Raw genomic sequence first — 57,671 nt, 5'->3', positions numbered from 1 at the left:
TCTCAGTGACAAGCATGTGGTCATCGCCGAATTTGGACTGCATGCCAAGGACGAGTAGAGGTGAGTGGGCGGATGTGATGAATTGAATCCCCGTGAACATGGCCATCAGTTCCGGGATGGCTCTGTAGGTGAGGTCCACGTGGACGTGGGCGTCGATCTCGTCTATGACACAAATACCGGACGCGCTTGTGGGATCGCCATTGCTTGCCGCATCGCACTGTCGCAGAATCGTGCCGAAGATACTCAGCAGCGTTGCCTGGCCCGAAGACAACGCCGCCAGCGGTAACCTGGCTGCAGCCTTCGGAGAGAAGTACTCGAGCCCGGTGAATCGGTTGACCCAGACGAAGCCTGCCTCAGGATCGTCCAAGATCACGCGCAGTACGCGATCGGCTAGTTCTCGAGAAGATAAATGCATCTGGAAGCTTGTCGAAGTGAGCGTCCACTGATTGGAGTTCGGGGGCCCGGGGGCCCTCGCCACGGTTGGCCGGCTGTCCATGATGAGCCCAGGGATCCATTGAGACAGAGACTCAATGCCTTGCTCGACGTAGAGAGGCTTACCAAGCCTTCCAGAAAACCTCACGGCGGTGCTAAATGGCTTCGATGGCAGACTCTCGCCGTTGAGCCAATGAGGAACCTCGGAACGGCTAGCAGGAAAGAAGGCATAGCAACCTGAGCTGTAGATCTGTCGGCTCTGCTCCTCGCTGAGTTTGAAGGTCTTAGCGGGCCCGGCATCGCTCCAGGTAGCACCTTCCTTGAGTTCGGGTGTAAGGTCCATCGGCAGGTCGGTTGTGGGGTAGTGTCCGGCCTTTTCGGCGTAGATCAGGGGCCCGTTGTCATGAGTGAAGTGAAGCAGGGCGAAGCCCCCTTGGGTTCCCCGCCTCAAGGTTGTGCCACCCACAATGCGCATCCAAGGTCTGTCGGTTCCCCCTGATCGCGGAACTACGTCTGAATGATGCTGTGCCGCACCCTCCACGAGAGCGTCGGCGATGATGGACAGCAGATTGCTCTTACCGCTTCCATTCTCACCCACGACCACGAGTGGCTTGGGGGTCCCCTGGTCACCCAAAGGCAAGGAGATGCTGACATCCTCATTCGGTCCGTCGTTCACTATTCGGATCTCGCGCAGGTACACCCTATCTCCTTCACTTCCAAAGCAGTATCATAGACTGAAGCAAGGTCATGTGGCAGGGTTGACCTAGACTGAGACAGTAGCCATGGTGTGGAACTCAGGCTCTAGCATCTCCGCCAGCCAGGTTCGCCAACGATCGCTAGGACTTCCACCGTTGAGTGACGGTTTCAGAATCAATCTGAGCGGATCACTTATCTGTCGTTGGGGGACGCGAGGGTCGCACGAGTGCCGTTCTTCACGCTGAGATCCTCTTGGCAAGAGCCTGAAACATTGGCTCCGACTCTACAAGGTCTCGCCAATCGAGGCCAGCGAACCAAGCGCGCTTCATCTCGCTTTCGCCTGTAGAGACTTTGAGCATGCGATCAACAGCAACCGCTGTGAGCAGGACTACATCATGACCATTCATGTGCATTCTGCAATCTTCGCTAGAAGCTCTATCCACACGTTGATGAATCTCTGAAGCGATTCGGTCAGCCTCCTTAGTGAGGCTGCCCCCGTAAGCCCTGATAAACCCAATCAAATCCATGTTTCCGTTGCGCGGACACGCGTATCTCGTGACGTTCGCCGGAGGCGTCCGGCCCTCGCCTTTCTCGTGCACGAAGCGTCGGGTCATGCACAGTGTTACGGCGCGCGGCTCGACAAAGAGCATAAGCCTGTCCACGACTCCGTCGCTCACGTCGACTCCGTAGCCCAACTCCAGTAGTTTCGTGAGCCGAGCAGGCTTCCATGTGTACATCTCGATGTCCGAGTAATCAGTCACCAATAGTGCTGGGGTGGGGCGGGGAACTCTGCAATCTCGGTCTATCACGCAGGTGAGGGAGCGGAGTGGATCGTGCTTCGCAAATCTCCTGTCGTACTCCTCGGCTAGAACTATGAGGCGCGCCCGTACTCCAGTCGACTCCTGCGGAACTGCAAGTAATTCAGACATGTCGACGTAGTCATCAATCCGGTGGACCGATGCCGAAAGCCCTGCCTCCCGAATGAAGTGGGAAAGGAGTGCGCGGTCCATACGACCTTCGCAGAAGACATGCCTGAACGAAGGCTCGAGCATGTAAAGAGTAAAGAGCTCGGCAGCTGTCCGTCGCGAGTGGCGAGCGGCGCCCGTCATCCTCTGCCCATGTGGAAGATGCGGTCAGCGTAGGGCGCAAGGACCTCGATCGAGTGCGAGGCGACCAGAAACTGAACGTCAGAGCCCGCGGTGATCTCCATCAGTGCAGGAAGCAGCATTCGCTGCCACTTGACGTTCAGGCTGATCTCTGGTTCGTCAATCAGGAAAGTTGTTGATGCGCGGCGCGCGATGATGGCACTACAGAGCAGAGTGAGCAAGTGTCGCTCACCGGAAGACAACGATCCCGGTCGGAACAGAGTTCCATCGGTTGAGACGACCCGCAGTCCGGTGCGTGGGGTGTAGTTGACCTGTTTATCCGTCAAGAACCCATTCAGGCTGGAAATGAGCGCGTCTGTGATCTTGAAGACTGGGGCTAGAGTCTCCAGCCGCTTCTCTAGCCCCGTCAAGAAAGGCAACAGAACGTCTTGTGCAATCGCAATCCTATCGTCCGGGATCCGCGCAATTATGCGCTGAAAATCCTGGGTCTCAAGCTGAGGTAGGAATCCGTAGGCCGCGTATTTGTTGTTACGTTCGCCGAGTTCGTTTACCTTGCTTTCCAGGGAGCTTCGTGCCGACTGGGCATCCTCCGAAAGTGCCCCTCCCGAGAGAAGTCCGGAAAGCACCGATAAATAGACGGTGTTTGTGCCGGAAGCGCCGACATCGGCAGCCGCGATCGACAAGTCGCGGATGGCATTACTCGCGCCCATAAGCGCCGTCCGCAACGCGCGTTCACCCGGGCCCTGCTGAGACTGGGGATCCTCGATATGGCGGCGACGCATATCATAGTCATCCTCCCACATATCAGACTCCATCTGACGCTCGTCCCTGAGGAATAGAGGAACGAACCGCTGCCGTTTCAGATAGCCGAGGTACGCGTCGTTGCCGCGGTCCAGAGGGTCGCCATCTGCCGAAGGCGAGTCGGCGAGTTCGCTCAAGTGCTCTAGGTCCCACGGGTCGGATTTCACGGTCAGTGATTCATCTGCCTTGTAGAGTCTCTGAGTCACCACTTTGCCGCTGGCGTCACGCACCTCCACCAAGAATGACCCGATCAGTGAGTCGCTTCGAGTGGCGGTGATCGAATCGCCGTTGCTGAGCGATATAGAGATTGCGCTGAATGGAATGCGCGCGATGGCCGTTCGGTGGCCCCTCCGGTCCGCTGGGGAGAGAAGATGGTGGACGATTCTCAGGATGGTCGTCTTGCCGCAGCCGTTGTCCCCGTAGAGCACGATGAGCGGTGTGGGTCTCTCGTCGGGGTCAAGAGGCGCCGTGTAGTCGTATGAGAGCCTTCCGAACAGCTGATCAACCCGAATTGCGGAAATCCGCGGAGCCGCGCTGCCGTCTGCGAATCGACCCTCATCGTTCGAGCGCGTTGCCATCCGTAGTCTCCCTCGCGGTGTCGTCTCGGGTCAGGCTAGCGCGTGGACGGTGCACACCGTGGTTACCGTCACCCATCTCCCATCTCGCGCGATTTTGGGGCGGACGGCCGCGCGATCGACGCGCTTTCGGGTGCCGGAGGCGACGCATCCGTCAGTCGGTGGCAGCTATGGAGGCTCTGGTCAGAGATTGTTGGCAGGCTGACAGCGGGTCCGATGGAGCCATCGGGGGTGTGCCCGACGCCACTGGTCGCGGGAGTGAATGCTCCCGGGGCGCGTTGATTGAAGCCTTAACCAAGCTGTGTTCTATGGGGAGATCTTCGCTATGTTTGCGGCGTCGGGGTTCGCTCCACACGCAGGAGGATGACGCCGTGAGTGAGTTGTTGCCGGGCTGCCAGGCCTTGCGTCTGCGCGCCGGGCTGATCGACTACCTCACCACTACCCTCGCCCTCGTCGACTCGGATGCCCAGGCTGCCCTCCGCGGGCTACTGGAGGATGAGTCCGAAGGGATGTTCAAGGGCCCTTACCTGCGCACCGGGATGCCGTTTAGTGCAGCGCCGCGCCGAGCCGTGTCACCGTTGGACTGGATTCCCTCCGGGTTCGAACCCTACGCCCACCAGGCAGCGGCGTTCCGGAGGCTCTCGAGCCTGAACGGCCGTCCCCAGCCGACGCTGGTCACCACCGGCACCGGTTCGGGTAAGACGGAGGGGTTCCTGTACCCGATCCTCGACCACTGCCTTCGCGCCCGCCGCCAGGGCGTAGGGGGCATGAAGGCACTCATCCTCTACCCGATGAACGCACTGGCCAACGACCAGGCGCAGCGACTTGCCCGACTGATCACCGAGCGCGACTCGGACGGGCATCAGCCGCTGGGTTCGATCACGGCCGCGCTCTACACCGGAGAGGCAGCCGTCTCCGCGGGAGGGAAGAGGTCCAGTCCCACCACCAAGGTCACGGAGAACGGGCTCATCACCGACCGGGCGATCATCCGGGACGACCCTCCGGATATCCTGCTGACCAACTACAAGATGCTCGACCAACTCCTCCTGCGTTCCGCCGACCAGAAGCTGTGGGAGAGGTCGGCCGAGTCGCTGACCTACCTTGTGCTCGACGAGTTCCACACCTATGACGGAGCGCAGGGGACGGACGTCGCGATGCTGTTGCGCCGGCTTGGGCTGGCGCTGAAGTCGTACTGGCCGGAGCGGGCGAGCGCTGGCGACACTCACAGTGCTGAGGAGTGGGGTCGGTCGCTGGGACGGATCACTCCGGTAGGGACGTCAGCGACCCTGGGGCCGCGGGAGGATGCCGTCTCTGAGGATCGGGACATCACGAAATTCGCCACGCGAGTATTCGGCGAGAAGCTCGATGAGGGCAGTGTCGTGGGAGAGCAGCGCTTGGCTCCGGATGAGTGGTCGGATGTGGGGGCCGGGTTAGGCGGTCGGCCGCCGGTTTCTGAGGTTTCGACACGGGGCTCGCTCCGCTCGCGCCCGGCTCAACCAGCGGAAACTGAAGTCACCGAGCAGGTGGCCGCCGACGTCGTCGGGCAGATCGACGACGACACCGAGCCCGCCGAGCTGTGCCGGATCGTGCTGACGGCCCTCCACGAGGATCCGGACACAACCGACCTCAAGACTCTTGCGAAGTCCAGCGCGTTCATCCGCGACTTCCTCGCGGCCACCGCCCAGGCCACCCACGTCACCGAGCTGGCGCGGCTCGTCCGCGGGACTCCGGAGACGCTCGACGTCCGCCGTCGGTTCGTCATCGCCGTCCACGGGGCGCTCGGGCACCTGCGGGCACGCGGCAAGGACGGCGGGCCGGACCGGACCATGCCGTCCACCGAGGCCCACATGTGGGTGCGGGAACTCAGCCGCATCGACCGCTACGCCGATTCCGCCGCCCGCTTCCGTTGGGCCGACGACGGCCCGCCCGTCGCGAGCGAGGACGCCACCCAGGGCGGCGGGATCGCGTTCCCCGCCATCCACTGCCGTTTCTGCGGCCGCTCCGGCTGGGGAATCGAACTCGGACCGGTCGGTGACCAACTCGCGGCCAACGACGAGAACATCCGACGCCACCACGTCACCCGCGAGGGCCGGTTCCGGCCCCTCCTGAACGCGTCGGCGGATGTCGACTCCGACGCACCGCCCGAGACCGGGCTCGCCTGGTTCGACCCCCGCGAGCGCCGCATCACCACTACACCCAGCGACGTCGACCCCACCGCCGTCCGCGAGGGCCGCGTGCTGCGCGTCGTCACCCACATCGGCGAGGATGCCGACGACGACTCCGCCAAGGACATCTGCCCCAGCTGCGGCCAGACCGACGCCATCCGCTTCACCGGCAGCGCCATCGCCACCCTGATGTCGGTGACGCTGTCCAACATGTTCGGCCAGGCCACCCTCGACGAGGCCGAGAAGAAGTCGCTGGTCTTCGTCGACTCCGTCCAGGACGCCGCCCACCGCGCCGGCTTCGTCTCCTCCCGCTCCCACACCCTCACCCTGCGCTCCGTGCTGCGCGCCGCCGGCGACGCGCGGCGATCGCTGCCGGCTCTGGTGGAGCACGCCGTCGCACAGGCCAAAGACGACAAGTTCAAGCGCTACCGGCTGCTGGCACCCAACCTCACCGCCCGCGAGGAGGAGTTCAAGCCGTTCTGGGAGCGCGACAACCCGCCCGCCAAGCTCACCGCCATCGCCCAGGAACGCCTGCTGTTCTCCGCCACCCTCGAATTCGGCCTCACCAGCAGCTTCGGCCGCACCCTGGAGCGCACCGGAACCATGAGCGCCCACGTGGCCATCGACGGCGCCGACCTGCTGCGCTCCGCCAGGAAGGCGCTCGACTCGCTCGACCCCGGCCTGTTTCCCCACGACGTGGACGACCGGATGCTCACCGCCTGGGCCCGCGGCGCCGTCGAACGCATCCGCACCCAGGGCGGCATCTGGCACCCGTGGCTGGAGCGGTACGTCACCGAGGACGGCAACCGCTGGCACCTGTGGAGCCGCAAGGGCCGCGCCAAGTACATGCCGCCGTTCCCGCCCGGCCGCTCCACGCCTGCCTTCCCGCGGGTGGGCGGGGCGAAGATCGAGTCGACCAAGGCGCTGCTCGACCCCGTCACCGGCACGCGGGCCTGGTACGCCCAGTGGGCCCGGCGCTGCCTCAGCGTCGACGGCGCCGCCGGGGGAGTGCTCGCCCGCACGCTCCTGGATCAACTCGCCAAGGACCAGCTGCTCCGCGCCGTCGAGACCCGCAGCGGCGCGACCGTCTACGCCATCGAGCCGGAGCGCGTCGTCGTCGCCCCCACCGAGGATTCGGACGTCGACGCCGGCCGCCACACCCTGCGCTGCACCACCTGCCACGGCGAGTTCCCCGTCAGCCTCGCCGCCGGCGCGGAGCTCGACGGCGGCCCCTGCCTCCACGCCACCTGCGCCGGCACCCTCGCCCCCCACCCCGGCGACGCGGACAACTACTACCGCCGCCTCTACCGCTCCTCCGAGGTGCGGCGCGTCGTCGCCCGCGAACACACCAGCCTCCTGGATACCAAGAAGCGCCTCGAGTACGAGAACGCCTTCAAGTCCAGCGCCGACGACCCAACCGCGCCCAACGTGCTGGTGGCCACCCCGACGCTGGAGATGGGCATCGACATCGGCGACCTCTCCTCGGTGATGCTCGCCTCACTGCCCCGCACCGTCAGCAACTACGTCCAGCGCGTCGGCCGCGCCGGCCGCCTCACCGGCAACGCGCTGGACCTGGCCTTCGTCCAGGGCCGCGGCGAGTTCCTGCCCCGCCTCGGCGACCCGCTCTCCCTCATCAACGGCGCCGTCACCCCGCCCGCCACGTACCTCAGCGCCGAGGAGATCCTCCGCCGCCAGTACATCGCCCACCTCGCCGACAGCCTCGCCCGCGACCCCGACGCCATCCATCCCCGCACCACCGGCACCGCGCTGGCGCAACCCACCGGGGGGAAGAACACCTTCCTCGACCAGCTCGTCGAGGCCTCCCGGAAGCCCGGCGCCGTCGACCGCTTCCTCGCCGCGTTCGCCGTCGACGGCGACCTCACCGCCACCCTCCGCCGCGACGCCGCCGAGGCGCTGCGTCAGTGGGCCACCCCCGGGCCCGACGGGTCCAGCGGGCTGGTGGCCACCATCGGCCGCGCCGCCCAGCGCTGGCACGCCGAGCAACAGGACCTCAAGGACCGCCTCGACCAGCTGGTCGCCGAACTGCCCGATCTCGAGGCCCGCGAGCAGGACAGCGACGACGACGCCCGCGCCCTCAAGGAGGCCCGTGCCGAGCAGCGCATGCTGGAAGCCCAGATCGGCGCCGCGTACGGCGACTTCTGGATCTCCGCGCTCGAGCGGATCGGGCTGCTGCCCAACTACTCACTGGTCGACGACTCCGTCCAGCTCGACGTCACCATGAGCTGGATCGACTCCGACACCGGCGAATACCACTCCGAGGCCGCCGACTATTCCCGCGCCAGCGCCAACGCCCTGCGCGACTTCGCGCCCGGCGCCTCCTTCTACGTCGGCGGCCACCAGATCGACATCGACGCCGTCGAGGTGGGCCACGACGGCTCCGCCATCCGCTCGGTGCGGCTCTGCCCCCACTGCGGCTACAGCCACGACGGCGACGACACCCCCACCACCTGCCCCCGCTGCGGGAAGGCCGGCATCAACGACGTCGGGCAGCGGTTTGAGACCGTCGAGCTCACCCGCGTCTCCGCGTTCGTGCGGCGCGACGAGTCCCGCATCGACGACTCCAACGACGAGCGCGTCCGCGCCGGGTTCACCATCGTGACCGCGGCCGACGTCGACCCCCAGACCGTCCAAGACCGCTGGTACACGACCGGCGGGCTGGGCGTGGCGTACCTCAAGGGCATGGACGTGCGCTGGTACAACCTCGGCCCCCGCCGCCACACCGCCGGCGAGATCACCATCGCCGGCAACAGGCTCGCCGGGCCCCGGTTCCGGATCTGCGAGGCCTGCGGCCACCTCGACCGCACCGGGCTGGCCAACAAGCGCGACGAGCACCGGCCCTGGTGCAAGCACCGCCACAGCCACGAGGAGCACACCCGCTCCGTGCTGCTCACCCGCAAGCTCACCACCGAGGGCGTCGTGCTCACCCTCCCGCAGGGCATCGCGTTCGGCGACGACGTGTTCGCCGTGCCCAGCCTCACCGCCGCCGTCCTGCTCGGGCTGAGCGAGAAGTACGGCGGCGCGCCCGACCACCTCGCCGTCGCCTTCATCAAGGACCCGCTGCTCGACAACCGCGACGCCCTGCTCCTGCACGACCTCGTCCCCGGCGGCACCGGCTACCTGGCCCAGCTCGCCGATTCGCGCGAGCTGTGGCAGGTGCTGACCGGCGCGCTGGAGCGGGTCAAGGACTGCGCCTGCGCCGACGAGGGGCGCCTGTCCTGCCACCGCTGCCTGCTGCCCTTCGCCGCCCCGTACAACCGCGAGGTCACCTCCCGGGTGGCCGCCGAGCGGCACCTGCGGACGCTGCTCGGGATCGACGGCGGGGAGCCGCCGCTGGTGCCGTCGTGGAAGATCACGGAGGCACCGCCGGCGCCGGACCCGACGGGGGAGTCGTGGCTGGAGGAGCGGTTCCGCGCCGCGTTCCTGCGGCTGGCGGCCAAGCTGGGCGGCACCGTCAAGCAGACCCCGAGCATCTCCGGCGGCAACATCATCACCGTCTCGCTGGGCTCCCGTACGTTCCGGCTCCGCCCGCAGGTGCACGTCGCCAACTCCAAGCCGGACTTCGTCCTGTCAAGCGAGGGTCTGCCGGACATCGCGATCTTCACCGACGGCTGGCAGTTCCACACCTCCCCGAAGTGCAACAACATCGCCGACGACGCCGCCAAGCGCCGCATCCTCCGCCAGGGCGGCACGCTCGTGCTCGCGATCACCGCGCACGACCTGGCGCTCGATGAGGCGGGCGACGCGCCCACGGCGCCGTCGTGGTTCAAGGCGCCGCTGGTCCAGAAGCTGAACGCCGAGCCGACGATGCAGCACACCGCCGCCGCGCGGGAGGCGCTGCTCGGTGGGCCGCTCGCGTTCCTGGCCGGATGGATGCAGCAGCCCGACCCGGAGAACCTCGGGCGTTTCGCCCGTGCTGCGGCGTTCTCGGTGTTCGCGTCCGGGGGCGTTCCTGTCGACGGGCCGAAGGACGAGCTCGCCGTCGGTCTGGTGTCTGCGGCGGGTGCGCAGACCCGCGTCTGGCGCCACGGCAGCCTCACGGTCGCAGTGGGCGTCCCGGCCCCCGGCTCCGTGCGGCTGGCCGCGGTGCTCGACGACACCGTCGACCTCACCATCCCCGAGGCCAAGGAGGCCTGGCGCGAGTGGCTGCGGCTGGCCAACGTCCTGGCGCTGCTGCCGGCGTCGATCGCCGCGTTCGAGGCCCGCTCGGCCGCGGCCGTCCCGGCGGCCCCGGTGGTGGACATCGTGCACGGGGGCGTCGACGTCGGCGCCGAGTGGCAGCCCATCGTAGAGGAGCTGGCGGGGGAGTCGGCCGAAGTGTTGGACCTCATCGCCGCGCTGAGCGAGGCCGGGGTGGCCGCGCCCGACGGCGAGGTGGGCTACGAGCTCGACGGCGTTCCCTTCGACCTGGTCTGGACCAACAAGCGGATCGCGGTGCGGTTGGACGCCGAACCGGTGCCCGATCAGCAGGGGTGGCGCATCGTCGCACCCGACGCGGCCGCCATCGCGGTGGCATGGAAGGAGCAGCTCCGTGGCTGAAAGTGTGATCATCTACCCTAAGCAGGACAAGCTGCTAGACGCATCGGTCAAGCAGAAGGCCTACAGCTTCCTCGAGAAGCTGGCCCAGGACGACAGCACACCGGGCCTCCACGTCGAGCCGATCGCCAACGCGGCCGATCCGCGGGCGCGGTCGGGGCGCGTGGACCAGCAGTACCGGGCCCTGCTGTTCAAGCTGACCACCGCCACCTCCACCGCTTACGTGGTCCACGGGATCTACAACCATGATGATGCCTACAAGATGGCTGCGAAGGTGCAGCTGACGATCAACCCGATCAACGGGCTGCCCGAGTACAACGAGGTCGACGCCCCGGAACGAGCACTGACGTGGGCGCAGCCGGCCGTCGAGGCGCTATCGGCAGCACCAGAGCCGTTGATCGCTTTCAGCGCCGAGGACCTCACCGTCTCCCTCGGCATTCCACCGGCCACCGCCGAGCAGGCAGTCGCGCTAACCAGCAAGGACGCGATGAACACGTTCGCCAGCACCCTCCCGGAGTGGCAGGGTCTGGCGCTGCTGCTGGCCGACGGGGAGCCCATCACCCAGATCCAGCAGGAGCTGGAGCTCATGAACCAGCCGATGAGTCCCCAGGAGGCGGCCGGCAAATTCGTCGAGCCGGAGCCGGTCAGTGACCAGGAGCTCCTGGACAGCTTCGACCAGCCCAGCGCGCAGATGGGCTTCGCCAAGCTCGCCGGGGCTGAGGAACTGCGTCGGGTCATCACCGGCGGCGACTTCTCCGCCTGGCGAGTGTTCCTGCACCCGCAGCAGCGTCGTTGGGTGCGGGGTGACTGGCGGGGTCCCTACCGGATCGCCGGCGGTGCGGGCACCGGCAAGACCGTCGTGCTGGTCCATAGGGCCCGACGGCTCGCCACCGATGACCCCGATGCCTCCGTTGTCGTCACCACCTTCACCACCAACCTGGCCGCCGAACTCTCCCGCAGTCTGGAACGACTCGATCCCGGCCTTGAGTTCAGCGACGAGCTCGGCGGGCCCGGCCTCCACGTCAAGGGCATCGATGCGCTCGCCCGCGCCGTGGTGCAGTCGGCCGGAGCCGACATCAGCGAGGCGGTGGCGGCTGTGCTGGGTGTGGGACGAACCGATATCAGCGGACGCACGGACGCCGATGCGGCGTGGCGCCAAGCCGTCCTGCGTGCGGGCGAAGGGCTGGATGAGAAGCTCCGCAAGTCGGCGTTCCTGAAGGCCGAGTACGAGATGGTGATCCTGCCGCACCGCATCACGCAGTTGCCTGACTATCTCAAGGTGGCCCGCACCGGGCGGGGGGTGCGGCTGTCCCGCTCAGGCCGAAAGGCTGTGTGGGCTGTCATTGAGGCCTACCGTGGTGCCGCCCGCGAAGCCGGCACCCTCGACTTCTCCGAGGCCGCCGCCGTTGCCGCCGCCCACCTCGAGACATCCGGGGAACGGCCAGCACGTCACGTCCTCGTTGACGAGGGGCAGGACTTCAAACCATCCCACTGGCAGCTGGTCCGTGCCCTGGCGCCGGAGGCCCCCAACGACATCTTCATCGCGGAGGACGCCCACCAGCGCATCTATGGCCAACGGCTGGTGCTCTCCGCCTACGGGATCAGGACCCAGGGCCGCTCGCGGGCAATGCGCCTGAACTACCGCACAACCGCGCAGAACCTGGCCTGGGCAGTTGGGGTCCTCACAGGACAGGAGGTCATCGACTCCGACGGTGAGGCCGAGTCGATGGCCGGCTATCACTCCGCCCGCACCGGACCGAGACCCATAGTGCGCTCCTTGCCGACGCTGACCACGGAACTGGACCATGCAGCCAAACTCATCGATTCCTGGAGCAACACCGACGGGGTCCAGGCTGAGACGGTGGCGGTTCTGGTGCGCGACCGGATGACCCGCGACCGCGTCGTCGCCGGGCTGGGTGAGCGGGGTGTCACCATCCGGGCGCTCGAAGCCGGATCCGTCAAGCCGGGCTACCCCGTGGCGCTGACGATGCACCGCGCGAAGGGGACCGAGTTCACCCGCGTGCTGCTGTTCGGGCTCAACCAGGACTCGATCCCCATGGGGTTGAAGGCCTACGACTATGACGGGACAGAACTCAGCGAGGCGCAGCTGCGGGAGCGCTCGCTGTTGTATGTGGCTGCGTCGAGGGCCAGGGATGAGTTGGTGGTCACTTACAGCGGAGAACCGAGCGAGTTGCTGCCGCCGTCCGAGTGAGTCGCGGGTGAGGTGGCGCTGGTCCTTCACTGACGCATGGGCCATGACCTCAGCCGTTGTCGATGCTGCGCTCGCCCTGACCGCGAACCTGCTCGAAGGCGCCCTCGCGAAGGTGCCCGAGGACCAGTGGTTCGAGCGCGAGTCCGCTTGGGTCGCGCCGCGCGACCTGGCCGCCCCATTGGTCGCCATGGCAAACGCCGACGGCGGCGTCAGCGTCGTCGGCATGCATGGCGGTGTCCTCGAACTGAGTATTCGAGGCTGACGGGGCCACTGGATACTGCCTCTGGGGGCCGGTGATATTGCAGGTGGGGGCCACCAGTGGCGCTGGCGGGGGCCAGAGCCTCCGCCAGCGCCGGTCGGTTACTTGGTGGCGGTGTGTTCTCTCATGTTGTGGTTGCCGGTGTCGATCCAGATGGTGTTGTGGACGATCCGGTCCATGATGGCGTCGGCGTGGACTCCGCCGCCGAGGCGTTGGTGCCAGTCCTTCTTCGCGTATTGGGTGCAGAAGACCGTGGAGGTGGTGTCGTAGCGGCGCTCGAGTAGCTCCAGCAGCATGCTGCGCATGCTCTCATCGGGCGGGTCAAGGAGCCACTCATCGACCACAAGGAGGGTGAAGGCCGCGTATTTACGGAGGAACTTCATCTGCCCCTGCGGCTTGTCCCGGGCCAGGTGCCAAGCTTCGGCGAGGTCGGGCATGCGGATGTAGTGGGCCCGGATCCGGTGGAGGCAGGCCTGTTTCGCCAGGGCGCAGCCGAGGTAGGACTTCCCGGAGCCGGTGAAGCCTTGGAACACGACGTTGTGGGAGCGTTCGATGAACGAACACGTCGCCAGCTGCGCGATCACGCCGCGGTCGAGGCCTCGTTCCTCGACGAGGTCGATTCGGCGCAGATCTGCGGTGGGATAGCGAAGCCCCGCCCTGCGGATGAGGCCGTCGACCTTGGAGTGGGTGACGCCCGTCATCATGGGCCGGATCAAGCTGCGCTATGCCGAGCAGTTGAGCGACAAGGTCCTGCGCGCCGATGCGGACATGAACAAGGCCGACTGGCTGACCGGTCTGGCCACTGCTGTTGGCGTGCTCGGCATCGGGTTGGGATTCTGGTGGGCGGACGCCGTCGCCGCTCTCGTGGTCTCCATCAGCATCTCGAAAGACGGCTGGGACAACACCGCCAACGCCATCCGCGACCTGATGGACACCCGCCCCACCACCTTCGACAACTCGGAGGTGGACCCCGTGATCGCCAAGGTGAACGCAGCCGTCATGGATGACCCGCGGGTGGTCGGCGTCCAGACCCGCGCTCGGGACGAGGGCCACGTGCTGCACCTGGAGGTCTTCGTGCAGGTGGACAGGCTGGTGGTGGAAGTGGCTTGGCTGGAGGAACTCGAACGGCGCTGCAACGAGGTGGACTGGCGGGCAGGCGACGTCGTGGTCACCGTCACCACCGAACCTCATCCCGTGGCCGATGCCCGGCTGGAGTGAGCATGCCAAGCTCCGTCTGACAAGAGATCAAGGAACTCTCTGAATAGCGGGCGCCGCGCCAGACTCCATGGTATCAATGATGATCAAGTACTGCGTCAGTCGCTGGACCCGACTCCCAGTCGAGGGGGCGGTCCCAGCGGCGCACGTCCGGCAGGAAGCAAAGGAGCGCCCCATGATCACCCCCCGTCATCACGGGAACCTGCAGGTCGTGAACGTAAGCGTCCTGCCGCGACGGGCGTACTACGTCCCGGCATCCCGGCCCATGGGGCCGCTCGTTGGGGATCGGGAGCAATCGGACCGGCTCCAGATGCTCAACGGCCCATGGTGGTTCCAGTACTTCGAGAGCACCTATGACGTGCCGGAGCAGTTCTACCTCGGTGATGACCTGGCAGACGCATATGGCGAGGTGCCCGTGCCCAGCGTGTGGCAGAACCTGGGCTTCGATTCCCACCAGTACACCAACATCCGCTACCCGATCCCGCTCGACCCCCCGCACGTGCCCCAGGAGAATCCCTGCGGCGCCTACATCCGCGATTTCGACTACGCGCCGGACCCGGACGCGCCCCGGGTCCACCTCAACTTCGAGGGAGTCGATTCCTGCTACTACGTGTGGCTGAACGGCAGCTACGTTGGCTACAGCCAGATCTCCCACGCCACCAGCGAGTTCGACGTGACCGACCTGCTCGTCGCCGGGACGAACCGGCTGGCGGTCCTCGTCCTCAAGTGGGGAGTGGGCACGTACCTTGAGGACCAGGACAAGTTCCGCACGAGCGGGATCTTCCGCGATGTCTACCTGCTGCAGCGCCCGGAATCGGCGGTTTTCGACTACTTCACCACCACACAACTCCACCCGGATCGTGCCGTGGTCCACGTCCGCGCATCCTTCAGCGGCGATCCCGTCCCGACCCGCATCACGCTCACCGACGCCGACGGGGAACCCGTCGCCGAGGCCGACTTGCGACACGCCCCCGCCGACGACGAGTTCACCCACGGCACCGAGCTCGGGATCCCGACCCCGCACCTCTGGAACGCCGAGGATCCGTACCTGTACACGCTGACCATCGCCACCGAACGGGAGGCCATCGTGGACCGCGTGGGGGTCAGGGAAATCCAGACGAACGGCAACGTGGTGCAGGTCAATGGTCGCCACATCAGGTTCCGGGGCGTCAACCGGCACGATTCCGATCCCGTCACGGGCCCGGTCATCAGCCTGGACCAACTCATGACGGATCTGAGGTTGATGAAACAGCACAACGTCAACGCGATCCGCAGCGCCCACTACCCGAACTCGCCCTACTTCTACCAACTCTGCGACGAGCTCGGGTTCTACGTCATGAACGAGGCCGACAACGAGAGCCACGGCACGCAGGCCCAATACCTGGCCGATCCGTCCTTTCCCAACCAGGTACTGCACTGGAACGAGCGCATCGCGGACAACCCGGACTTCCTGCCGGCCACGATGGATCGCATGCAAGCCTGCGTGCGACGTGAGAAGAACCGTCCCTCCGTCGTGATGTGGTCCGCGGGCAACGAGTGCGCCTACGGCATCACCCTGGAGGAATCCCTGCGCTGGACAAAGGACTACGACCCCACCCGCCTGACCGTCTACGAAAGCTCCTTCTACGACGACAAGAAGCGCAAGTACGACTACTCGGTGATCGACATCTACAGCCGCATGTACCCCGCTTTGACCGAGGTGCAGGACTACCTCGACTCGCAGCCCGACAAGCCCTTCCTGCTGCTGGAGTACTGCCACGCCATGGGCAACGGTCCGGGTGATTTCCAGGACTATCTCGAGGTCGTTGAGTCCGATCCGGTCATGTGCGGCGGCTTCGCGTGGGAGTGGTGCGATCACGCGGTCCACACGGGGACCACCGAGGACGGTCGTGCGATCTACTACTACGGCGGTGACCACGGCGAGATCATCCACGACGGCAATTTCTGCGTGGACGGCCTGGTCAGCCCGGACCGGCAACCGCATGTGGGCCTGCTGGAATTCGCCAACGTCCACCGCCCGGTCCGGGTGGCGGGCTTCGACCAGACCACCGGCGAACTGCGGCTGCACAACCACCTCGACTTCACCGATCTCGCCGGCACCGTGAGCCTCAGCTACGAGGTGACGCGCGACGGCGAGCTCATCGAGGAAGGGACCATCGAGACATTGCCGACCATCCCGCCGCGCGCCGTCGGCTCCGTCAACTGCAACATCCCGGTCCCCGAGTCGGGACGCTGCTACCTCAAGGTCACCTATCACTCCCTCGTTGCCACGGAGCTGGTGCCGGCCGGTCACGTCCTGGGCTTCGACGAGGTGCCGCTGGAGGTTGCGGACCCGCGGAACCAGACGGCGCTTGAGCTCCTGCCGCCCGACGACCAGGACCCGCCGGCGCTCGACGTGCAGGCCGATGAACGCTTCATCACGATCAGTGGCGCTTCTTTCGAGTACGTCCTGGACCGAACCGATGGCCTGTTCAAGACGATGAACGTCGGAGGCGAGCCCCTGCTGACCCGTCCGATGGAGGTGAACATCTGGCGGGCCCCGACGGACAACGACATGTACATCAAGGCGAAGTGGTACCTGGCGCAGTACCCCCACGCTCGCGCCCGCGCGTACGACACCGAGTACTCGGTGGGCCCGGATGGAGTGACGATCACCAGCTCGATGGGACTTCTCGCCCCGGCCGTCCAGCGGATCGCGGCGTTGGAGACGGTGTGGCACGTGAGCCCTGCCGGTGCGGTCCACGTCGACATGACGGTGCGCAAGGATCCCGAGTTCCCCATGTTCCCGCGCTTCGGCCTGCGCCTGTTCCTGGACGGAGCCTTCGATCAGGTGACGTACTACGGGCTCGGCCCCCACGAGAGCTACCCGGACAAGCATCGGGCGAGTTCCCACGGGCGGTACTCCTCCTCGGTGCCCGAGCTGCATGTGGACTACCTGCGGCCGCAGGAGAACGGCAGTCACCACGATTGCGACTACGTGATCGCCCATGACGACGCTGCGCGAGCCATTGCCGCAGTGGGGGACCAGACGTTCAGCTTCAACGCCTCGCCGTACACGCAGGAACAACTGGCCGATGCGAGACGCAATGTGGATCTGACCGGTTCAGGCGAGACGGTGTGGTGTCTGGACTACGCCCACAACGGCATCGGTTCGAACAGTTGCGGCCCGGAGCTTCTCGAGAAGTACCGGCTCGACGCGCCGGAGTTCCGGTTTGCTCTCACGCTCGTCCCCTCGGCGAGCGTTGAATCAACAATCCCGCATCACAGGAACGAGGCCAACGCATGAGCGAGAACACCGCGACAGTGGTTGACGACCCGCGAGAGAAGAAGTACCTGAAGTGGTACAACAAGGTCGGGTACGGCTCGGGGGACGTGGGCGGCAACGTCGTCTACGCCTTCATCGCGTTCTTCGTGATGATCTACCTGACCGACACGATGGGGTTGAACCCCGGCATCATCGGCACCCTGATCATGGCCTCGAGAATCTTCGATGGCATCTCCGACATCTTCTTCGGTTCACTGATCGACAAGACGAACACCAGGATGGGCAAGGCCCGTCCCTGGATGTTCTGGGCATACTTCGGGTGTGCCGCCATGATCGTCGCGATCTTCGCGGTCCCACCGAGTCTCGGCGACTTCGCGATGTACACGTGGTTCTTCATCACCTACGTCCTGCTCAATGCTGTCTTCTTCACGGCCAACAACATCGCATACTCGACGCTGACGGCGCTGATCACCAAGAACGCCGAAGAGCGCGTGCAGATGGGCTCCATCCGTTTCGTCTTCGCCTTCGGGACGAGCCTCCTCATCCAGGTGTCCACGGTGGGCCTCGTGCAGTTCTTCGGCGGTGGCGCAGAGGCGTGGCGCAGCGTGGCCATCATCTTCGCGCTCGTGGGCCTGACCGTGAACACGATCTCGGTGTTCTCCGTGCGGGAACTGCCACCCGAGGTGCTCTACGCTCGCCCGGACGAGGACGCTGAGGAAGAGCAGGAAACGATCGCCGAGGACAAGCCGACCCTGCTTGCGTCGCTCAAGCTGCTGATCGCGAACAAGTACTACCTGATGATCGTGCTGGTGTTCACCCTCGGTCAGGTCGTCACGGCCATGCTGGGCATGGGGATCTACTTCATGACCTACATCCTCGGGGATGTGAACTACTTCAGTACGTTCGCCTGGGCGATCAACGTTCCGATGATCCTCACATTGCTGGCGACGCCATTCGTGGTGAAGTGGGCCAGAGGGATCTATTGGGTCAATCTGTACGGATACATCATCGCGTTCATTGGACGCGCACTGGTGATCGTTGCCGCCTTCATGGGCAGCATCCCGCTCATGCTGGTGTTCACGGCCGTGGGATCGATAGGGATGGCTCCGCTGCAGGGGACGTTGAATGCTCTCATCGCCGAAGCGTCAGAGCACACCTTCATGACCAAGAAGAAGCGCATCGACGGCATGATGTTCTCCGCCACGTCCCTGGGCGTGAAGATCGGTGGTGGCATCGGTGTGGCCGTGACTGGATGGCTGCTCGCCGCGAGCGGCTACGTCGGCGGCGCGGAGGTGCAGCCGGAATCGGCGGTGACCATGATCCAGTTCATGTACCTGTGGATGCCGGCCATCATTCTTGCCATCGTGGCCGTGGTTCTGTCCCGGTTGAAGGTGGAGAGCGCGAACAAGAAGCCTCGCCGAGAGCTGGCCGAGAGCTGAGCGTCGGACGACGATCCACTCCACCGAGCCCGACATCCACTCCGAACCAGACGGCCGACGGAGGACTGAAAGGTTTGTGAAAGGCCCCTTCCCTAGAGTCCCCGGCATGCCTTCTTCACCGAGATCATCAATCACAAGAATCTCCTCCACTCTGGCGATTGGCTTCGTCGCCGCAGCCCTGGCCGCGTGTTCAGGAACCGGCGACGCCCTGGGGGAACCTGCCGAGGCCAACGACGACGTTGTTGTCCAGCAGGAACAGCCGCAGCAGGATGATGGCGCCAACCCCGGCGACTCCGACGTGGATGACGACGGAGTGGCCGGGGCGGCGGACGACGCCGATGGGGGGAACGCCATCATCCTGCCTGCGCGCACCATCGACGCCACCGTGTACGTCGGTGGCCTGGAGTACACCATTGGCGAGGTCAGGGTGCTGGACCTGGACGATGAGGCCGGCAGACTGCCCCAGCGAACCCACGGTCTGCAGGTGGACATCGACGTGGAAGCCTTCAATCCCACCGATTCACAGTCCATGGTCAACCTCATGGCGACCCTCAGCTGGGTGGATCCCGAAAGCGGACTCCTCCACCAAGGATTCGGCTCCCCACCCCAGGGCGCGGGAGTGCCGGGGGGAGGTCGTGCGAATCTTGCACTGGAGTACCAGGTTGATGGGATGGAGGTCGACACGTTCTCTCTGGAGAGCGCCGCCCTCCGATTCGGCAACGAGGGCCAGCACGCAGCGGTGGTCCCCCTCGGCGACGAGGGAGAGCTCAAGTCGAAGTTCCCGCACTTCCAGGAGCAGATGGTGGGCGTCACCGTCGAACTGGAGGACGTGAGCTGGACGATCGACGAGGCGTTCATCGGCTACAACCACGGCAATTCACGGCTGGGCGATGACCAGGTGCTCCTGGAGATCGCCTACACATTCGCCAACGACAGTGAGCACCAGCAGTGCCACTACCGGGGCGACGGGCAAAACTTCGAGCTCCTGCACACCGCCACGGGCATCGGGACGACGGACCTCGGCACCGAGCGTTGCGTCAGAAGCGGTGCCCAGGAGCAGTGGCGCACGGGCTTCTTGTTACCGTCCGACGGGTTCACCGGCACCTGGACGCTGACGGTCAACCAGGACTACCAGGACGGCCCGGCAAGCATGCAGGACCTGAATGCGCAGGTGGAGGTGGAGGTCATCGACAACCCGCTCTCGATTGCGGAGTGGCCCACCAGGTGAAGTGGGGCGCCGGTCACTGTTGCCTCGACCCGATGATGTCGAGCAACGGCACAGCGGGCAGGTCCAGCTCCGCCATCCGTAGCCGCGGGTCGATCAGCACAGCCACCGCAGCTGCCGCGAAGAGCAGCAGCATCATCGCGAGGTACGCGGCGACCGCCACGACGGCGGTGACCAACGGCCGCCACCAGCGGTAGTTGGCCTGGGTCCGGGCGATCCGGTGGTAGTCGGGACGCTCCGGCGCAGCCGAGGGGCTGAGCACGGGGTGCGGCGGGTCAAGGGTGATGGTTGATGTGTTCATGACGTCATCCTCGCGACCCGCCGCACCGAGGCACCATCGGTCGACCGGGTGCCTGCCGGGGCCGAAGGGATGGTCCAGGTTCATGCCTTCGGACGACACCGGCTGGGCTCTCCGCTGCCCTAGGGTGGTCCGATGACCGTCCAGCCCTCGCCCGTCGGGACCCGCCGCCCGCCTCAGGGCTCGAGAAGCGTGGCGTTGATGATCGTCGTCTCGGCAGTGTCTGTGCTGGTGACGCTGGTCGCTCTTCCTGGCTATCTGGAGTCGCCGCTGGCCGGCTGGCTCGGCCCGGCCGTGATGCTGCTCAACCTGGGCGGCCTCGTCGGCTCGCTCGTGCTGCTGCCCAGGGTGCTGTACCGGGCCCCAGGCGGACCCATCTGGGCCCCGGACGAGAAGCGAGAGCAACGGGCGGTCGTTTATGCGCTTGTCATCATCGCGCTGGCGGCAGTCTCCGACGGCGCGGCGACCGCTGCCGGGGTCGCCCTCGTCTCCATCGCCGCCCGCCGTCGTTGGCCGGCCATCGCCTTGACCGTCGCCGCCTTCGGTGTCGCGTACGCGGCCGGTCGAGGGTTGATCGTCCCGCTGGGGGCGGCCGCGCCGACGGTGGCCCAGGAGGCGATCGGGGTTGCTGTCCTGGTCGCCATCCTGGTGCTGTTCGGCCTCTACCGCGGCAGTCGGCGTGAGCTGTGGCGCTCCCTGCAGCAGGAGGCCGACCTGGCCCGTCGCGAACAGGCCGCCCGCGTCATGCAGGCCCGCGAGGCCGAGCGCACCCGCATCGCCGGCGAGATGCACGACTCGTTGTCGCACCGGCTCGCGCTGATCTCGCTGCACGCGGGCGCCCTCGAATATCGCGCGGATCTGGATCCCGCCGTCGCCCGCGAGGCTGCGGGAGTGATCCGGGCGGCGGCCGAGACGGCCGTCGAGGAACTCCATGAGGTGCTGGCGGTCCTCCGACCGCCGGAGGCAGGGACGGCCCCGGCTCCGACCTTGGCCGACGTGCGCACGCTCGCCGACACCGTCCGTGCCACCGGACACCCCGTCGACCTGACCCTCGACGTGGGCCCCGGCGAGCCGGGCACGGCCACGACCGGGCACCTGTACCGCGTCCTCCAGGAGTCGTTCACCAACGCCGTCAAGCACGCCCCCGGGTTGCCCATCACGGCCACGATCGCGGGCGGGCGGGCCGGTGGAATCTCCGTTTCCGTCCGCAACCCCGTGCCGCTCGCGCCCATCGACGCCCCCGGGTCGCGGATGGGCCTGGCCGGGCTGACCGAGCGGATGGCGCTGATCGGGGGCCGGTTCCAGGCCCAGGTCGTGTCCGGAGAGTTCCTCGTGGAAGCATGGTTGCCGTGGGCGTGAACGAGATCCGGGTGCTCCTCGTCGACGACGAGGCGTTGGTCCGGGCGGGACTGCGGCTGATCCTCGAAGGCTCTGGCGGCATCACCGTCGTGGGCGAGGCGACCGACGGGCTGGAGGCGGTCGCCCGGGTCACCGAACTGAACCCCGACGTGGTGCTGATGGACGTCAGGATGCCGCGGTGCGACGGCGTCGAGGCCACCCGAAGCATCCGTGCGCTGCCTAACCCGCCCCACGTCGTCATGCTCACCTCCTTCGACACCGACGACTTCCTGGTGCGCGCGCTCGACGCCGGGGCATCCGGCTTCCTGCTGAAGCACACCTCGCCGCCAGACCTGGTCGCGGCGGTCCAGCAGTCCGCGGCGGGGACGATGTCCTTCTCGCCCCTCGTCCTGCAGCGCCTCGTCGCCGCCGCCACGCGCGCCACGCAGCAGGCGGCGACCGACCCTCTGGAGGGGCTGAGCGAGCGCGAAACCGAGATCGCCCGCTTGGTCGCCGAAGGGCTCACCAACGTCGAGATCGCCGGTCGGCTGTTCCTGTCGCTGCCGACCATCAAGACCCACCTCGCTCGGATCTTCGACAAGCTCGGAGTCACCAGCCGCGTCCAGTTGGCCCTCGCGGTGCACGGACACCGGCAGTAACCGAGCGGCGTGTGGGGGGACGATAACCTCTGTCCTAGTCAACCCGTAGGGTGTCGTGGAGAGGTGAGTATGACGGAGGAGTCGCCGAGCGCCTGGGCACTGCTGCCCCTGCCGGGGCAGTCCACCGCGGCTGCCTATCTCACGGGGCCCCTGGCTAAGCAGTACCGCCTCATCGTCGACATCCTCGACGACGAACGCCACGTCTCGCTCACCGGGGTCGGGTTCGATGAGCTCAGCGTGCTGATCCGGCGTCGGTTGCCCGACGAGCGGACCGGCGAGCTGATGGCGGAGTTCGCCCTTGAAGCGCGAATGCGCCAGCTCGTCGAATGGGGCACGTGCGAGTCATGGCAGGATCACGCCGAGACCCAGCAGGACTTCCTCCGCAACCGCTTCCGCTACCAGCTCACCGAGGCCGGTTCGGCGTTCAACGCGGCGGTGCGTCGGGTGGAGGCGGAGCTCGGTCCGTCGTCGACGGCTGTGCTGCTCGCACCCGCCTCGCTGACCGAGCGTCTGAACGCGACGCTGGCCGCGATCGACGCCGGCGACCCCGCCGCGGCCAGCAAGGAGTTGGCCCAGGCCCAGACGACGCTCGACGCCATGGGCGCCGCCGCCTCCGAGTGGCAGTCCCGGCTGGCCGCGGCACTGGGCGGATCCCCGACGGAGCAGAAGATCCAACGGCTGCTGGAGACGATCCTCGCGTACGTGGAGGCGTGGGGATCCGGCGTGGACGCCTGGAGCGACGCGATCTTGGGATCCCTTCCGCGGCTGGGCGAGATCGCCGACGACACCTGGCGGGCGATGGCGCTGGCCCGGCTGGGATCCGACGCCCCGGAGTCATCCCTTGCGACGACGGTGACGGAGATGCGAAGGGCCGTCACGACGGTCGGCACCTGGTTCGCCGGCACGGAGCCGCAGGCCCAGCGGCTGCGCCGACGGATCCGCGACGCAGTCGCCCCCGTGCTGCGCAGCCACCGCACCCTGCTCGCCGTCGGCGGCACCGTGTCCCGGAAGGCGGACCTGCTGAGGCTGGCGTCGGCGATGGAGCGCGCGCCGGACGGCGTGGAAGCGTGGCGCCTGTGGTGCACGGCCACCGGTCTGTTCCCGGCCCGCCACTTCACCCTCACCACCCCCGAGGTGTCCAACGGTCCGCGGGTCTCGGCCTGGGAGGCCCCGCCGGCCGTAATCTCCCGACGGCTGCGGGCGCAGGCCTCCCGTTCCCTCGCCGGGCGCCCCGCGCAGATCGTCGACAACGCCGCGGCACGGGTGGAGGCCCGACGGCTGGCGCTGCGCGAGCAGGCGGACCTGGAACGCGCCGCGGCGTCGCTGACCGCACGCTCGGGCACGGCCCTCAGCCACTGGGCCGATCTCACCGCCACAGAGTCCGTGCTCCTCCTCGCTCTCATCTCCGCCGCCCGCGATCAGCGGACGCCCGGTGGGCCCAGCAGCGCGGTGAGCGCCGACGGCCGCTGGCGGCTCGTGCTCCATCCCCGCCCCGGTTCGGCGGTGCTCAACACCCCCGACGGCCGCCTCGTCCTCCCAGACGCGCTCGTGGAGTTCGGGCCGTGACCGAGTCCATGCTGCGGGTCTACGACGCGGACCAGCAGCGCGCCTTCGTCGGGCTCCTGGCGAACCAGACCGTCACGCCCTGGTCGGATGCGCCGCTCTACGCGCTCGTCCACCGGCACGCCCAGACCCTCGCCACGTGGTGCGCGCGGCTGGGCTACCGGCTCGCCCACATCGACCAGTGCTACCGGCTGCGCCGGGTCCCGATAGACGCAACGGTGGCTGTCCCGGTCGGGGACCCGCCGTCGAGATTCGAGCTGCTGCTCACCCTGTACGCCGCCGCCTGCCTGGACGACCGCCGCGAGGACAGCGTCACGCTGCAGGACCTCTCCGACGACGTGCACCTCAGCACCGCCTCGGTCGGGGGACCCCCGTACGACCCCAACCTGCGCTCACACCGTCAGGAACTGGTTAGTGCCGTGGACCGGCTCGTGGCTCATGGCGTGCTGGAGCGGCGCACAGACGACCGTCTCATTGAGGAGTGGGAGCGTGGCGCGGAGGGGATCGGCGCGGGCCTCGTCCTGCACCGCGACGCCCTCACGCTGCTGATCAGCACCGACGACGTCGACTTGGCGCTGGCCGGGCGTGGCCACTCGGCCGAGGACTCCCGCGGTGCGAGGCTGCTGCGTCAGCTCGTCGAAACCCAAGGCATCCTCGTCGATGAGCTGCCCGAGGACGAGCAGCAGTACCTGTGGGGACAACGGACCCGACTCGCGTCCCTGGCGGGGGAGATGACAGGTGGCACGGTGGAGATCCGCTCAGACCTGATCCTCCTGGTGCTGCCCGCAGACCGGGAGCTGCCGGCGTCTGTCTACCTCGACTTCCCGTCGGCGACCGCCAGGGATTGGGTGGCGCTCCGCCTCCTCGACGACGTGGCCCGAGTCACGGACGGTGGCACGCCCACCTGCCCGCAGGATCGGGTGGCCGGCCTCGCGCGCGAGCTGCATGCCTCGCAGGGTAGGTACCTGACGAAGGCGATGCAGGACTTGCCCGACCTGGTGCTCAGCGCCGCCGAGGCGCGGCTACGGGATCTCGGGCTCCTGCGGGTTCAGCCCGACGGCGCCTGGCAGCTGACCCCGTTGGCCGGGCGCTTCCGCGGCGCCGACCTAGCCCAGCCAGCCGCGGCGCCCACGCCGCTCTTTCCGGAGGATCGATGAGCATCGACGACGAACTCAGAGCATGGCGCGACGCGGCCGTCACAGGTGGTCTCCCGCAACCGCACCGCGAGCGCTGGCAGCCGCTCCGCGCCGGGGTGGTCAATCTGTGGGAGTTCGAGGCGGCTGAGTACTGGTACGCCGACGGCTGGGCCCAGCTGATGGGCCGTAACGAGACCGGCAAGTCGTCGCTGATGGCGCTGACCACGCTCATCCCCTGGCTGGCCGACACCTCCAGCGACAAGATCGACACCCTCGGCCGCTCCGGCAAGCAGTTCTCGTACTACGTCAAGCCCACCGGAGCCGACGGGGATCGCCGCGACGCGAGCGCGTCGTTCTTCCACGGCTGGCTGTGGGTGGAGTACGGCCGGGTCATCGAGGGCGAGGAGGACTTCTTCACCACGCTGCTGTACGCGTCGGCCCGCAGCGCGACCCCGCGGGTCACCCTCGAGTGGTGCACCGCCCGCGGCAGCCGGGTCCGAGACGGTCTCCGCCTCACCGCCGGCCGTGAGGTGCAGCAGCCCAAGGCCATCGACGCGCCCGGCTTCACCGCTCACCCGTCGGGCCTGGCCTACAAGGCCGAGGTGGCCGAGAGGCTGCTGGGCAGCACTGTGGACAAGCTGGACATCGTCGGGAAGATCCTTAAGGTGACTCGCACGCCGAAGCTGGGCGCCCACCTGGACGTGCGGTTCGTCACCGACCACTTGCGCTCCTCGCTGCCGGAGCTGCGCCGCAGCGAGATCCACCAGCTCGCCCAGGGCTGGGACCAGCTCGACCAGATCCGCCACGACCTGCAACGCACGCAGGAGGCGGCCGCGACCGTCGCCCGCTTCGCCGCGTCGCCGTGGAGCTCCTGGCTGGGGGCGCGGCTCAGGCTGACCGCGGACGATGCTGCCGATCGCCGGACGAAGTTCGACAAGGTCCGGCGCGACGAGGAATCGGCACGCGCCACGCTGGGGGAGGCTGAGGCGGCGGTCGAAGACCTGGAACGGCGTGAGGACGAGGCCAGGCTGAGGGCCGAGGCGTCCGCTGCGGCCGCGGACGAGCTGCAGCGCTCCGCGGCTTTCGGGGAGGCGCGGGGGCGGATCGATGCCGCCCGCCGGGCTGACGATGCGCTCGCCGCCGCGCAGACGCGCCAGCGTGAGGCCGCAAGCGGACTGACGCAGGCACGCAACCGAGCGCGGGACGCGGCGGCCGACGACGACGCCCACCGGAGCGAGGTCGAGGACCGGCGGGCCGCCGTTGCACGCTCGCTCGACGCCGTCCGGCAGACGGCGGAGGGAGCAGGACTCCCCGTTGCTGGCGACGTGGACGCCGACCGGCTGGCCCAGCGGGTCGTCGAACGGCGACGCCACGTGGCGCGCGCGGCCGAGCTGCAGCGCACCGCCGACCAGGCCGGTGTCAAGGCGACCTGGGCGGAGGAGGCGGCCGCTGGGCTCCTGTCAAAGGCCGCCGACTACAAGGCCTCCGCCGAGCGGACGTGGCAGGAGGCCGAGGCCGAGCACGACGCGGTGGCCGAGGCGCTCACGTCGTGGGCCTCCGGGCTCGACCCCCGCCCCGAGACAGCCGCCTGGCGGGCGGGCCTGCCGCGATCGGTCGCCGACCTCGCGGCCCCGACGCTCGCGGAGCGCATCCGCGGCGACTGGTACGACCCCCGGCACGCCGCCCGGCAGGAGGAGCGACGGGCCGCCGACGAGGCCGCCGAGCTGGCCCGCCGAGAGGCCAGCCGGCTGGCGCACGAGATCGCCACCTTGGAGACGGCGGGCGTGCTCCCACCGTCGGCACCGTCGCTGTGGCAACGCCGCGAACGCGACGCTGTGCCCGGCGCGCCGTTCTGGCGGCTGGTCAACCCGTCCGGGCTCGCCGGGCGTGACCTCGCCCACGTGGAGGCGGCGCTGTCTGCCGCCGGGCTGCTCGATGCGTGGGTGGACCCGTCCGGCGCCCACGGACTCGACACGTTCGCCACCGCCCCGGACGATCCCGGCGACGGGCGCCGCCTCAGCGCAGTGCTGAGCGTCGCCGACGATGCGGGGGACCTGTCCGCGGCTGCCCAGCGCGTCCTCGATGGCGTCGCCCTGCGGGGTGCGGGTGAGCCGCTGCCGCAGGCGGGGTTGGCCGTCGCCGTCGACGGACGGTGGCGCAGTTCGGGCCTCACCGGCGCGGCGGCGCCGACGAGCGTCGAGGCCGAGTGGTTGGGCGAGGCGGCCCGCGAGTCGAGTCGCCGACGTCGGCTGGCGGACCTCGCGCATGAGCGGACGCTGCGCGAGCACGAGGCCGAGAGGCACCGGGCGAGCGCCGATGCCGCCGCCGCGGCACTCCACGTGCTCGTCGACGCGTTGGGGCGAGCACCCAAGGATGCCGAGCTCCGGCGCACCCTGGACCGGGCCGCTGAACGGCACCGGATCGCCGAGGAGGCGAGGGACGAGGCCGAGCGCGCCGTCGAGCTGGGCCGGGCGGCGCGGGCCGATGCCGACGCCCGGCACGCCGATCACCTCCGCCATGTGGGCGAGGCGAGGCTCCCGGCCACCGCCGGCGGGCTCGACGGGGTCCGGGAGACGTTGCACGCCGTCGAGCGCGGTCTGGACCGGCTGCGCCACGACCAGGACCTGCTGAGCTTAGCGGAACGGCTCTCGGAGGAGTCCGCGGCCAGGCGCCTCGCGGCGGACCAAGATGAGGCGACGCTCGCCGTCGCGCTCAGCGAGTCCGAGCGTGTGCTCGGCGCGGCCCGGCGGACCGCCCAGGAGCTGCGGGCTGCCATCGGGGCTGACGACACGCGGGTCCTCGAGCGGCTGGAGGAACTGCGGCGTGAGTCCGCGTCAGCGACGAGGGATCGGGAGGTGCTGGGCGGTGAGCGGGTCGCGCAGTCGGTGCGGCTCGGAGCCGCGCGGGAGCGGCTGCAGAACCTGGAGGTGGAGCGCGACGTCGCGACGCGGGAACGAGACGCCGCGTTCGCCGAGTTCCGTTCGCTGGTGGACCGCGGCGTCGCCGCCCATCTGCGGCTCGAGTTGCCGGAACCGGGCTCGTCCGCGATCGAGAACGTGCGCGCCCAGGTGGCGGCCGTGCGCCGATCCGTCACCCCGCGACGGTGGGAGGATGGCCCGGAGCGGGCCGACGCGAACGCGCAGGAGCTCCAACGCCTGCGCTCCACGTTGGAGGGCCGCGCGCGAGAGGTGAACGCGGAGCTCGAGCAGGGCGGGCGCGCCCTCAAACTCGAACCCGCCGACGACCTGATCCGGATCGACGTCACCGTCAACTCCAACGGTGCGGTGCTGCCGCTGCACGAGGCGGTGGATCACCTCGCGTCCACTGTCGCGACGTTGGAGAGCGCCTACGACGCGCGAGTGCAGGAGACATTGGACGAACTCCTCGGCTCCACCTTCCTCGAGCACATGCGGGAGCGGATCGGCACGGCGAGGACGCTCGTGGGCCACATCAACAAGGTGCTGGGGGAGCACTCCACCACCACGAGCGGTACCGCCATGAAGATCCGGTTCGAGCCCGGCCAGCACCGCGCGGTGCTCGACGCCGTCGCGGGATCCGGGCTGCTGGACCCGGAGGTGCAGGCGCAGGTGAGGGAGTTCCTGCGCAACCGGGTGGATGAGGCCAAGCGCCAAGCCGTCAACGAGGGCCAGGCGGACTGGCACGACGCGCTGGCCCAGCAGCTCGACTACCGCGGCTGGTACGACATCACCCTCGAACGGCGCATCGGCGTCGGCGGCTCTTGGAGCCCGTTGACAGCCCGCAGTTTCGCGGAGATGTCCGGCGGCGCCCGGGCCGTGATGCTGATGCTGCCGTTGGTGGCCACACTCGCTGCCCTGTATCAGGACATGCCCACCGCCCCCCGCCCGATCTGGCTCGACGAGGCCTTCGACGGGCTGGACGCGGCGAACCGCTCCATGGTGATGAATCTGCTGCGCCAGTTCGACCTCGACGTGCTGCTCGCCGGGCCGGGCCGGCTCGTCAACGTCCACGTGGTCCCCGCCGCGGCGATTTATCAGGTGGTGAGGGCCCCGGCGCCGCTGCCGGGGGCCGACCTGACCCTCGAGCTCTGGGCCGGGGGATCCCTGGAGGCCATCGAGCTGCCGCTGTCCTGGCTCGACGTCGACCAGTCGAGTGCCGACACCGGACAGGAGTCGTTGCTGTGAGCGTGCCGGACCATATCGTGGCCTGGGCCAAGGAGCCCGGCCCCGCCAAGGTGCTGGCGGTGGCGCGGGCCCGCGGCGAGTCCGGGCGGCTGGGTCCGCGGGCGAGGATGGAGGTGGAACTGACCGCCGACGAGCGGCGTCAGGTGGGCCGGATGCTCGGAGCGGCATGGGCGGCGTCGGGGGAGCCGATCAGGGTCTCCGGCCTGCGAGCCGAACTGGCGCGCCACCACACGACGCTGGAGGAGCTCCTGGTCCTGCTCGGCGGTCCGTTGCGGGACCTCCGAGCCGAGCGCCGCGAGGCCTTCGAGGCGAGGCGCGACGACCGGGGCCGCGGGCTCGACGTGCTCCGCGACCTGGGCGGCGACATCGACGGGGGAGTGCTGGAGCGCTGCCTGGTGGGCGCCGACTCGTGGGCCGGTCGCGCAGAGCAGATCACGGTGGTTGTGAGGTATCTGGATGCGCGCTCGGGCGCCGAAGAGCCGGCGGTACGGCTACCCGTGCTGGCTGCCAGCCTGTTCCGCGACGCGCACGCGCTCGACCGCACCCATGGTCTTGGACGGGCGGTCGCCCGGTTGCTCGCAGCGCGTGCGGCGGACGCCGGTGGCTGGATCGATCCGGTCGGCGATGCCGCAGCCTGGCACCGGGCCTGGGAGTCCGGTGGCGTGGTGTGCGACGGCGTGTCCTCGCAGGTGTTGGTGCTCAACCTCCCCCTCACCGGGAGCGGCCCCGCTGCCTCGTTGGCGGCGGTCCGGGGTGAGCCTGTGTGGCTGACGCTGCGCGCCCTGTCTGCGCAACCGTTGACGCTGTCTGACGAGGTGCCGGACGTGTTCGTGTGCGAAAACCCGGCGATCGTCGAAGCAGCCGCCGATCGCTACGGTACGGCGAGCCGCCCGCTGGTGTGCACCTTCGGCCAACCCAACCTGGCTACTATGCGGCTCCTCTCCGCGCTTGCCCCCGCGGCCACGCTGAGGGTCAGGGCCGACGGCGACACCGTCGGCTGGGGCATCGTCGAGCGGCTGCTCCGGCTCTCAGGTGCCCGGACGTGGCGGATGCCTGAGGGCTTTGACCGGTACGAGGAGGAGATCCTCGACGAACTGCTCGTTGATCTCGCCCCGGTCGATTGACAGCTTGGCACTGTGTTGTTTCGAAGCGACCGGCGAGCCTGTCTCCAGGTGGTCGTCGTCGGCTTGGCCGGAGCACGGCCGTCGTTTGCGGGCCTCTCTTCCCTTGTCGGAGGCAAGTAGTTAGCGTCAGGCCTAACCGGGAAGCGTCCCACCCCTACCTAGGAGCGCGCCATGAACGCCGTTGATCACCCCGCCCTCGTCGCCCTGTCAGCCGCCATCGAGAACGCCGCCAACCTGCTACGGGTGCCCGCCGAGGGCGTAGCGCTGGGAGCAATGGAGGCAAGGGACTGGCCCGACTCCTGCCTTGGCCTCCCCGAGGACGACGAGGCGTGCGCCGAAGTGGTCACGCCGGGGTACCTCATCCGGCTCAGTGATGGCTTCACCTACCGCGCCGACCACCACGGCAACGTACGTCGGGCCCGCAAGCGCGTCATTGTCGACACCGAAATCAGGGTGCGTTACTCGGTCTCTGGTGGCATCGGCGGACGCTCCACGTCCTACGAAACCGACAGCTACCAGCTCCCGGAGGCCGATGAGGAGGAGCTGCGCCGCCTGATCGCCGAGGCCAACTTCTTCGACGTCCCCAACTTCCTGCTCGAGTCTCCAGTCGCCGACGGAATCACGTCGCGGCTCTGGATCGCGGTCGGCAGGCGCGCCCACCAGGTGACCCGGGGCGACGGCATCGACGCGGACGACATCGAGGCCTTCCACGCGTTGGCGGCGTGGGTGGATGCCCGGACTCCTCCGTTGTTCCCCGAAGTTGGCAACCTGCTGGCCTGAATCCGACGCTTCAGCCGGACGTGATCGCTCGCTCCAGACGGCTCGGGTTGCGCACCTTCACCGCCATCGTCGTGCTTCCCCGAAGGATCAGGCGCGGGAGGTCGCCCATCGGGCGCGTGGGCACCATGGAGCTGATCGTGCCGGACTGCCCGCTGACGTTCAGCTGCTGCGCGTCAACCCCCCAGCCGTCGGGAACGATGACGGTCACCGACGGGTTGCCGGTGATCACGATGTCGATGACCCGCGCGAGCGGCCGGGCGCGGGTGCAGTCCAGCTTGACGCGTCCCCAACCGGTGCCGAGGATCTCCACGAACGGCGGCAGGTCCCATGCGCCCTCCTGGGCGTGACCCGACCATCCAGAGCGGATCAGCAGCGGGTTCTCCCACCGCATCCCCGGTCCGTCGCCCAGGGGGACCTGCTCCGCGACCACGGCGGGCAGCGCCGCCGAGGGAACCAGGTCGTCGAGGATCCGGTAGAGGTCCTCGCGGGTGAAGGCGTTGAGGGCGGTGGGGAGCCGAGCGTTCAGCTCATCGACGTTCAACCGACCGTCCACCACCGCCTCCCGGAGGATGGCGGCGGCATGATCACGCTGCTGGGCCGTAACCCGCAGGCGTCCGTCAGGCAGATCGCGAAAGTCCACGCCGGGAGGTTACCGCGATCGAGGGGAGGCCTGGGGCGGTGTTCATTTCGCCGGCACCGGTCCTGTGGTCAGTTGGGCACCCACGAAGACCACGGGCAGTCGCTGTGAAGCCTCCAGCTGACATGCGACCGGTTCATGGGAGTCGGAGGTCGAACTTCGACAGCGGCTCGGGACCGGCCACCACCCGGCGGGTGACCTGCAGGAGCGCGTCCTCGTTCGGATCGACACGCCAGCGGACGAGCGCGATCGTGCCTCCGGTGATCTCCAGCGCGGTGATGTGTGACGGATAGACGCAACTGCCGGAGTTGAAATAGGGCATCGCGTTCTCACGGGGGAACCGCTCGCGGTGGGTGTGGCCGCAGATCAGCGCCATCTGGTTCTGGCGGATCCATTTGACGTAGTTGCGCTCGACCTTGTGCCGCTTGTCCGAGTTGGCCACGGGGCTGGTGGGGCTGTGGAACCCGAAGGCGTGGGCGTACCTCCAGAACGCGCGCATCATGAAGCGGCTGAACTTCCATGCCTGGTCGTTGGGCAGATCACCTTGATGCCCGTGTACCAGCAGGATGTCCTGGCCGGTCTCCTTGTGTCGGAACACGACCGCCTCCACCGGCTCCAAACCGTCGAAGAATGGCTCAACCACGCCGGTGCTCGGGTCCTTCGCGCTCCACAGGTGATCGCGGACGAACTTGGGGTCGCCCAGCACGATGTCGTGGTTGCCCCACATCCGGATGTGCCTGCCGGCGTGGTGGAAGTGGAGCAGCTGTTCCCACACGGCGCGGTTGGCCCTGATGATGTGCTTGTACTCGTGCTCCCAGAGTTCGTCGCCGTCGCCGGCCTCCACGTAGGTGAAGCCGTTTCGCCAGTAGTAGTCCATCGCGGCGGTGAACGAGTTCTTGTTCTTCAAGAACTCGTCGGACTTCGAGCCGTCGCCGCGGTGGCAGTCGCTCATGATGACATATCGGGAGGTGTCGTCGATCAGCTCGACGCGGGCGTCCCGGTAGGCCTCCGACAGACGCGTCATCGTTTTCACAGGGGATCACCACCATTCATTCCGGGGTCTTTTCGATCATAGGTCTGTGGTGGTGTGGGCATCGGTGAATCAGCCGACGGTCGTGGAATCGGGCCCGAGCTCACAGCGGCAAAGCGCAGGCGAGCCCGGACATCGGCCCTTCCAACCCACGGGTCGACACCGCCGACACCGCGTAGCACCGCTCTGCCGAGGGATCGCCACCGGACGGCCAGGGCCAGTAATCGGGGGCGTCGACGACCCCGAGCCTGCCCGGCTCCAGCAGCCCCAAAGCATCGGCCGTGACAACTGCCAGCAGGTCGAACTGCCCGGTGGTCTTGCGCCGGTAGACCCGATAGTGCGCCACGGATGCCGACGCGGCCAGCGGGTCCCAGGTGACCTGGACCTCCGCGCTGCCACCTCCCGGTGTCGCCGTCAGCCCGGACGGGGCGGCAGGCGGTCGGCAGCACCAGGGGAGTCGTGTGAGTCGGCTCAACTGCGTCTTGAATCCGGACATGGGAGACCCTTCCTGTCGAACGGGGCTGCCGATGCCCGGGAACGGTCGTCGCAGACCCTGATTTCACTGTAGCCGCGCGTCAGGTTGACCGGTGATGAACGGATCGGAGCGTTTCCTGAAAAGGATTCGGGGCCGTCTCCCGACAGCCCCGTCCTCCCGCATGCCCCCGATCAGCCGAAGCGACCGGTGATGTAGTCCTCGGTGGCCTTCTGATCCGGGTTGTGGAAGATCTTCTCGGTCGAGCCGATCTCGATCAACTCGCCCGGCTTCCCGTGCTCCTTCAAGTTGAAGAACGCCGTCTGGTCCGACACCCGCGCCGCCTGCTGCATGTTGTGCGTCACGATCACGACCGTGTAGGTCTCCTTGAGTTCCTTGATCAGGTCCTCGATCGCCAGCGTCGAGATCGGGTCGAGCGCCGAGCACGGCTCGTCCATCAGCAGCACGTCAGGGGCGACCGCGATCGCCCGCGCGATGCACAGCCGCTGCTGCTGGCCGCCCGACAGGCCCGACCCGGGGCGGTCGAGGCGGTCCTTGACCTCGTTCCACAGGTTGGCGCCCTTGAGCGACTTCTCGACGATCTCGTCGCCCTCGGCGCGCGTGAGGCGCGCCTTGTTCAACCGGACGCCGGCGAGCACATTTTCCTTGATGCTCATCGTCGGGAACGGGTTGGGGCGCTGGAACACCATGCCGACGTGTCGGCGGACGCGCACCGGGTCGACGGCCTGGTCATACAGGTCGACGCCGTCGAGCAGCACACTGCCCTCGCAGTAGGCGCCGGGGATGACCTCGTGCATGCGGTTCAGCGACCGAAGCACCGTCGACTTGCCGCAGCCGGAGGAGCCGATGAACGCCGTAACCGAGCGGGGCTCGATCACCATGTTGACGTCCTTGACGGCATGGAACTTGCCGTAGTAGATGTTGAGATCCTTGATCTCGATGCGCTTGGACATTTGTTTCCTTCTCTACGGTCAGCGGCCGGCCTTGGGAGCGAACTTCCAGGCGATCAGGCGCCCGATCAGGTTCAGTCCCATGACGATGATGATGAGGGTCAGCGCGCCGGACCAGGCGCGGTCGATGTATGGCGTCGGGTCGGCACCCGGCGTCGTGTACTCGTAGTAGACGAACACCGGCAGCGTGGCCATTGGGTTGGCCAGCGGGTTCAGGTTCATCGAAGCGGTGATGCCGGCGGTGACTAGCAGCGGGGCCGTCTCACCGATGACGCGGGCGATGCCCAGCACCACGCCGGTGACGATGCCCGCGATCGACGTGGGCAGGACGATCTTCCAGATGGTGCGGTACTTCGGGACGCCGAGCGCGTACGAGGCCTCCCGCAGCTCATTGGGCACCAGGCGCAGCATCTCCTCGGTTGAGCGAACCACCGTCGGGATCATCAGCACCGAGAGAGCGGAAGCGCCTGAGAGACCGTTGTTGGTGCCAGGGCCCATGAGGATCGAGAAGATCGTGTACGCGAAGAGGCCAGCGACGATCGAGGGGATACCCGTCATGACATCGACAAGGAAGCGGATCAGGCGGGCCAGTGTCGCGGCCTTCCCGCTGCCGCCGTACTCAACGAGGAAGATGGCGGTCAGGATGCCGATCGGGACCGAGATCAGGGTGGCCAGGCCGGTGATGATCAGGGTGCCCCAGATCGCGTGGACGGCGCCGCCGCCCTCACCGACGATGTTGCGCATCGACGAGCCGAAGAACTCGCCGTCGAACCTCGCGATGCCTTTGCTCAGCGTGCCCCAGATCACCGAGACGAGGGGGAAGAGGGCCAGGATGAAGAAGGCGGTGACGATGTTGAGCGCCAGCCGGTCCTTGGCCTTCCTCGGCCCTTCGACGGAGGCCGACAGCGCATAGTTGCTGACAAGGTAGATCAGGGAGCCGAGTAGCACCCCCATCAGGCCGGTCGCGGATTCGAACAGCGCCAGGACCCCGAACGCGACGGCCATGGACGCAACCAGCATCGCGATCGAGGTGTACTTGGGCAGTTGCGCCGACGTCAGGATGTTGCGCGGTTTCTGCGCAGACGAGATCGTGCCATGCATCAGTTGGCTCCAGAGAACTCGGCGCGGCGTGCGACGATCGCGCGGGCGGCCATGTTGACGATGAGGGTGATCACGAACAGGACGAGACCGGATGCGATCAACTGGTTCCTGCCGAGGCCGAACGCCTCAGGGAACTGCAACGCGATGTTCGCGGCGATCGAGTTCGGGTTCGACGAGGTGAGCAGCTGAAAATGGAACCCGGCACCGGGGGACAGCACCATAGCCACGGCCATCGTCTCGCCGAGCGCCCGGCCCAGGCCGAGCATGCAGGCCGACACGAGGCCGGGGGTGCCGAACGGCAGGACGGCTTGGCGGATCATCTCCCAACGGGTCGCACCGAGCGCCAGTGACGCCTCCTCGTGGAGCCTCGGCGTCTGCAGGAACACCTCTCGGGTGACTGCCGTGATGATGGGCAGGCACATGACCGCCAGCACCAGAGCGACCGTCAGGATCGTGCGGCCGGTGCCGGAGACCTGCCCGCCGAAGATCAGGGAGAACACGGGCCAGGAGCCGACCGTCGAGTTCAACCAGCCGTAGATGGGCTGCACCATGGGCGCCAGCACGTTGATACCCCAGAGGCCGAAGACGACCGAAGGGACGGCGGCGAGCAGATCGATGATGTAGCCGAGTCCCTGCGCCAGACGGCGAGGGGCGAAGTGCGTGATGAACAGGGCGACACCGATCGCGACGGGTACCGCGAACAGCATGGCCAACGCGGCGGCCCACACGGTTCCGGCCGCGTAGGGAAACACCCAGCTCCAGAAGGGGCCGTAGGGCAGTTCGTCGCCCGGTGCCGTCAGCGCCGGGATGGACAGCCCGACAAGGAAGGTGGCCACCGCGGCGAGGATGATGAGGATCAGGGTGCCGGATCCGGTCGCGACGCCCTTGAAAAGGCTGTCTCCGAAACGGCGGCGATCACGAAGGAGCGAGGTCGGAGCCGATGACGGCTCATCTACTCTCGGCTCTCTGGTGTCGGTGGTCATGGGCAATTCTCCTGGGGCTGTCGGCGTTTCCCGACCCGCCACGACGCGCCCACCGGGTGGGGGGCGCGTCGCAGTGGGTCAGGAAGGGTGGGTCACTTGATCGAGTCGACCGCGGCGACGACCTTGTCACGGAGGGTTGCCGAGAGCGGAGCCGAACCGGCCGATGCGGCGGCGGCCTGCTGACCCTCCTCCGACACCACGTAGCTGAGGTAGGCGCTCACGAGCTCACCCTTAGCCGCGTCCTTGTACTCGCTGCACGCGATGCCGTAGGAGACGAGCACGATCGGGTAGCCCTCGGCCTGGCGGTCGAGCGCGATTGCGATGTCGTTGGCTTCGCGGCCCTCCTCCACGGGGGAGTTCTCGACGGCCGTGGCCGCGGCCTCTTCGGTCGGGGCCTCGAACTTGCCCTCGGGGCCGACCTTGGCGATGCTCGCGGTGCCGGCCTGTGAAGCATCGGCGTAGCCGATGGTGCCGGTGCCGTTGGTGACGGCGGCGACGACACCGGAGGTGCCCTTGGCGGCCTCACCCCCGGCGACGGGCCATTCCTGCGAAGGCTCGTCGGTCCACACGCCAGCCGCGGCGACGTGCAGGTAATCGGTGAAGTTCTCGGTCGTGCCGGACTCGTCCGAGCGGTGCACGGCGGTGATCGCGAGATCCGGCAGCGTCGCGTCGGGGTTGAGCGCGGCGATGGCCGGGTCGTTCCAGTTGGTGATGTCGCCATGGAAGATCCCGGCGAGGACCTCGGGGGTGAGGTTAAGGTCGGTGACGCCCTCGATGTTGAAGATGACCGCGATGGGCGAGACGTAGATCGGAACGTTGATCGCGGCCGACTCGGCGGCACATCCGACGAACGCACCGACGGTGTTCTCTTCGATCTTCAGCGCACGGTCCGAGCCGGCGAAGTCGGCGCCGCCGGCGATGAAGGCCTCGCGGCCGGCACCGGAGCCGTCGGGGGAGTAGTTGACGGTCACGCCCGGGTTGGCGGTCTGGAATGCGGCGACCCAGGTCTCCTGGGCGACCTTGGCGGACGAGGCGCCCTTGCCGGACAGCGTGCCTTCGAGGGTCGACGTCGGGGCGCTGGCCTCGGAGCTGCCGGTGGCGGTGTCGGCGGGGGTCTCGTTTGCCGCGCAGGCGGAGAACAGCAGCACGGCGGAGAGGCCGAGAGCGGCGGTAAGACGAATCTTCATTCGGTGGAAACCTTCCGAAACGGTTGGAGTGTGCCGGATTTCAGGCGGAACCCGGGCCGGGCTAACCGGCAACACATCGGACGGTATGCGCGGAAAGTAACGCGAACGGCCCCGTCGGGTTAACACAAGGTGAACGACTGACGAGTGTTGCCCCAGCAGATCCGGACACCAGCGATCACGCTCGTCACCAGCGATCACGCTCGTCACCAGCGACCAGCGTCCTGACGCCGTCACCTGAGATAACGCTGGTCACCAGCGAAGTACTGCTGGTGACGAGACATTGCGCTGGTATCGGGTGAAGATCGCTGGTGACGAGGGATATCCCTGGTGACGGGGAAGGCAGTTCAAAGGCTCGCAGCCGGGCCGCGGGTGTCGGTCTGGCCGTCTGGCGGTCGGGGCTGTGCATAGATCTCTGTATGTGTGGAGGCGGTCGGTATATGGGGCGGCCTCGACGTATAGAGAGATTTGTGCACGGGGTTGGGGCGGGGGCGAGGTTTGCTTGCCGGTTGCGGGGTGGTTTCGTCACGGGCGTTCGCAAGCTCACGGCCCGGCTCAACCAGCGCGGGGTCCGGCTCAACCAGCGCGGGGTCCGGTTCGACCAGCGCGGGGACCGGTCAGCCGACGCTCGGTCTGGCCGTCTGGCGGTCGGGGCTGTGCATAGATCTCTGTATGTGTGGAGGCGGTCGGTATGTGGGTCTGCCTCGACGCATACAGAGATTTGTGCACGGTCTGGGACTGGGCCGGGTCTTTGGGGTGGGGCAGTGGCCGATACTCGACCCCAGACACACCAGAATCGACCAATGGTCGATTTTCGGGGGACCGACCCGGGTCACGGCCCGGCTCAACCAGCGCGGCGTCCGGCTCAACCAGCGCGGGTATCCAGGCGACCGACCTCGCCTTCGACCTGACCAAAACCCGGACTGTCCACGCTTCCGGCGCGACGCCTCAGGCGGTTGGTTTGTGGACCTCGACGGCGGCCAGGTTGCCGTCCGCGTCGCGGTGGAGAACGATCGCCTCGCCGACCACCATGGCCCGTGGCTCGAGCCCGAGACCTTCGAACATCGCAGGGAGCACCGGCCGGTGGCCGCAGATCGCGGTAGGGACCGTGATGGACGACAGCAGTTGGGCGGTGTAGCGGCGCACATCCTTCGGGCGAACCGTCCCCTCCTCCTCCGTGAGCACGTCTTCGGTGCGGATGTCGATGCCTTGCTGGAGGGCGTAAGGCGTCAGCGTCTGGGCGCAGCGGGTCGACGACGACGAGATCAGGTCCTCGACGCCGTAAGCGCTCAGCAGCTGGCTGAGCACCTCGGCCTGACGGCGACCGCGGGCCGTCAGGCGACGCTCCTGGTCCGGCCCCGTCCAGTCCTTGCGGAGCATCGCCTTGCCGTGGCGCACGAGGATCAAGGGGATGGTCGGCGGCTTGAGGAGGGCCGCGGATAGCACCCGACGCTCGTCGGCGTACGTCAAGGTGCGCATTGCCTTCTCGATCGTCATCCAGCGGACGCGGTCAACCTCCGCATTGGGCTCGAACTCATGCGCCTCGACGACCTCGGCCCGCCAGTACTCGACCTTCTTCGGCCCCTTGGAGACCTGATACCGCATGGCGGGCAACCTCAACCCCAGCCGGACGAGGCAACCCGTCTCCTCAAGCACCTCGCGGATCGCGGTGTGCGGGGGGAGTTCATCGACCTTGCCTTTGCCTTTCGGCAACGTCCAGTCGTTGTAGCTGTGCCGGTGAATGGTCAGCACCTCTGCGCTCTGCTCGTCCTCGCCTCGCAGCACGACGGCGCCAGCAGCCCGGATCCTGATCGTCTTACTCATCGCGGTGCACGCCGGGCCGCGGTCTGCTGGATGAGCACGTCCTGCAGATCGGTGAGCGGCTCGCCGTCCTCATCAGTCGTGTGCGCCGTCCACGTGTCGTCGTGCAACTCCCAGTGGACCGTGCCAGGGGCGAACGCCTTGTCGAACAGGTCTTCGACCTGCTTGATGTGCGCCGGATTCGAAAGCGACACGATCGCCTCGACCCGGCGGTCGAGGTTGCGGTGCATCATGTCGGAGGAACCGATCCCGACGATGGGTGAGCCGCCGCCCGCGAACCAGAACACCCGGGAGTGTTCCAGGAACCGGCCGAGGATCGAGCGCACCCGGATGTTCTCGCTGAGGCTGGGGACCCCCGGGCGGATGGCGCAGATGCCGCGAACCCACATGTCGACGGGGACGCCCGCCTGCGAGGCCCGGTACAACGCGTCGATGATCGCCTCGTCGACCACGGAGTTCACCTTTATCCGGATGCCGGAAGGTTTGCCTGCGGCGTGGTTGGCGATCTCGGTGTCGATGTGTTCGAGCAGGCCCTTCCTGATGCCAAGCGGCGCGACCAGCAGACGGCGGTAGTGCGTCTCATGCGTCATGCCCGACAGGTGGTTGAACAGGCGTGCCACGTCGTCGGTGATGATGGGATTGGCGGTGAGGAGGCCCATGTCCTCATACATTCGGGCGGTCTTCGGGTTGTAGTTTCCGGTGCCGACATGCGCGTACCGGCGAAGCCCAGTGGCCTCTTCTCGGACGGCGAGGGCAAGCTTGCAGTGAGTCTTGAGGCCGAGCATCCCGTAGACGACGTGGACGCCCGACTTCTCCAGTTTCCGGGCCCACCCGATGTTGTTCTGCTCATCGAACCTGGCCTTGATCTCGACGATGGCCAGCACCTGCTTCCCGGCCTGCGCCGCCTCGATGAGGGCGTCGACGATGGGGGAGTCGCCGGACGTGCGGTAGAGGGTCTGCTTGATCGCCAGCACCGCCGGGTCGGCGGCGGCCTGCTCGATGAACCGCTGGACCGAGGTGGCGAACGAGTCGTACGGGTGCTGCACGAGCACATCGCGTTGCTTGAGCGCCTTGAACATGTCCGCGGGCCGCGCGCTCTCCACCTGCGCCAGATCAGGGTGGGTGATGGGCAGGAAGTTGGCGTACTTCAGGTCCTCGCGGCGGGTGTCGCCGAGGGTGAACAACCCGGTCAGGTCGAGGGGTGCGGGCAGCCGGAAGACCTCGTTTTCCGCGACGTCCAACTCCGACATCAACAGTTGCAGCAGTTCCTCGTTGATGTTCTCCTGTACCTCGAGGCGAACCGGCGGCCTGCCGACCTTGCTGCGCAGCAGTTCACGTTCCAGAGCGAACAGCAGGTTCTCGGCGTCGTCCTCCTCGACTTCGATGTCCTCGTTCCTGGTTACCCGGAAGGTCGTGTAGGACTGCACCTGCATGCCCGTGAACAGTTGGCCAAGGTGACGCGAGATGATCTCCTCCAGCGGAAGGAAGCGACCCTCGGCGAGTTTCACGAGGCGGGATAGCAGCGGTGGGACCTTGACGCGTGCGAACTGCTTGGCTCCTGTTGACGGGTTGCGCAGCATCACCGCGAGCGACAGCGAGAGCCCCGAGATGTAGGGGAAGGGATGCGAAGGGTCGACGGCAAGGGGCGTGAGAACCGGGAAGATCCGCTCAGCGAAGAACGCCCTCATCCGATCCTTCTCGGCGGCGGTCAGTTCGTCCCAACCCAGGATCTCGATTCCCTCGGCAGCCAGGGCCGGACGCACGTCGTCCTGGAAGACGCGCGACTGTTCCGTGACCAGTTCGGTGACACGCTCGAGGAGTTCGGTGTGGAGTTCGCCAGGCATCTTCCCAGCAGGGGTGGGCACCGCGACACCAGCGGCGATGCGGCGCTTGAGCCCTGCCACCCGGACCATGAAGAACTCGTCCAGGTTGGACGAGAAGATTGCGAGGAACTTCGCCCGCTCGATGAGGGGCACGCGGACACCGTCGCGCGCCTGGTCGAGGACCCTCTCGTTGAACGCGAGCCAGGACAACTCGCGGTCGAGATATCGATCCGCGGGAAGGGGAGGCACGCTCATGTTCAACCTTTCGTGGCGTGGAAACTGGTGTCGGTTTGGCTGACCGTGAACCCGCTCGCAAGGTACATCCGCACGGCTCGGATCTGGTCGGCCTCAACGTAGAGTTGTACCCGATCGTCCCCAGCGTAGACGAGATGGTCCAGCCCGCGCTCCAGTAGCACCCTGCCGATTCCCCGACCCTCGTGAGCCTTCGCGACAGCGATGACGTAAACCTCGCCGAGGCCGCCGCCGTGGCGCTTGGTCCAGTGGAAGCCTGCGACCTCATCGCCGCGTCTGGCGACCAGCAGCCCTTCCGGATCGAACCACGGCTGCGCCGTCAACTCGTCGAATTCGGCCAGTGTGAGTCGACCCTGTTCCGGGTGGTGTGCGAACGCGGCCGCGTTGAGGGCGACGACGGCCTCACGATCGGCAGGCGAGTAGCCGGTGATGCGATAGCCGTCCACGGTCGGTTCGGATGGCGCGCTGTCGAGTAGCGGCCGCTCCATCCTGAGTAGTTCGCGCACCGGTTCGAGGCCCAGCCGGGCCGCGAGCTCGCGGGAGCCGGGCAGCGTTCCGAAGGCCCACAAAGAGAAGTCGGGGTAGCTGCTGAGCGCCTCACTGAGCAGCATCGTCGCGTATCCCTTTCGCCGGTGCTCCGGGTGGACGCCAACCTGCAAGGTGCCGTCACGCTCGTCGCAGATCACAAAGCCGAACGGGTCGTCGCGTCGGCCCAGGAAGAAGAAGTCGGCCTCGCGGCTGCTATCGATTCCCAACGACCCCGATTCGTTGATGGGGGAGATGCCGTCATGCTCCTCGATGGCGGCGACCAGGCGACGCAGGGTCTCCTGCATCGTGCGGGTCAGCGGGGACAGGTTAACCAGCACGGTTTGACTCCCTTGAGCTTGCGAAACGGTAACCGACGTTGCGGACGGTGCCGATGTAACTGTCGTACTGGCCGAGCTTGGCCCGCAGCCGTCGGACGTGTACATCGACGGTGCGGGTGCCGCCGTAGTAGTCGTAGCCCCACACCTGGCTCACCAGCGTTTCCCGGGAAAGCACCCTCCCAGGATGCTGCATCAGATAGCGCAGCAACTCGAACTCGGTGTAGGTGAGGTCGAGAGGCTCCCCGTTGACCGAGGCCGAATAGGCCGCCCCATCTACCCGGATCGGTCCGGCGGTCAGCACATCTGGGTCGGTGCTGGAACGCGACAGAATCCGGATGCGGGCGTCGAGTTCGGCCGGCTCCGAACCCTCGGTGATGAAATCGGAGAATCCCCACTCGGGGGTGAGTACCGCAAGCCCGGTCGCGGCCACGATCAGCAGGATGGGGGTCTCACCCGATTGGGACAACGTGTGGCAGGCCGACCTGGCGGCGGCCAACTCGGTGCGGCCGTCGACGATGAGCACGTCTGCGGTCTCCGCCTCCAAGAGTGCCTGTGCCGCGGACGAAGCCCTTGCCACGGTGTGGCTCAGCAGTGCGAGTTCATCGGGGGGTTCGACCCCGGAGATGAAGATGACGGTACCCACCGGTGTCATTCCTCCTTCCGCAGGCTCTGCTCATCGTAACGCCCAGGCCATCCGGGGCAGGAGTCGCCATCCGCCCCGGACATGGCTTGTAGCATGAAGTGCATGGCGCCACGCGTTCCGGATGAGTACTTCCGGGTGCGCGCGGGCGAATCCGGTGATGTCGGGGAGACAGAGCCCCCGGACGAGCCGGTGGAAGCCCGCCCACCAGCTCCGACCTTCACGTTGCCGATGCGTGGAGGCGTCCCGCCGCGTCGCCTGGTGGTCGTCCTGCTGCTCGTCCTTGTGGCGGCCTTCATCCTGGGAAAGCTGGTGTTCAGACCTGCGGTACCGGATACCGAGCCGGTCATGTCCCCTTCCCCTGTCGCGACTTCGGGTGTCCAGGGCAATCTTGCGCCGTTCGACGGGTCGGTCAAGGCGGTCGAGGCCCTCGAAGCACATGGGGAGTGCCAGGGTAACGGGGGCCGGGAGGTGCCGTCCGCCCTCCTCGACGACGACCCGGCGACCTTCTGGCGATGCCCCGGCGACGGGAAAGGTGAATCCATCGTATTCATGTTCGACGACCCGACCACGCTCGTCGGGTTGCGGCTGATCAACGGGAACACCGTCTGGACGGGGCGATTCGCGGAGGAGCGTCGGATCCTGAGGATCCGATGGGAGTTCTCGGACGGTTCCTACTTCGTGCAGGGGCTGACGGTGAACAACCGTGGCTTCCAGGAGGTCCGATTCCCGGAGATCCAGACCCGCAGCGTCAACATGAGGATCGAGGACGCCACCGATCCCGGCGGGGAGAGTGACACCGTCGACGCGGTTTCGATCAGCTCGATCGAGTTCCTGGCCCCGGCGTGAGCAACCTACTCCCAGTTCAATGTGTCGATCAGGACGGTGATCGGCCCGTCGTTGACTGAGGCCACCGACATGTGTGCGCCGAAACGACCCCTCTCGACGCTGGCACCGAGCGCCTCGAGCTGGTTGCACAACTCCTCGACCAACGGCTCGCTGACGACCCCGGGCGCGGCCCGGCTCCACGACGGGCGGCGCCCCTTCTTCGTGGAGGCGTACAGCGTGAACTGACTCACAACGAGGATCGGGGCGTCGACATCGCTGGCCGAGAGTTCGCCGTCCAGGATGCGCAACCCCCAGATCTTCCGGGCAAGGGCGCCAGCTTCGGAGGCGGAATCCTCATGGCCGACCCCCGCAAGGATCAGTAGCCCGGGCCGGGGTAGTTCGGCGATCACCTCGCCGTCGACCTTCACGGAAGCTGACTCGACCCTGGTGACCACTGCGCGCATGCCCCCATTGTGGCGGCCTTCGTATACTGGCCGCCATGAGCGTCCTTGTCTGGGTGTTGATCATCGCGGCCGCGTTGACCAGTTTGTTGGCGATCATGGCGCTGGCCGCCGTGATGTGGACGCTGCTGAAGAACATGAGGAGCGGAAGTTGAACATCGACATTGAGGTCCCCGAGGGCCTGAACCCGAAGCTGACCGCCCTGGGGTGGCTCGTGGGGCGCTGGGAGGGCACCGGCAACGGCACCGACCACGAAGGCGTCGGGTTCGAGTTCGAGCAGCGCATCGAGTTCAACCACAACGGCGGCGAGTACCTCTATTACGCGTCCCAGACGTTCCTGTTGGGAGAGGACGGTGCCGAGACCGAGCCGTTCGGCATGGAGACCGGATTCTGGCACCCGAAGGCAGACGCGTCGATCGAGGTGATGCTGGCGAACTCGGACGGCTGGACCGAACTGCTGGTGGGTCAGATCCAGGTGACCCGCATCGATCTCCGCACCGACGCCGTCGTGCGCGCCGAAGGCGCCCAGGTGTCCCACTCGGCCGGGCAACGGCTCTACGGGAAGGTCGACGGCGACCTGATGTACGCGCTCGACCGCGCAACCGCCGAGCACGACCTCAGGCCCCATCTGTGGGCACGTCTGAAGCGCGCCTGATGCCGGTCGTCATCGAGGAGGGCCTCGACGCCGGGCTGGCCTGGCACTACGGCAACCCCGTCAGCGAGGCGCGGGCGCTGGAGTCGGGCGAGGGCGTCGTCGACCTCCATAACCGGGAGATCGTCGAGATCACCGGGGTCGACCGGCTGGCCTGGCTCCATTCTCTGACGACGCAGCACCTCGAATCCCTGCGGCCCGGGGAGGCGACGTCCGCGCTGATCCTGTCGCCGACCGGTCACATCGAGCACGTGCTCTACGGCGTCGACGACGGCACCAGCTTCCTGGCCTGGACCGAGCCGGGGCACGCCGACGCGCTCGTCGGGTTCCTCGAATCCATGCGGTTCGCGATGCGGGTCGAGGTCGCGCGCAGGACCGACCTGGCACTTGCCTGGGTCGGCCATCGGGTGGCCGTCCCGGACGGCTGGCGGGTGCGCGACAGCGAACTCGGCGGTACCGAGGCCTTCCTCCCCGTCGGCGAACAGCTCGTCGGCACCGTCGGGACCTGGGCGTTCGACGCGATGCGGATCGCGGCCGGGGTTCCGCGCATGTTCGTCGACACCGACTTCAAGACGATCCCCAACGAGATCGGCCTTGTCGCCACGCACCTGAACAAGGGTTGCTACCGCGGGCAGGAGACGGTCGCCCGCGTACACACCCTCGGGCGGCCGCCGCGCAGGCTGGTGCAGCTGCACCTGGACGGTTCAATGTCGCAGCTGCCCGAGGTGGGTGCGGCCATCGAGTTGAACGGGCGCAAGGTGGGATTCGTCGGGTCGTCGGGCCGCCATCACGAACTCGGCCCAATGGCGCTTGGCCTGGTGAAACGGAGCGTTCCGGTCGAAGCGGAACTGCTTATCGGCGACATCGCGGCCGCCCAGGAAACCCTGGTCGACCCGGATGTCGGGCTGCACGTCAGGCCCGTGCTGGGCTGAGCGTCGGCCCGTCCCGGTGCTGGTGGGCGGTTCGGCTGGAGCGTTCCTCCATGGGCCGGCCGTCCATTGATCGGGACCGCCTGGAAAACTGGTCGCCGATCGGGAAGGATCGGTGGCATGGCTCAAATCGCATTCAAGGGAAACACTGTCCATTCAGTCGGCGAACTGCCCGCCGTCGGCTCCACAGCCCCCGACTTCGAGGTCGTCGGCACCGACCTGGCCCCGATCTCATCGGGCGACTTCGCTGGCCAGAAACTGGTGCTCAACATTTTCCCGTCGGTCGACACGGGGGTGTGCGCGATGAGCGTGCGCACATTCAACGAGAAGGCCGCCGGTCTCGAGGGCACGTCAGTGCTGTGCGTGTCGCGCGATCTCCCGTTCGCACTCAACCGCTTCTGCGGCGCGGAGGGCATCGAGAACGTGGTGGTCTCCTCTGATTTCCGGACGAACTTCGGCGAGACCTTCGGCGTCACGATGACCGACGGCCCGCTAGCCGGTCTGCTCTCACGCTCGGTCGTTGTGATCGACGCCGACGGCAAGGTCGTCTACACCGAGCAGGTGCCGGAGATCACGACCGAGCCCGACTACGACGCGGCGCTGGCTGCCATCGGCTGAGGTTCGCCTGGGCGCTCACGGGATCATCTGGTGCGGCGGAGGTAGGTCGCTCGCGGGTGTCTTGGGAGTTCTGGAGGGGTCGGCGCCATGCCGACCCCTTCTGCGTTCAGGGGAGAGTGATGAGGGTGCTCATGGCGTCCAGGAGTGGACGCAGGTCGTTGTTGATCACGCGCTGCGAGTTTGCAGACTCGCTGATCCCTTCGCGTTGGGCGATGGCGGCGTTGTCCAGGCCTGCCCACATGCCTCCGAGGGTGTTGACGGCGCCGTCGCGGAGTCGCGCGAAGTGGGCGTCGATCAGTCGGACCAGGGCGTCGGCCTGTGGCGTTGCCTCGGCGCGTTCGTCGCGGATCGCGGTGCGGGCGCTGCCGTGCCCTTTCACATCGGCGAAGGCATGGACCCAGTCGATCGCCTCACGGGCGAGCCACCAGGCCGAACCGTCCTGGATCCGGAGCTCGGGGTCGACGGTGCGCACTTGGCCGCCCCCGATCCCGAAACGCACGTCCCACTCCGGGGCGAGGGAGAACCTGAGGGTAAAGGATGCGGCGAGCGCGTCGCCGAGCGTCGCGTAGACCCCTTGAAGTTCATCGCCGACGGTTGGGCGGAGTTGGTCGACGCTCGAGACGCGGTCGTTGACCGTAGCTGCGGCTTCTATGACTGCATCGTGGAGGCGTGTCCGGTCGGCCGTCCGCGAAGCCACGAGGTCGGCGAGTAGGGCGACCATTGGGGACGAAGTGGGCATGTGAAGATACTAGCTTCATTTGGACTCAATGAAGCTAGTAACTTAAGTCAGCGCGTTTGCGGTTTGGCTGTCGATTGAGCCGCCCGCCCGTCGGTTGAGCCGCGCCGCGCCGGTTGAGCCGGGCCGTGAGGAACGAGCGGCCCGTGACGAAACCATCGCGACCTTGTGCGGGGAGTCCCCCAACGATGTTGTGGTCGGGATTCTGCGCCGTGTGCCAGCGGGTAACGCCTATGTCCCGTTCGTTCCTCACGAGGCGGCGCGCCCGGTGCGTGGCGGTGTCCGTCTTGTCGGCCTCGACGTGTAGCGTCTCGGTGGTGCTCGACCTTCTATTCAGGATGCTCATCCTGGCCGCAGGCGCCGTCTTGGCGGTCTGGGGGAACCCTGCGATCAGACTCATCCTGCGTCGCATCGACGACTCAGGCCAGGGTCCCCATGACGAGATCGAGCTTGCCCGGGAGAATCTCGGGCTCGTCAGGGCTCAGGCCGATCTTCCAGGCGGGCGCTGGGTAGGTGTCTTCGAACGGCTTGCGGTCTATGTTTGCATCGTCGGCGGCTTCCCGGCAGGCATTGCGATGGTGCTGGCCGTCAAGGGGCTGGGTCGCTACGCGGAGCTGGCGACCAGCGAACCGTCGTCACGCAAGGGCGAACTCTTCATCATCGGGACCTTCGCCTCGCTGTTGTGGGCTGGGCTGTGGGCAGGTGCCGCGTACTGGGGGGTCCGTGCGTGGTAGCGGATCTTCCGATTGAAGTGGAGGCCGAGCTCCTGCGCCGCTGGCGTGAACCACACCGTCGCTATCACGGCGAGAGCCACCTCCGTCACGGCCTGGGCGTGCTCGCGTTCCTGGGAGCCGGGCGACCGGAGCGGGTGGCGTTCTGGTTCCACGACGCCGTTCACCGATCCTCATCGCCCTCAGACGAGGAGGCCTCGGCGCTGCTCGCAGGCTCCCTGCTCGACGGCGTCTTCCCGGCCTCTGAACGTGAGGAGGTGATTCGCCTCGTGCTCGTGACAATCGACCACGACCCGGGGCCCGATGATCTGGCCGGCGGGAGGATCAGTGACGCCGACCTGGCCGCGCTGGCCTCCCCCTGGGGCGCTTACCTGGCCAATGCGCAAAGGGTGCGCTCCGAGTCGCCGGGCCTCGACGGGGCCGCTTGGCAAGCCCGCCGGCTGGACTTCATCGATCGTCTCGTTGGGCGTGCGGCCATCTTCCGCACGCCCAAGGGGGTGGCCCTCTGGGAAGCCGCGGCCCGGCGCAACCTGGCGCTCGAGCGCGACACCATCACGAATCGGCCAGGATCTGGTACATCCGGCGCCTGAGCGCCTCAACCTCCGCCGTGGCTTTGGTTACCGCGTCCTGATTTCCGGACTGGACGACGGCGCCGATGGCCTGGCCAAGCTGGTGGAAGCTGTGCATCAGATCGTGCGCCACACCAGCGTCTTCATCCGTCGGCAGCTCCCACGGGGCGGGGCGGTCCGCGGCCGCTTCAGCCTCGGCCTTTCCTGCTTCCGTGATCTCGAAGGTCTTGCCGCTGGGCGCCTCCGTCGCCCGGATCAGTCCCTCGTCCTCGAGCTGGTTGAGGGCCGGGTAGACGGCCCCCGGGCTCGGCTTCCAGCGACCCCCGGTGCGGGTGTCGAGTTCCTGGATGATCTGGTAGCCGTTGCGGGGCTCCTCTGCGATCAGCAGTAGCGTCGCCAGCCGGACGTCGCCGCGGCGGGCCCGGCGCCCACCGCCGCGCCCCGGGCCGAAGCCAGGGCCGAAGCCGGGTCCAAAGCCCGGACCAAAGCCCGGGCCGGGTGGGAACCCTGGGCCCCTGGGACGCCGTGATCGCCCGCCCCGTCCGCCGCCCGCCTCCTCGAACGCGCTCTGATGTAGGTGATGGTGGTGCTGGCCCTCTGGTGGGCAGTCTCTGTTGAAGTTCCTCATGGTTTTTCCTCCGATCAGGCGGCTTCCACTTGAAGCCGACACCTCAAGGATAAACAGAGCATCGCGATCTGTCAACGATATATCGCGAACCAATCGTTAAGACGTGGTCGAGGCTCCCTGTGATGGGCCCCGCGGTAGGAAATGAAGAAGCGCGCCGAACGGGTCGGCGCGCTTCTCACAGGGTGTCGGGTTACGCGACCACGTCGCCCTTCACGACCTCCTCATCGGCGCTCTGATCCTTCTTAGCGAAGCGGTCAAGCAGGGCCGACAGGTCGAAGCCGGTGGTGTCGGAGACCAACTGGAGCGTCTGCATGACGTTGTCGGTGACCTGGCGGGGCAGGGCGCCCGCGCCGTCGGTCGAGACCACCGTCAGCTTCTCGATGTTGCCCATCGGCGCAGCCACCTTCTCGGCCACCGCGGGTAGTACCTCGATGAGCATCTGCAGGATGGCAGCGTCGTTGTAGTGCTGGAACGCTTCGGCGCGCTTGTCCATCGCCTCGGCCTCGGCCTGGCCGACCGCGAGCACCGCTGCGGCCTTCGCCTCGCCTTCCGCGCGAACCGCGTCGGCCTCGGCGACTCGGCGTGCCTTCTCGGCCTCGCCTCGCCTGGCGCCTTCGATGGCCTCTACCTCGGCGAGCGCAGATCGACGGGACTTCTCACCGACACCGGTCAGTCGAGCCTTCTCCGCCTCCGCTTCCGCGTTGGCGATGGAGGAAGCCTTGCGGGCCTCGGCTTCGAAGATGGCAGCGTTGCGCTGCGCCTCCGCGCCGGTCTCGACGCGGTAGCGCTCGGCGTCGGCGGGGCGCCGCACTTCGGTATCGAGCTGGCGCTCCTTCAGCGCTGCCTGCGCGACAGCGACCTTCTCCTGCTCCTGCAGGATCGCCTGGTCGCGGTCGGCCTGTGCCAGCGGGCCTGCGGAGGCGGCGGTTGCGCGGGCGGCGTCGGTCTCGGCCTGGATCTCCGCCTGCTTGAGGACCAGCGCCCGCTGGGCGATGGCGATCTCCTGCTCGGCGGCGATCTGGGCCTGTTCGGCCTCACGACGTGCCTCGGCCTCGGCGACGGCGGCCATCCGGCCGAGCTTGGCCGACTCGGGGCGGCCGAGATCGTTCAGGTAGGTGCCGTCGTCGGTGATGTCCTGGATCTGGAAGGTGTCGAGAACGAGCCCCTGCCCGGTGAGGGAAGACTCGGACTCGTCTGTGACGCGCTGCGCGAACGCCGCGCGGTCGCGGATGATCTGCTCAACCGTCAGCGAGCCGACGATCGAACGCAGCGACCCGGCGAGTGTTTCCTGCGTGAATGGTTCGATCTCGTCCTGCTGTGAGAGGAAGCGCTGCGCGGCGGCGCGGATCGAGTCCTCGTTACCGCCGACCTTAACGATCGCGACGCCGTCAACGTTGAGTTTGATGCCTTGGCCGGAGACGGCGTTGCGGATGGTCACCATGATCCGGCGCGACGACAGGTCGAGCACGTGGAGGCGTTGGATGAACGGCACGACGAACACGCCTCCGCCCATCACGACCTTCTGGCCGCTGAGGTCCGTGGAGACCAGCCCCGTCTCCGGATTTCGGACCTCCTTGCCTTTCCGGCCGGTGATCAGGAACGCCTCGCTGGGTTTGGCGACCTTGTAGCGGCTGGCGATCAGCAGCCCCACTAGGAGGAGGAGAACCAACAGGCCGATGATGGCCGTTGCTATCGGGTTGAGTTCGGGCATGACTGCCTTTCCAATCTTCGAGTTAAGGGGTGAGTTCTGGGGTGGTGGGTGTGACCTCGACGGCGGTGGGGGACAGGATCGATGAGACCCAGACTTCCTGCCCGGTGTCGACCGGTAGCGCCGACCTGGCGCTGAACTTTCGGACGTGCCCGCCGACCGAGATGCGGATCTCGCCGTAGCCGCCCGCGGGGATCGAGGTGATCACGAAACCGGAATGGCCGATCATCGAATCGGACCGGAAGCTCGCCGCGCTCTCGCCCTGCTTGAGTGACTTGGTCAGGGCGACGGCGCCCCAGGCCGCCAGCCCTCCTACGACCGCCCCGACCACGACGGCGAAGGCCGTGTTGTCTATCAGCGAGAGTCCGATTGCGCCTCCGAAGCCGAATGCTCCGATGAAGGCGGCGATGCTGGAGAACGAGAAGAGGTCTCCGCCGAGGACGTCGAGGTGGAAGAGCCCGTCGAGCAGATCGCCGACGATCAGGGCTATGAGAACCAGTAGGACGCCGACGCCTCCGATGATGAGAAACAGGGTCACTGCCCTTCGTCCTTCCCCTCGGTTTCCATCCAGACTAGCGAAGGGCGGGACCAGGGTGGGTCCCCGAGGAGGAGCGATCCACCGTGGATGGGCCCGCCTGGGCGTCGTTAGTATGTGAGTCAGGCCCTCGTAGCCCAACGGCAGAGGCAGGCGGCTTAAACCCGCCAAAGTGCGGGTTCGAATCCCGTCGGGGGCACGGGTTACGCTGAAGGCGTCGCTAGCAGAGGCCTGACCGGAAGAGGTGGGACGTGTCCCAACGCGCAATCGTGCGGATCGTCACGGCTGTGGCGCTCATCGGGCTGACCGGATGTGCCTGGCTCGAGCCGCCCTTGGAACCGGCCGTCACGGACGGGGTCGTCTCCGGGCAGGGCGGTAGCGAATCTTCCTTCGACCGGGCGGCAGTTTCTGGCGCGGCCGGTGAAACCCGCACTTGCAGGTCGGGGCAGACCGTGGTGTCGAACGCGGACGACGGGGTCAGGCTCGAAGGCGACTGCAGCAGCGTCCGGGTGTCAGGAGACATGAGTATCGTGACGGCGGATCACATCGGAACCCTGGTGGTCGAGGGCTACGGGCATGTCGTCCTGACCGGCAGCGTCGACTCCGTCACCCTCACCGCCGATGCGTACGGCAGCGTCGTGGAATGGGAGACCGGCGACCCTGAGGTCGCCAACTACGCAGCCGATTCCGTGGCCAGGCTAGCCAGTCGCTGACGGCGGTTCTGCTGTCGCAGAAGGCACTTCCCTCCGGCTGCCGTATTCTTCGCTCCGACGTACCACAGACCGCCGTCGACAGGAGCAACCGCATGGATCCGTCACGCTCACCATGGCCGGGATTCCTTTCGATGATCATCGGGTTCTTCATGATCCTCGTCGACTCCACGATCGTGACCATCGCGATCCCGCACATCATGGCGGCGCTCAACGCAGACATCAACCAGGTGATCTGGGTGACGAGTGCGTATCTTCTGGCGTACGCGGTGCCGCTGCTCATCACGGGTCGGCTGGGGGACCGGTTCGGGCAAAAGCCCGTGTTCCTGATCGGCCTGATCATCTTCACCGCCTCGTCGTTGTGGTGTGGCCTGGCCGGCACCATCGGGATGTTGATCCTCGCCCGGGTGGCGCAAGGTCTCGGAGCCGCCCTGATGGCGCCACAGACGATGGCCGTGATCATGCGCACCTTCCCTCCGGAGCGCCGCGGCGCCCCGATGGGGTTGTGGGGCAGCGTCGCAGGGTTGGCGATGCTGGTAGGCCCACTGCTCGGCGGCTTTCTCGTCGACGCCGTCGGGTGGGAGTGGATCTTCTTCATCAACGTGCCGATCGGGATCGTCGGGGTCGTGCTGGTCGCCGTCAACGTCCCGAGGCTTGAAACCCACACGCATTCGTTCGACATCGTCGGGGTGCTGCTCAGCGCGGTCGCTCTGTTCCTCATCGTGTTCGGCATCCAGGAAGGCGAAACCTACGACTGGGGAAGCATGCCGGTCGGGGTGGCGGGTGTGACAGTCCCGGTCCCGATCCCGGCGATGATCGCGGCAGGGGTTGTGGCGATGGGGGTGTTCGTCTGGTGGCAGGGTGCCACCAGGAGTGAGCCCCTGGTGCCCCTCGAGTTGTTCAGGGACCGCAACTACGTGCTCTCCAACGCGGCGATCTCGGTGATGGGCCTCGTCGCAGCCGCCATGAACATCCCGCTCTTCCTCTACGTGCAGTCGGCGAGGGGATTGACCCCGAGCCAGTCGGCATTCCTGATGATGCCGATGGCGATCGCAGCCGGGCTGCTCTCGCCCATTGCCGGACGATTCCTCCAGAACCGCGACGCGCGACCCTGGATCGCGGGTGGCCTCTTCGGGATGGCTGGCGCGGTGGCGTGGTACGGGCTGTGGATGGAGCCGTCGCGCAGCCCGTGGTGGCTGTTGCTGCCGAGCCTGGCGGTCGGCGTCAGCAGTTCGTTCATCTGGGGACCGCTAGCGTTGGTGGCAACCAGAAACCTGCCGCGCAACCTTGCCGGGGCCGGCTCCGGTGTCTACAACACCACACGCCAGGTCGGGTCGGTGCTGGGGTCTGCAGCGATCGCAGCCATGATGTCGGCCCGGCTGTCGGCGGAACTGGGGCCGGGGGCAGACGCACAGGGACAAGGAGGGGGCGGGCTTCCACCCCAGGCGGTTGAGGGCTTCTCGGCCGCCATGAGCCAATCGATGTTCCTGCCCGCCGCGCTCCTGCTGCCCGGCGTCGTCGCCGTCGCGTTCATGCGGGCGCCAGGGAGATGACCTCGCCGAGCGTCGGAACGACGGCGAGGCAACCGACCTCCCGTCGGACGTCCGAGGCGAATGCGGTCGACACCTTCAACTCGCCGTGAACCGTGAACACGATCTCGGGTGGCGGGGTGAGCGCCTTCAACCAGTCGATGAGATCCGACCGGTCACCGTGGACGGAGAACTCGTCGTCGCGCACGATCTCGGCTTTGACGGCGATGTAGCGGCCGTTGATCTTGACGGCAGGGGCGCCCTCGGCGATCGCCCTGCCTCGGGTGCCCTCGGCCTGATAGCCCGTGAGGATCAAGGTGTTGACGGGATCGGGGAGCAATCGTCTCAGGTGATAGAGCACCCGACCACCCTCAAGCATCCCGGAGGACGAGATGATGATCATCGGGTCGGTCCGGTTGTTCAGCTTCTTGGATTCCACACGCTCCCTCGTCTCCAGGAGGTTGAGGTCGGTGAAGTCGCCGACCGAGACCCCGGGGCGGAGTTCCTCAGGCGTGTTGCGGTAGATATCCAGGGCCCTGAGCGACATCGGTCCGTCCACGGCCACGGGGACAGCCGGGATCAGGCCATCACGTCTCAGCTGGACCAGGGCCTGCAGCACGAGTTCCGTGCGGTCGATCGCGAACGCGGGGATCAGCACCTGACCGCCGCGGCTGACCGTCCGGCAGATGGCGTCGGCCAGGTCTGCATGGGGCTGCGCCGGTTCCGGGTGCAACCGATCGCCGTAGGTCGACTCGCACAAGACAATGTCTGCACCCTGTGGGATCTCGCGGTCACGCAGGATGGGGTGGGTGTGACGACCGACGTCGCCGGAGAACAGCACGCTGCGGTTGCCGAACTCAACCCGGATGCTGGCGGCTCCCAGGATGTGGGCCGAGTGGGTCCAAGTGGCCCAGGCGACGCCGTCAATGTCGATGTTGGTGTCCCAGTCGACCGCTCGCAGGAGAGGCAGCGTGTCCTCCACGTCGGCCATCGTGTACAGCGCTTCCGGCGACTTGTGCTTCGACCAGCCACCATCTCGGGCCTCCTCGGCCGCCTGTTCCTGCAGCTTGGCCGAATCCCGCAGCACGATCTCGGTGAGGCCGATCGTCGGTGGAGTCGCCCAGATCGGGCCTCGGAAACCGCGCCTGACCAGTGCCGGTAGGTAGGCCGAGTGGTCGGCGTGGGCATGGGTCAGCAGGATCGAATCGATCCTTGCAGGGTCGACTCTGAACTTGTCCCGGTTCAGGTTGCGCAGCTTCTTCTCTCCCTGGAACAGGCCCGCGTCGACGAGGATCAGTTTGTCTTCGATGCTCAGCAGGAACTTCGAACCGGTGACAGTACCTGCGGCGCCGAGGAACGTGAGAGTGGGATCGGCCATAACTGATCGTCGCATGGCGTCGACGCCACTGCTGGGGGTTCGGTCATCCAGGCCCATCCGGTTGCCAGAGCCCGTTCGGGGGAGCCGCTACCATGGATTGCAGAAGCCTCCCGGCGAGACTTGAGAAGAGAGCAGACTCAGATGGCAAACCCGATCATCGGTCGCCCCGACGCCTTCACGCGTCACAGCACCCCAACCCAGCCCGGCCCGCAGGGGTTCGGCCAGCAGGGGCAGGGCAACGACCCATACCGACAGTTCCCCACGCAGCAGCAGAACTACAGCCCCTACCAGCAGCCGGTGGCCACCGGGGCGGTGATGACGCTTGACGACGTGATCGCCAAGACGGCCATCACGCTCGGCACGGTGGCGCTCTTCGCGGTCGCCGCGTTCATGCTGGTTCCGCTCAGCATGCTGACCCCGACCCTCATCGCCTCCGGGATCGTCGGACTGGTCACCGTGTTCATGGTGGCGGGTCGTGCGAAGCTGCCGGTGGGTGGTGTGATGTTCTACGCCGCCGTCGAGGGCATCTTCGTCGGTGCCTTCTCGAAGTTCTTCGAGTACATGTGGCCCGGCATCGTCGTCTCGGCGGTGCTCGCGACCTTCGTGACCGCAGGCGTGACTCTGGCCGCGTACAAGTTCTTCAACATCCGGGTCACCGCCAAGTTCCGCAAGACCGTCGCGATCGCGACGATCTCGCTCGCAGGCGTGCTGCTGGTCAACTTCGTTTTCGCCCTGTTCGGCGTCAACACGGGAATCCGTGACGCCGGCGGCAATGTGAGCATGCTGGCGATCGGCATCTCGATCGTCGCGGTCGTGCTAGCGGTACTGAACCTGATCACCGACTTCGACTCGGTCGAGCGCGGCATCGCGGCCCAGGCCCCTGCGCAGGAATCGTGGCGCGCCGCCTTCGGCATCACGATCACCATGGTGTGGCTCTACACGGAGATCCTGCGCATCCTCAGCTACTTCAGGAACTAGCGTTCTTGGCCCGTCGCACCTCGAGGTGCATCGAGGCTAACGCGACAGTTTCCGGGCGTACTGCGCGAGCAGGGTCCGGGAACTGTTGGTCCAGTGCAGCGAGCGCCAGGTTCGCACCGGCACCCAGTCGGCCCCTTGCGTCGATCCACCGACATCGTGGACGACAGGGTCGCTGGGTGTCTTACATGTTGCGGCGTAGATGATCCGCAGCGCATGGAAGTCCTCGAGGCGACCGGCCAGGGACCGGCCGATCCAATGCTCGGACTCCAGCGACAGCACCCGGTCCAGGACGACCTCCTGCCCGGACTCTTCAAACACCTCACGCAGCACCGCGTCAGACGGCGCCTCGCCCGGGTCGACCCCGCCGCCGGGCAGGGCCCACGTGCCGGGCGCGAGGGTGGCTGAGGAGTTCACAGTGCCGAGGATGCCGCGCTCCGAAAGCACCAGGGCGTAGGCGCCGATGCGTTGGAAGGTCCGGGGCTGCTCGGAGGTGGGGGCGACATAGACGGCGTGCCGTTCGGGTGGACGGTGATCGGCGGCCACCACCTCGCGGACTAGCCAGGTGAAAACGATGTCGCCGTCGATGATCGTTGCCGCCAGGGGGCGAACGGGAATGAATCCTTCATCGAACAACGTGATACGCGGATGCTGTCCGTGGGCTACCGGGAAACTTGCCACCGGCGCGCCCAGAGGATGGGTGACACCGATGACGCGCATTGGACAAGCTTAGCCGGTGGGCTTTGGCGGCATCGGACGGCTTTGAAGGCAATCTGACCGCCGACGTCCCTGCGCGGCTAGTGTGTGGAAATGCCCGGAAGGGCACCGGCGAGGTCAGGGGGAGTCATGGAGTACCGCGACAACGTGCAACTCGATCAGTCCCGGGTCCGCTACGGAGGCGGAGGCGGGGGCGGCGGTCGTGGGCGCCTGGCGGTGGGTGGCGGTGTCGGCGGGCTTGTGCTCCTGCTGCTGGTGGTGTTCCTGGGCGGAGACGTCGGAAGCCTCCTGGGCGACGGCGGCAACCAGGCCCAGCAGGTCGCCAGCCAGCCCGATTGTGACAACACCAGCGATCTCGGCGAGCGGCCCGAATGTCGATGGACGGTCTATGAGAATGCGCTGACGACCTTCTGGGAGGGCGAATTCGCATCCGGCTTCGAGCCGCCCGCAGGGATGATGATCTTCACTGGCCAGGTTGACACGGCCTGCGGCACCGGAACCTCGGAGATGGGGCCGTTCTACTGCCCGGGGGACACGACGATCTATCTGGATTCGGAGTTCACCGCCCGACTCCTCGCGCAACTCGGCACAGAACGAAGCGACGTGGCCGAGTTGTACGTCGTCGGCCACGAGTACGGCCATCACGTCTCCAACCTGACGGGGCAGATGACGAAGGCGCGCCAGAGCGGCAACGACACAGGACCCAAGTCGGCCCAGGTGCGCCTGGAACTGCAGGCCGACTGCTACGCGGGGGTGTTCTTCGCGAACACGATCAAGGACCCGACCTCACCGATCGAGTCGGTCACGCAGGACGATCTGGACCGGATCGTCGCCGCGGCGCGCGCCGTCGGCGACGACCACATCCAGCAGCAGTCGAGCGGACGCGTCGTGCCGGAGAGTTGGACCCACGGGTCGTCCCAGATGAGGCAGTACTGGACGGCCACAGGCTTCCAGAGCGGCGATCCGAACAGTTGCGACACCTTCTCCACCGACGAACTGGGCGGTTGAGCCGGGGTGCGCGTCGGTTGAGTCTGTCGCTCCGCGCGGGAACGACGGGTTGCGTGTCGGTTGAGCCGGGTTGCGTGTCGGTTGAGCCGGGCCGTGAGGTACGAGCGGCCCGTGACGAAACCATCGTGACCTTGCCCGGGGACTTTCCCAAGGACCTGTGGTCAGGATGCTGCA

General features: G+C 67.2%; 47 protein-coding genes and 1 tRNA gene (1 of these 48 running past the window's edge). 25 read left to right on the top strand and 23 right to left on the bottom strand.

Features of this window, described 5'->3' with window-relative positions; all coding sequences use genetic code 11:
- From BUC15_RS05830 to BUC15_RS05815, 3 genes are all read right to left on the bottom strand, one after another.
- Window positions 1–1,132 carry the 5' portion of an AAA family ATPase gene (locus BUC15_RS05830; RefSeq protein WP_084189395.1) on the bottom strand. Its footprint begins 734 nt before the window's first position, so 1,132 of the gene's 1,866 nt are visible here — the first part of the coding sequence; the start codon lies at window positions 1,130–1,132; its stop codon lies off the left edge, out of view.
- Window positions 1,133–1,364: 232 nt separating this feature from the next.
- On the bottom strand, window positions 1,365–2,180 hold the full coding sequence (locus BUC15_RS05820) for a hypothetical protein (RefSeq protein WP_139280108.1): 816 nt from the start codon (window positions 2,178–2,180) through the stop codon (window positions 1,365–1,367).
- A 53-nt stretch (window positions 2,181–2,233) separates the two neighbouring features.
- Window positions 2,234–3,613, bottom strand: a complete 1,380-nt coding sequence (locus BUC15_RS05815) for an AAA family ATPase (RefSeq protein WP_073186591.1) — start codon at window positions 3,611–3,613, stop codon at window positions 2,234–2,236.
- Window positions 3,614–3,981: 368 nt separating this feature from the next.
- Between BUC15_RS05815 and BUC15_RS05810 the strand changes: the two genes are divergently transcribed.
- Genes BUC15_RS05810 through BUC15_RS05800 form a run of 3 tightly spaced genes read left to right on the top strand, consistent with a single transcriptional unit; the run spans window position 3,982 to window position 12,803 of the window.
- Window positions 3,982–10,332, top strand: coding sequence for a DEAD/DEAH box helicase (locus BUC15_RS05810; RefSeq protein WP_073186590.1), 6,351 nt, complete (start codon window positions 3,982–3,984; stop codon window positions 10,330–10,332).
- Window positions 10,325–12,541 carry a UvrD-helicase domain-containing protein gene (locus BUC15_RS05805; protein ID WP_073186589.1) on the top strand — a complete coding sequence of 739 codons (2,217 nt, stop codon included), beginning with the start codon at window positions 10,325–10,327 and terminating at the stop codon, window positions 12,539–12,541. The genes BUC15_RS05810 and BUC15_RS05805 overlap by 8 nt, the downstream gene beginning before the upstream one ends.
- Window positions 12,542–12,584: 43 nt before the next feature.
- A complete protein-coding gene (locus BUC15_RS05800; protein ID WP_073186588.1) occupies window positions 12,585–12,803 on the top strand; it encodes an AlbA family DNA-binding domain-containing protein in 219 nt (72 codons plus the stop codon).
- A gap of 98 nt (window positions 12,804–12,901) precedes the next feature.
- Here the strand turns inward: BUC15_RS05800 and BUC15_RS05795 are convergent, their stop codons facing one another.
- Window positions 12,902–13,501 (bottom strand): ATP-binding protein, encoded by a 600-nt coding sequence (locus BUC15_RS05795; protein WP_281249255.1) that lies wholly within the window; start codon window positions 13,499–13,501, stop codon window positions 12,902–12,904.
- On the opposite strand from BUC15_RS05795, the gene BUC15_RS19365 reads away from it, so the two are divergent.
- The 4 genes from BUC15_RS19365 to BUC15_RS05775 all read left to right on the top strand — a co-directional run bounded on the left by BUC15_RS19365 (window position 13,488) and on the right by BUC15_RS05775 (window position 19,947).
- Window positions 13,488–14,018, top strand: a complete 531-nt coding sequence (locus BUC15_RS19365; RefSeq protein WP_068482320.1) for a cation efflux transmembrane domain-containing protein — start codon at window positions 13,488–13,490, stop codon at window positions 14,016–14,018. The two genes, BUC15_RS05795 and BUC15_RS19365, sit on opposite strands and share 14 nt — an antisense overlap.
- 172 nt (window positions 14,019–14,190) lie before the next feature.
- A complete protein-coding gene (locus BUC15_RS05785; protein WP_073186587.1) occupies window positions 14,191–17,301 on the top strand; it encodes a glycoside hydrolase family 2 TIM barrel-domain containing protein in 3,111 nt (1,036 codons plus the stop codon).
- Window positions 17,298–18,719, top strand: coding sequence for an MFS transporter (locus tag BUC15_RS05780; RefSeq protein WP_073186586.1), 1,422 nt, complete (start codon window positions 17,298–17,300; stop codon window positions 18,717–18,719). Before BUC15_RS05785 ends, BUC15_RS05780 begins: the two co-directional genes overlap by 4 nt.
- A 106-nt stretch (window positions 18,720–18,825) precedes the next feature.
- On the top strand, window positions 18,826–19,947 hold the full coding sequence (locus BUC15_RS05775; RefSeq protein ID WP_073186585.1) for a hypothetical protein: 1,122 nt from the start codon (window positions 18,826–18,828) through the stop codon (window positions 19,945–19,947).
- Between the two features lie 13 nt (window positions 19,948–19,960).
- Here the strand turns inward: BUC15_RS05775 and BUC15_RS05770 are convergent, their stop codons facing one another.
- Window positions 19,961–20,245 carry a hypothetical protein gene (locus BUC15_RS05770; protein WP_139280106.1) on the bottom strand — a complete coding sequence of 95 codons (285 nt, stop codon included), beginning with the start codon at window positions 20,243–20,245 and terminating at the stop codon, window positions 19,961–19,963.
- A gap of 132 nt (window positions 20,246–20,377) precedes the next feature.
- On the opposite strand from BUC15_RS05770, the gene BUC15_RS05765 reads away from it, so the two are divergent.
- From BUC15_RS05765 to BUC15_RS05735, 7 genes are all read left to right on the top strand, one after another.
- On the top strand, window positions 20,378–21,601 hold the full coding sequence (locus tag BUC15_RS05765) for a sensor histidine kinase (RefSeq protein WP_139280105.1): 1,224 nt from the start codon (window positions 20,378–20,380) through the stop codon (window positions 21,599–21,601).
- Window positions 21,592–22,239, top strand: a complete 648-nt coding sequence (locus tag BUC15_RS05760; RefSeq protein ID WP_245787905.1) for a response regulator — start codon at window positions 21,592–21,594, stop codon at window positions 22,237–22,239. The genes BUC15_RS05765 and BUC15_RS05760 overlap by 10 nt, the downstream gene beginning before the upstream one ends.
- 69 nt (window positions 22,240–22,308) lie before the next feature.
- Window positions 22,309–23,805 (top strand): DUF2397 domain-containing protein, encoded by a 1,497-nt coding sequence (locus BUC15_RS05755; RefSeq protein WP_073186581.1) that lies wholly within the window; start codon window positions 22,309–22,311, stop codon window positions 23,803–23,805.
- On the top strand, window positions 23,802–24,959 hold the full coding sequence (locus BUC15_RS05750) for a DUF2398 family protein (protein ID WP_084189391.1): 1,158 nt from the start codon (window positions 23,802–23,804) through the stop codon (window positions 24,957–24,959). The genes BUC15_RS05755 and BUC15_RS05750 overlap by 4 nt, the downstream gene beginning before the upstream one ends.
- Window positions 24,956–29,101: an SbcC/MukB-like Walker B domain-containing protein gene (locus BUC15_RS05745; protein ID WP_073186580.1), complete on the top strand. Its 4,146-nt coding sequence runs from the start codon at window positions 24,956–24,958 to the stop codon at window positions 29,099–29,101. The genes BUC15_RS05750 and BUC15_RS05745 overlap by 4 nt, the downstream gene beginning before the upstream one ends.
- On the top strand, window positions 29,098–30,225 hold the full coding sequence (locus BUC15_RS05740; RefSeq protein ID WP_084189390.1) for a TIGR02679 domain-containing protein: 1,128 nt from the start codon (window positions 29,098–29,100) through the stop codon (window positions 30,223–30,225). Before BUC15_RS05745 ends, BUC15_RS05740 begins: the two co-directional genes overlap by 4 nt.
- 171 nt (window positions 30,226–30,396) lie before the next feature.
- On the top strand, window positions 30,397–31,005 hold the full coding sequence (locus tag BUC15_RS05735) for a protealysin inhibitor emfourin (protein WP_073186579.1): 609 nt from the start codon (window positions 30,397–30,399) through the stop codon (window positions 31,003–31,005).
- Window positions 31,006–31,015: 10 nt separating this feature from the next.
- Here BUC15_RS05735 and BUC15_RS05730 read toward each other — a convergent pair whose 3' ends face one another.
- The 11 genes from BUC15_RS05730 to BUC15_RS05680 all read right to left on the bottom strand — a co-directional run bounded on the left by BUC15_RS05730 (window position 31,016) and on the right by BUC15_RS05680 (window position 42,797).
- Window positions 31,016–31,645: a DUF1707 SHOCT-like domain-containing protein gene (locus BUC15_RS05730; RefSeq protein ID WP_073186578.1), complete on the bottom strand. Its 630-nt coding sequence runs from the start codon at window positions 31,643–31,645 to the stop codon at window positions 31,016–31,018.
- Between the two features lie 133 nt (window positions 31,646–31,778).
- On the bottom strand, window positions 31,779–32,666 hold the full coding sequence (locus tag BUC15_RS05725; protein WP_073186577.1) for a metallophosphoesterase family protein: 888 nt from the start codon (window positions 32,664–32,666) through the stop codon (window positions 31,779–31,781).
- Between the two features lie 109 nt (window positions 32,667–32,775).
- Window positions 32,776–33,168, bottom strand: coding sequence for a hypothetical protein (locus BUC15_RS05720; protein ID WP_073186576.1), 393 nt, complete (start codon window positions 33,166–33,168; stop codon window positions 32,776–32,778).
- Window positions 33,169–33,338: 170 nt separating this feature from the next.
- Complete coding sequence (pstB, locus tag BUC15_RS05715; protein ID WP_073186575.1) at window positions 33,339–34,118, bottom strand: phosphate ABC transporter ATP-binding protein PstB; 780 nt, start codon at window positions 34,116–34,118, stop codon at window positions 33,339–33,341.
- Window positions 34,119–34,136: 18 nt separating this feature from the next.
- Entirely contained in the window at window positions 34,137–35,216 is a 1,080-nt protein-coding gene (gene pstA / locus BUC15_RS05710) for a phosphate ABC transporter permease PstA (RefSeq protein WP_073186574.1), read from the bottom strand.
- On the bottom strand, window positions 35,216–36,199 hold the full coding sequence (gene pstC / locus BUC15_RS05705; protein WP_073186573.1) for a phosphate ABC transporter permease subunit PstC: 984 nt from the start codon (window positions 36,197–36,199) through the stop codon (window positions 35,216–35,218). The genes pstA and pstC overlap by 1 nt, the downstream gene beginning before the upstream one ends.
- A gap of 92 nt (window positions 36,200–36,291) precedes the next feature.
- Complete coding sequence (pstS, locus tag BUC15_RS05700; RefSeq protein WP_073186572.1) at window positions 36,292–37,386, bottom strand: phosphate ABC transporter substrate-binding protein PstS; 1,095 nt, start codon at window positions 37,384–37,386, stop codon at window positions 36,292–36,294.
- A gap of 945 nt (window positions 37,387–38,331) precedes the next feature.
- A complete protein-coding gene (locus BUC15_RS05695) occupies window positions 38,332–39,207 on the bottom strand; it encodes an NUDIX hydrolase (RefSeq protein ID WP_073186571.1) in 876 nt (291 codons plus the stop codon).
- Window positions 39,204–41,282 (bottom strand): RNA degradosome polyphosphate kinase, encoded by a 2,079-nt coding sequence (locus tag BUC15_RS05690; protein ID WP_073186570.1) that lies wholly within the window; start codon window positions 41,280–41,282, stop codon window positions 39,204–39,206. Before BUC15_RS05690 ends, BUC15_RS05695 begins: the two co-directional genes overlap by 4 nt.
- 2 nt (window positions 41,283–41,284) lie before the next feature.
- Window positions 41,285–42,145 carry a mycothiol synthase gene (mshD, locus tag BUC15_RS05685; protein ID WP_175558254.1) on the bottom strand — a complete coding sequence of 287 codons (861 nt, stop codon included), beginning with the start codon at window positions 42,143–42,145 and terminating at the stop codon, window positions 41,285–41,287.
- Window positions 42,135–42,797, bottom strand: a complete 663-nt coding sequence (locus BUC15_RS05680; RefSeq protein ID WP_073186569.1) for a winged helix-turn-helix transcriptional regulator — start codon at window positions 42,795–42,797, stop codon at window positions 42,135–42,137. The genes mshD and BUC15_RS05680 overlap by 11 nt, the downstream gene beginning before the upstream one ends.
- A 93-nt stretch (window positions 42,798–42,890) precedes the next feature.
- Here BUC15_RS05680 and BUC15_RS05675 point away from each other — a divergent pair, with 93 nt between their 5' ends.
- A complete protein-coding gene (locus BUC15_RS05675) occupies window positions 42,891–43,634 on the top strand; it encodes an NADase-type glycan-binding domain-containing protein (protein ID WP_139280103.1) in 744 nt (247 codons plus the stop codon).
- 5 nt (window positions 43,635–43,639) lie between these two features.
- On the opposite strand, the gene dtd is transcribed toward BUC15_RS05675, so the two are convergent.
- Window positions 43,640–44,077 (bottom strand): D-aminoacyl-tRNA deacylase, encoded by a 438-nt coding sequence (gene dtd / locus BUC15_RS05670; RefSeq protein ID WP_073186567.1) that lies wholly within the window; start codon window positions 44,075–44,077, stop codon window positions 43,640–43,642.
- 148 nt (window positions 44,078–44,225) lie between these two features.
- Between dtd and BUC15_RS05665 the strand changes: the two genes are divergently transcribed.
- The 3 genes from BUC15_RS05665 (at window position 44,226) to tpx (ending at window position 46,273) form a co-directional block, all read left to right on the top strand.
- Window positions 44,226–44,729 carry a heme-binding beta-barrel domain-containing protein gene (locus tag BUC15_RS05665; protein WP_245787904.1) on the top strand — a complete coding sequence of 168 codons (504 nt, stop codon included), beginning with the start codon at window positions 44,226–44,228 and terminating at the stop codon, window positions 44,727–44,729.
- Window positions 44,729–45,658, top strand: coding sequence for a CAF17-like 4Fe-4S cluster assembly/insertion protein YgfZ (ygfZ, locus tag BUC15_RS05660; RefSeq protein ID WP_073186566.1), 930 nt, complete (start codon window positions 44,729–44,731; stop codon window positions 45,656–45,658). The genes BUC15_RS05665 and ygfZ overlap by 1 nt, the downstream gene beginning before the upstream one ends.
- A gap of 117 nt (window positions 45,659–45,775) precedes the next feature.
- Entirely contained in the window at window positions 45,776–46,273 is a 498-nt protein-coding gene (gene tpx, locus BUC15_RS05655) for a thiol peroxidase (protein ID WP_073186565.1), read from the top strand.
- Between the two features lie 106 nt (window positions 46,274–46,379).
- Here tpx and BUC15_RS05650 read toward each other — a convergent pair whose 3' ends face one another.
- A complete protein-coding gene (locus BUC15_RS05650) occupies window positions 46,380–47,012 on the bottom strand; it encodes a SatD family protein (RefSeq protein ID WP_084189387.1) in 633 nt (210 codons plus the stop codon).
- A gap of 314 nt (window positions 47,013–47,326) precedes the next feature.
- On the opposite strand from BUC15_RS05650, the gene BUC15_RS05645 reads away from it, so the two are divergent.
- Together BUC15_RS05645 and BUC15_RS05640 are read left to right on the top strand one after the other, a co-directional pair.
- A complete protein-coding gene (locus tag BUC15_RS05645; RefSeq protein WP_217652123.1) occupies window positions 47,327–47,743 on the top strand; it encodes a hypothetical protein in 417 nt (138 codons plus the stop codon).
- Window positions 47,737–48,330, top strand: a complete 594-nt coding sequence (locus BUC15_RS05640) for an HD domain-containing protein (protein ID WP_139280102.1) — start codon at window positions 47,737–47,739, stop codon at window positions 48,328–48,330. Before BUC15_RS05645 ends, BUC15_RS05640 begins: the two co-directional genes overlap by 7 nt.
- On the opposite strand, the gene BUC15_RS05635 is transcribed toward BUC15_RS05640, so the two are convergent.
- From BUC15_RS05635 to BUC15_RS05625, 3 genes are all read right to left on the bottom strand, one after another.
- Entirely contained in the window at window positions 48,293–48,937 is a 645-nt protein-coding gene (locus BUC15_RS05635; RefSeq protein ID WP_073186562.1) for a PadR family transcriptional regulator, read from the bottom strand. The genes BUC15_RS05640 and BUC15_RS05635 overlap by 38 nt on opposite strands.
- A 190-nt stretch (window positions 48,938–49,127) precedes the next feature.
- Window positions 49,128–50,648 carry a flotillin family protein gene (locus tag BUC15_RS05630; RefSeq protein WP_073186561.1) on the bottom strand — a complete coding sequence of 507 codons (1,521 nt, stop codon included), beginning with the start codon at window positions 50,646–50,648 and terminating at the stop codon, window positions 49,128–49,130.
- A 22-nt stretch (window positions 50,649–50,670) separates the two neighbouring features.
- Window positions 50,671–51,183 carry a hypothetical protein gene (locus BUC15_RS05625; RefSeq protein WP_073186560.1) on the bottom strand — a complete coding sequence of 171 codons (513 nt, stop codon included), beginning with the start codon at window positions 51,181–51,183 and terminating at the stop codon, window positions 50,671–50,673.
- Window positions 51,184–51,306: 123 nt separating this feature from the next.
- On the opposite strand from BUC15_RS05625, the gene BUC15_RS05620 reads away from it, so the two are divergent.
- The 3 genes from BUC15_RS05620 to BUC15_RS05610 all read left to right on the top strand — a co-directional run bounded on the left by BUC15_RS05620 (window position 51,307) and on the right by BUC15_RS05610 (window position 53,443).
- Window positions 51,307–51,379: transfer RNA gene (locus BUC15_RS05620), tRNA-Leu, on the top strand.
- Window positions 51,380–51,431: 52 nt separating this feature from the next.
- The gene (locus BUC15_RS05615; RefSeq protein ID WP_073186559.1) at window positions 51,432–51,893 is read left to right on the top strand and encodes a DUF3060 domain-containing protein; all 462 of its coding nucleotides are present in this window, start codon (window positions 51,432–51,434) and stop codon (window positions 51,891–51,893) included.
- A 92-nt stretch (window positions 51,894–51,985) separates the two neighbouring features.
- Window positions 51,986–53,443 carry a DHA2 family efflux MFS transporter permease subunit gene (locus BUC15_RS05610; protein ID WP_073186558.1) on the top strand — a complete coding sequence of 486 codons (1,458 nt, stop codon included), beginning with the start codon at window positions 51,986–51,988 and terminating at the stop codon, window positions 53,441–53,443.
- Here the strand turns inward: BUC15_RS05610 and BUC15_RS05605 are convergent.
- Window positions 53,421–54,812: an MBL fold metallo-hydrolase RNA specificity domain-containing protein gene (locus BUC15_RS05605; protein WP_245787903.1), complete on the bottom strand. Its 1,392-nt coding sequence runs from the start codon at window positions 54,810–54,812 to the stop codon at window positions 53,421–53,423. The genes BUC15_RS05610 and BUC15_RS05605 overlap by 23 nt on opposite strands.
- A 126-nt stretch (window positions 54,813–54,938) precedes the next feature.
- Between BUC15_RS05605 and BUC15_RS05600 the strand changes: the two genes are divergently transcribed.
- Window positions 54,939–55,775: a Bax inhibitor-1/YccA family protein gene (locus BUC15_RS05600; protein ID WP_073186556.1), complete on the top strand. Its 837-nt coding sequence runs from the start codon at window positions 54,939–54,941 to the stop codon at window positions 55,773–55,775.
- A 36-nt stretch (window positions 55,776–55,811) separates the two neighbouring features.
- On the opposite strand, the gene BUC15_RS19000 is transcribed toward BUC15_RS05600, so the two are convergent.
- Complete coding sequence (locus BUC15_RS19000) at window positions 55,812–56,492, bottom strand: NUDIX hydrolase (protein WP_084189386.1); 681 nt, start codon at window positions 56,490–56,492, stop codon at window positions 55,812–55,814.
- Between the two features lie 126 nt (window positions 56,493–56,618).
- Between BUC15_RS19000 and ypfJ the strand changes: the two genes are divergently transcribed.
- Window positions 56,619–57,497: a KPN_02809 family neutral zinc metallopeptidase gene (ypfJ, locus tag BUC15_RS05590; RefSeq protein ID WP_073186555.1), complete on the top strand. Its 879-nt coding sequence runs from the start codon at window positions 56,619–56,621 to the stop codon at window positions 57,495–57,497.
- Window positions 57,498–57,671 lie beyond the last annotated feature (174 nt).

Origin of the sequence: Tessaracoccus bendigoensis DSM 12906, assembly GCF_900141915.1 — a bacterium.
GTDB classification, from domain to species: Bacteria; Actinomycetota; Actinomycetes; order Propionibacteriales; family Propionibacteriaceae; genus Arachnia; species Arachnia bendigoensis.
This window is presented reverse-complemented; position numbering and strand designations above follow the sequence as displayed.

What these genes read in the sequence shown, in the direction of transcription:
- BUC15_RS05820 (WP_139280108.1), bottom strand. Translation starts at nt 2,180, where the DNA reads ATGCTCGAGCCTTCGTTCAGGCATGTCTTCTGCGAAGGTCGTATGGAC.
- BUC15_RS05800 (WP_073186588.1), top strand. Translation starts at nt 12,585, where the DNA reads ATGACCTCAGCCGTTGTCGATGCTGCGCTCGCCCTGACCGCGAACCTG.
- BUC15_RS05720 (WP_073186576.1), bottom strand. Translation starts at nt 33,168, where the DNA reads ATGTCCGGATTCAAGACGCAGTTGAGCCGACTCACACGACTCCCCTGG.
- BUC15_RS05680 (WP_073186569.1), bottom strand. Translation starts at nt 42,797, where the DNA reads ATGACACCGGTGGGTACCGTCATCTTCATCTCCGGGGTCGAACCCCCC.
- BUC15_RS05745 (WP_073186580.1), top strand. Translation starts at nt 24,956, where the DNA reads ATGAGCATCGACGACGAACTCAGAGCATGGCGCGACGCGGCCGTCACA.
- ypfJ (WP_073186555.1), top strand. Translation starts at nt 56,619, where the DNA reads ATGGAGTACCGCGACAACGTGCAACTCGATCAGTCCCGGGTCCGCTAC.
- pstA (WP_073186574.1), bottom strand. Translation starts at nt 35,216, where the DNA reads ATGCATGGCACGATCTCGTCTGCGCAGAAACCGCGCAACATCCTGACG.
- BUC15_RS05785 (WP_073186587.1), top strand. Translation starts at nt 14,191, where the DNA reads ATGATCACCCCCCGTCATCACGGGAACCTGCAGGTCGTGAACGTAAGC.
- BUC15_RS05695 (WP_073186571.1), bottom strand. Translation starts at nt 39,207, where the DNA reads ATGAGTAAGACGATCAGGATCCGGGCTGCTGGCGCCGTCGTGCTGCGA.
- BUC15_RS05605 (WP_245787903.1), bottom strand. Translation starts at nt 54,812, where the DNA reads ATGCGACGATCAGTTATGGCCGATCCCACTCTCACGTTCCTCGGCGCC.
- dtd (WP_073186567.1), bottom strand. Translation starts at nt 44,077, where the DNA reads ATGCGCGCAGTGGTCACCAGGGTCGAGTCAGCTTCCGTGAAGGTCGAC.
- BUC15_RS05735 (WP_073186579.1), top strand. Translation starts at nt 30,397, where the DNA reads ATGAACGCCGTTGATCACCCCGCCCTCGTCGCCCTGTCAGCCGCCATC.
- BUC15_RS05775 (WP_073186585.1), top strand. Translation starts at nt 18,826, where the DNA reads ATGCCTTCTTCACCGAGATCATCAATCACAAGAATCTCCTCCACTCTG.
- BUC15_RS05630 (WP_073186561.1), bottom strand. Translation starts at nt 50,648, where the DNA reads ATGCCCGAACTCAACCCGATAGCAACGGCCATCATCGGCCTGTTGGTT.
- BUC15_RS05635 (WP_073186562.1), bottom strand. Translation starts at nt 48,937, where the DNA reads ATGAGGAACTTCAACAGAGACTGCCCACCAGAGGGCCAGCACCACCAT.
- pstB (WP_073186575.1), bottom strand. Translation starts at nt 34,118, where the DNA reads ATGTCCAAGCGCATCGAGATCAAGGATCTCAACATCTACTACGGCAAG.
- tpx (WP_073186565.1), top strand. Translation starts at nt 45,776, where the DNA reads ATGGCTCAAATCGCATTCAAGGGAAACACTGTCCATTCAGTCGGCGAA.
- BUC15_RS19000 (WP_084189386.1), bottom strand. Translation starts at nt 56,492, where the DNA reads ATGCGCGTCATCGGTGTCACCCATCCTCTGGGCGCGCCGGTGGCAAGT.
- pstS (WP_073186572.1), bottom strand. Translation starts at nt 37,386, where the DNA reads ATGAAGATTCGTCTTACCGCCGCTCTCGGCCTCTCCGCCGTGCTGCTG.
- ygfZ (WP_073186566.1), top strand. Translation starts at nt 44,729, where the DNA reads ATGCCGGTCGTCATCGAGGAGGGCCTCGACGCCGGGCTGGCCTGGCAC.
- BUC15_RS05780 (WP_073186586.1), top strand. Translation starts at nt 17,298, where the DNA reads ATGAGCGAGAACACCGCGACAGTGGTTGACGACCCGCGAGAGAAGAAG.
- pstC (WP_073186573.1), bottom strand. Translation starts at nt 36,199, where the DNA reads ATGACCACCGACACCAGAGAGCCGAGAGTAGATGAGCCGTCATCGGCT.
- BUC15_RS05725 (WP_073186577.1), bottom strand. Translation starts at nt 32,666, where the DNA reads ATGACGCGTCTGTCGGAGGCCTACCGGGACGCCCGCGTCGAGCTGATC.
- BUC15_RS05795 (WP_281249255.1), bottom strand. Translation starts at nt 13,501, where the DNA reads ATGACGGGCGTCACCCACTCCAAGGTCGACGGCCTCATCCGCAGGGCG.
- BUC15_RS05690 (WP_073186570.1), bottom strand. Translation starts at nt 41,282, where the DNA reads ATGAGCGTGCCTCCCCTTCCCGCGGATCGATATCTCGACCGCGAGTTG.
- BUC15_RS05610 (WP_073186558.1), top strand. Translation starts at nt 51,986, where the DNA reads ATGGATCCGTCACGCTCACCATGGCCGGGATTCCTTTCGATGATCATC.
- BUC15_RS05650 (WP_084189387.1), bottom strand. Translation starts at nt 47,012, where the DNA reads ATGCCCACTTCGTCCCCAATGGTCGCCCTACTCGCCGACCTCGTGGCT.
- BUC15_RS05765 (WP_139280105.1), top strand. Translation starts at nt 20,378, where the DNA reads ATGACCGTCCAGCCCTCGCCCGTCGGGACCCGCCGCCCGCCTCAGGGC.
- BUC15_RS05770 (WP_139280106.1), bottom strand. Translation starts at nt 20,245, where the DNA reads ATGAACACATCAACCATCACCCTTGACCCGCCGCACCCCGTGCTCAGC.
- BUC15_RS05755 (WP_073186581.1), top strand. Translation starts at nt 22,309, where the DNA reads ATGACGGAGGAGTCGCCGAGCGCCTGGGCACTGCTGCCCCTGCCGGGG.
- BUC15_RS05675 (WP_139280103.1), top strand. Translation starts at nt 42,891, where the DNA reads ATGGCGCCACGCGTTCCGGATGAGTACTTCCGGGTGCGCGCGGGCGAA.
- BUC15_RS05815 (WP_073186591.1), bottom strand. Translation starts at nt 3,613, where the DNA reads ATGGCAACGCGCTCGAACGATGAGGGTCGATTCGCAGACGGCAGCGCG.
- BUC15_RS05600 (WP_073186556.1), top strand. Translation starts at nt 54,939, where the DNA reads ATGGCAAACCCGATCATCGGTCGCCCCGACGCCTTCACGCGTCACAGC.